The 56,366-nt window shown below is 70.8% G+C and carries 51 protein-coding genes and 1 riboswitch (2 of these 52 only partly in view); of the genes, 21 read left to right on the top strand and 30 right to left on the bottom strand.

Annotated elements, in window-relative coordinates; all coding sequences use genetic code 11:
* Positions 1 to 555, top strand: partial view of an Rv2578c family radical SAM protein gene (locus C0010_RS06085; RefSeq protein WP_105566181.1) — the 3' portion only. 471 nt of this gene lie to the left of the window's left edge; 555 of the gene's 1,026 nt are visible here — the last part of the coding sequence; the start codon falls outside the window, past its left edge; its stop codon occupies positions 553 to 555.
* Positions 556 to 646: 91 nt separating this feature from the next.
* Here C0010_RS06085 and C0010_RS06090 read toward each other — a convergent pair whose 3' ends face one another.
* The 6 genes from C0010_RS06090 to C0010_RS06120 form a co-directional block, all read right to left on the bottom strand.
* Positions 647 to 871 (bottom strand): hypothetical protein, encoded by a 225-nt coding sequence (locus C0010_RS06090; RefSeq protein WP_105566182.1) that lies wholly within the window; start codon positions 869 to 871, stop codon positions 647 to 649.
* Positions 872 to 1,014: 143 nt separating this feature from the next.
* Entirely contained in the window at positions 1,015 to 1,776 is a 762-nt protein-coding gene (gene erm, locus C0010_RS06095) for a 23S ribosomal RNA methyltransferase Erm (protein WP_105566183.1), read from the bottom strand.
* Positions 1,777 to 2,296: 520 nt separating this feature from the next.
* The gene (locus C0010_RS06105; RefSeq protein ID WP_105566185.1) at positions 2,297 to 4,309 is read right to left on the bottom strand and encodes a PTS fructose transporter subunit IIABC; all 2,013 of its coding nucleotides are present in this window, start codon (positions 4,307 to 4,309) and stop codon (positions 2,297 to 2,299) included.
* A 35-nt stretch (positions 4,310 to 4,344) separates the two neighbouring features.
* On the bottom strand, positions 4,345 to 5,385 hold the full coding sequence (locus C0010_RS06110; RefSeq protein ID WP_105566186.1) for a 1-phosphofructokinase family hexose kinase: 1,041 nt from the start codon (positions 5,383 to 5,385) through the stop codon (positions 4,345 to 4,347).
* Between the two features lie 136 nt (positions 5,386 to 5,521).
* Complete coding sequence (locus tag C0010_RS06115; RefSeq protein WP_105566187.1) at positions 5,522 to 6,328, bottom strand: DeoR/GlpR family DNA-binding transcription regulator; 807 nt, start codon at positions 6,326 to 6,328, stop codon at positions 5,522 to 5,524.
* A 176-nt stretch (positions 6,329 to 6,504) separates the two neighbouring features.
* On the bottom strand, positions 6,505 to 7,359 hold the full coding sequence (locus C0010_RS06120; RefSeq protein WP_105566188.1) for an IclR family transcriptional regulator: 855 nt from the start codon (positions 7,357 to 7,359) through the stop codon (positions 6,505 to 6,507).
* A 130-nt stretch (positions 7,360 to 7,489) separates the two neighbouring features.
* On the opposite strand from C0010_RS06120, the gene C0010_RS06125 reads away from it, so the two are divergent.
* From C0010_RS06125 to C0010_RS06155, 7 genes are all read left to right on the top strand, one after another.
* Positions 7,490 to 8,461 carry a PDR/VanB family oxidoreductase gene (locus C0010_RS06125; protein WP_198410814.1) on the top strand — a complete coding sequence of 324 codons (972 nt, stop codon included), beginning with the start codon at positions 7,490 to 7,492 and terminating at the stop codon, positions 8,459 to 8,461.
* A gap of 13 nt (positions 8,462 to 8,474) precedes the next feature.
* On the top strand, positions 8,475 to 9,689 hold the full coding sequence (locus tag C0010_RS06130; protein WP_105566189.1) for a cytochrome P450: 1,215 nt from the start codon (positions 8,475 to 8,477) through the stop codon (positions 9,687 to 9,689).
* A gap of 178 nt (positions 9,690 to 9,867) precedes the next feature.
* Positions 9,868 to 10,650, top strand: a complete 783-nt coding sequence (locus C0010_RS06135; RefSeq protein WP_105566190.1) for an ABC transporter ATP-binding protein — start codon at positions 9,868 to 9,870, stop codon at positions 10,648 to 10,650.
* Positions 10,637 to 11,347 carry an ABC transporter ATP-binding protein gene (locus C0010_RS06140; RefSeq protein WP_105566191.1) on the top strand — a complete coding sequence of 237 codons (711 nt, stop codon included), beginning with the start codon at positions 10,637 to 10,639 and terminating at the stop codon, positions 11,345 to 11,347. Before C0010_RS06135 ends, C0010_RS06140 begins: the two co-directional genes overlap by 14 nt.
* 1 nt (position 11,348) lies before the next feature.
* Positions 11,349 to 12,230 (top strand): branched-chain amino acid ABC transporter permease, encoded by an 882-nt coding sequence (locus tag C0010_RS06145; RefSeq protein WP_105566192.1) that lies wholly within the window; start codon positions 11,349 to 11,351, stop codon positions 12,228 to 12,230.
* Positions 12,231 to 12,237: 7 nt separating this feature from the next.
* Positions 12,238 to 13,275 carry a branched-chain amino acid ABC transporter permease gene (locus tag C0010_RS06150; RefSeq protein WP_105566193.1) on the top strand — a complete coding sequence of 346 codons (1,038 nt, stop codon included), beginning with the start codon at positions 12,238 to 12,240 and terminating at the stop codon, positions 13,273 to 13,275.
* 37 nt (positions 13,276 to 13,312) lie between these two features.
* Complete coding sequence (locus tag C0010_RS06155) at positions 13,313 to 14,578, top strand: ABC transporter substrate-binding protein (RefSeq protein WP_105566194.1); 1,266 nt, start codon at positions 13,313 to 13,315, stop codon at positions 14,576 to 14,578.
* Positions 14,579 to 14,667: 89 nt separating this feature from the next.
* Here the strand turns inward: C0010_RS06155 and C0010_RS06160 are convergent, their stop codons facing one another.
* The 6 genes from C0010_RS06160 to C0010_RS06185 form a co-directional block, all read right to left on the bottom strand.
* Entirely contained in the window at positions 14,668 to 16,329 is a 1,662-nt protein-coding gene (locus C0010_RS06160) for an ABC1 kinase family protein (RefSeq protein ID WP_105566195.1), read from the bottom strand.
* Positions 16,329 to 16,856 (bottom strand): PadR family transcriptional regulator, encoded by a 528-nt coding sequence (locus tag C0010_RS06165; RefSeq protein WP_105566196.1) that lies wholly within the window; start codon positions 16,854 to 16,856, stop codon positions 16,329 to 16,331. Before C0010_RS06165 ends, C0010_RS06160 begins: the two co-directional genes overlap by 1 nt.
* Positions 16,857 to 16,926: 70 nt before the next feature.
* A complete protein-coding gene (locus tag C0010_RS06170; protein ID WP_105566197.1) occupies positions 16,927 to 18,114 on the bottom strand; it encodes a hypothetical protein in 1,188 nt (395 codons plus the stop codon).
* A 45-nt stretch (positions 18,115 to 18,159) separates the two neighbouring features.
* Entirely contained in the window at positions 18,160 to 18,795 is a 636-nt protein-coding gene (locus C0010_RS06175; protein WP_105566198.1) for a hypothetical protein, read from the bottom strand.
* Positions 18,796 to 18,850: 55 nt separating this feature from the next.
* On the bottom strand, positions 18,851 to 19,513 hold the full coding sequence (locus tag C0010_RS06180) for a hypothetical protein (protein WP_105566199.1): 663 nt from the start codon (positions 19,511 to 19,513) through the stop codon (positions 18,851 to 18,853).
* Between the two features lie 11 nt (positions 19,514 to 19,524).
* Positions 19,525 to 20,235, bottom strand: coding sequence for a WXG100 family type VII secretion target (locus C0010_RS06185; RefSeq protein ID WP_232531803.1), 711 nt, complete (start codon positions 20,233 to 20,235; stop codon positions 19,525 to 19,527).
* Positions 20,236 to 20,405: 170 nt separating this feature from the next.
* On the opposite strand from C0010_RS06185, the gene C0010_RS06190 reads away from it, so the two are divergent.
* A complete protein-coding gene (locus C0010_RS06190) occupies positions 20,406 to 20,684 on the top strand; it encodes a WXG100 family type VII secretion target (protein WP_105566201.1) in 279 nt (92 codons plus the stop codon).
* A 64-nt stretch (positions 20,685 to 20,748) separates the two neighbouring features.
* On the opposite strand, the gene C0010_RS06195 is transcribed toward C0010_RS06190, so the two are convergent.
* Positions 20,749 to 21,636: a spermidine synthase gene (locus C0010_RS06195; RefSeq protein WP_105566202.1), complete on the bottom strand. Its 888-nt coding sequence runs from the start codon at positions 21,634 to 21,636 to the stop codon at positions 20,749 to 20,751.
* A gap of 116 nt (positions 21,637 to 21,752) precedes the next feature.
* Here C0010_RS06195 and C0010_RS06200 point away from each other — a divergent pair, with 116 nt between their 5' ends.
* Genes C0010_RS06200 through C0010_RS06210 form a run of 3 tightly spaced genes read left to right on the top strand, consistent with a single transcriptional unit; the run spans position 21,753 to position 29,680 of the window.
* Positions 21,753 to 23,105, top strand: coding sequence for an RDD family protein (locus C0010_RS06200; RefSeq protein WP_158685343.1), 1,353 nt, complete (start codon positions 21,753 to 21,755; stop codon positions 23,103 to 23,105).
* Positions 23,106 to 23,117: 12 nt separating this feature from the next.
* Positions 23,118 to 27,926: an FtsK/SpoIIIE domain-containing protein gene (locus tag C0010_RS06205; protein WP_105566204.1), complete on the top strand. Its 4,809-nt coding sequence runs from the start codon at positions 23,118 to 23,120 to the stop codon at positions 27,924 to 27,926.
* Positions 27,923 to 29,680 (top strand): ABC transporter substrate-binding protein, encoded by a 1,758-nt coding sequence (locus C0010_RS06210; protein ID WP_105566205.1) that lies wholly within the window; start codon positions 27,923 to 27,925, stop codon positions 29,678 to 29,680. The genes C0010_RS06205 and C0010_RS06210 overlap by 4 nt, the downstream gene beginning before the upstream one ends.
* A gap of 150 nt (positions 29,681 to 29,830) precedes the next feature.
* Here C0010_RS06210 and C0010_RS06215 read toward each other — a convergent pair whose 3' ends face one another.
* A complete protein-coding gene (locus C0010_RS06215) occupies positions 29,831 to 30,388 on the bottom strand; it encodes a TetR/AcrR family transcriptional regulator (RefSeq protein WP_105566206.1) in 558 nt (185 codons plus the stop codon).
* 1 nt (position 30,389) lies between these two features.
* Positions 30,390 to 32,045: an MFS transporter gene (locus C0010_RS06220; RefSeq protein ID WP_105566207.1), complete on the bottom strand. Its 1,656-nt coding sequence runs from the start codon at positions 32,043 to 32,045 to the stop codon at positions 30,390 to 30,392.
* A gap of 237 nt (positions 32,046 to 32,282) precedes the next feature.
* On the opposite strand from C0010_RS06220, the gene fdhA reads away from it, so the two are divergent.
* Entirely contained in the window at positions 32,283 to 33,500 is a 1,218-nt protein-coding gene (fdhA, locus tag C0010_RS06225) for a formaldehyde dehydrogenase, glutathione-independent (RefSeq protein ID WP_105566208.1), read from the top strand.
* 13 nt (positions 33,501 to 33,513) lie between these two features.
* Positions 33,514 to 33,918 (top strand): GlcG/HbpS family heme-binding protein, encoded by a 405-nt coding sequence (locus C0010_RS06230; RefSeq protein ID WP_105566209.1) that lies wholly within the window; start codon positions 33,514 to 33,516, stop codon positions 33,916 to 33,918.
* 148 nt (positions 33,919 to 34,066) lie between these two features.
* On the opposite strand, the gene C0010_RS06235 is transcribed toward C0010_RS06230, so the two are convergent.
* Positions 34,067 to 35,905 carry a phosphoenolpyruvate carboxykinase (GTP) gene (locus tag C0010_RS06235; protein ID WP_105566210.1) on the bottom strand — a complete coding sequence of 613 codons (1,839 nt, stop codon included), beginning with the start codon at positions 35,903 to 35,905 and terminating at the stop codon, positions 34,067 to 34,069.
* 111 nt (positions 35,906 to 36,016) lie between these two features.
* On the opposite strand from C0010_RS06235, the gene C0010_RS06240 reads away from it, so the two are divergent.
* Together C0010_RS06240 and C0010_RS06245 are read left to right on the top strand one after the other, a co-directional pair.
* The gene (locus C0010_RS06240; protein ID WP_105566211.1) at positions 36,017 to 37,474 is read left to right on the top strand and encodes an XRE family transcriptional regulator; all 1,458 of its coding nucleotides are present in this window, start codon (positions 36,017 to 36,019) and stop codon (positions 37,472 to 37,474) included.
* 351 nt (positions 37,475 to 37,825) lie between these two features.
* A complete protein-coding gene (locus C0010_RS06245; protein WP_105566212.1) occupies positions 37,826 to 38,617 on the top strand; it encodes a hypothetical protein in 792 nt (263 codons plus the stop codon).
* Between the two features lie 99 nt (positions 38,618 to 38,716).
* On the opposite strand, the gene C0010_RS06250 is transcribed toward C0010_RS06245, so the two are convergent.
* The 3 genes from C0010_RS06250 to glyA form a co-directional block, all read right to left on the bottom strand.
* Complete coding sequence (locus C0010_RS06250) at positions 38,717 to 39,484, bottom strand: LLM class flavin-dependent oxidoreductase (protein ID WP_105566213.1); 768 nt, start codon at positions 39,482 to 39,484, stop codon at positions 38,717 to 38,719.
* Between the two features lie 221 nt (positions 39,485 to 39,705).
* The gene (locus C0010_RS06255; RefSeq protein WP_105566214.1) at positions 39,706 to 40,587 is read right to left on the bottom strand and encodes a bifunctional methylenetetrahydrofolate dehydrogenase/methenyltetrahydrofolate cyclohydrolase; all 882 of its coding nucleotides are present in this window, start codon (positions 40,585 to 40,587) and stop codon (positions 39,706 to 39,708) included.
* 153 nt (positions 40,588 to 40,740) lie between these two features.
* Entirely contained in the window at positions 40,741 to 42,039 is a 1,299-nt protein-coding gene (gene glyA, locus C0010_RS06260) for a serine hydroxymethyltransferase (protein ID WP_105566215.1), read from the bottom strand.
* 30 nt (positions 42,040 to 42,069) lie between these two features.
* Positions 42,070 to 42,154: riboswitch (ZMP/ZTP riboswitch) on the bottom strand.
* A 524-nt stretch (positions 42,155 to 42,678) separates the two neighbouring features.
* Between glyA and C0010_RS06265 the strand changes: the two genes are divergently transcribed.
* On the top strand, positions 42,679 to 45,210 hold the full coding sequence (locus tag C0010_RS06265; RefSeq protein ID WP_105566216.1) for a sigma-70 family RNA polymerase sigma factor: 2,532 nt from the start codon (positions 42,679 to 42,681) through the stop codon (positions 45,208 to 45,210).
* A gap of 319 nt (positions 45,211 to 45,529) precedes the next feature.
* Here the strand turns inward: C0010_RS06265 and rplL are convergent, their stop codons facing one another.
* Together rplL and rplJ are read right to left on the bottom strand one after the other, a co-directional pair.
* Positions 45,530 to 45,913, bottom strand: coding sequence for a 50S ribosomal protein L7/L12 (rplL, locus tag C0010_RS06270; protein ID WP_105566217.1), 384 nt, complete (start codon positions 45,911 to 45,913; stop codon positions 45,530 to 45,532).
* 48 nt (positions 45,914 to 45,961) lie between these two features.
* Positions 45,962 to 46,477: a 50S ribosomal protein L10 gene (rplJ, locus tag C0010_RS06275; RefSeq protein ID WP_105566218.1), complete on the bottom strand. Its 516-nt coding sequence runs from the start codon at positions 46,475 to 46,477 to the stop codon at positions 45,962 to 45,964.
* A 354-nt stretch (positions 46,478 to 46,831) separates the two neighbouring features.
* On the opposite strand from rplJ, the gene C0010_RS06280 reads away from it, so the two are divergent.
* From C0010_RS06280 to C0010_RS06290, 3 genes are all read left to right on the top strand, one after another.
* Positions 46,832 to 47,515, top strand: a complete 684-nt coding sequence (locus tag C0010_RS06280; protein ID WP_105566389.1) for a YqaJ viral recombinase family protein — start codon at positions 46,832 to 46,834, stop codon at positions 47,513 to 47,515.
* 316 nt (positions 47,516 to 47,831) lie between these two features.
* The gene (locus C0010_RS06285; protein ID WP_232531766.1) at positions 47,832 to 49,586 is read left to right on the top strand and encodes an MDR family MFS transporter; all 1,755 of its coding nucleotides are present in this window, start codon (positions 47,832 to 47,834) and stop codon (positions 49,584 to 49,586) included.
* Positions 49,570 to 50,061, top strand: coding sequence for a MarR family winged helix-turn-helix transcriptional regulator (locus C0010_RS06290; RefSeq protein WP_105566219.1), 492 nt, complete (start codon positions 49,570 to 49,572; stop codon positions 50,059 to 50,061). The genes C0010_RS06285 and C0010_RS06290 overlap by 17 nt, the downstream gene beginning before the upstream one ends.
* 12 nt (positions 50,062 to 50,073) lie before the next feature.
* Here C0010_RS06290 and C0010_RS06295 read toward each other — a convergent pair whose 3' ends face one another.
* The 8 genes from C0010_RS06295 to C0010_RS06330 form a co-directional block, all read right to left on the bottom strand.
* The gene (locus tag C0010_RS06295; protein ID WP_105566220.1) at positions 50,074 to 50,616 is read right to left on the bottom strand and encodes a hypothetical protein; all 543 of its coding nucleotides are present in this window, start codon (positions 50,614 to 50,616) and stop codon (positions 50,074 to 50,076) included.
* Positions 50,613 to 51,239, bottom strand: a complete 627-nt coding sequence (locus C0010_RS06300; RefSeq protein ID WP_105566221.1) for a hypothetical protein — start codon at positions 51,237 to 51,239, stop codon at positions 50,613 to 50,615. Before C0010_RS06300 ends, C0010_RS06295 begins: the two co-directional genes overlap by 4 nt.
* Positions 51,236 to 51,838 (bottom strand): signal peptidase I, encoded by a 603-nt coding sequence (locus tag C0010_RS14920; RefSeq protein WP_232531768.1) that lies wholly within the window; start codon positions 51,836 to 51,838, stop codon positions 51,236 to 51,238. The genes C0010_RS06300 and C0010_RS14920 overlap by 4 nt, the downstream gene beginning before the upstream one ends.
* Before the next feature lie 17 nt (positions 51,839 to 51,855).
* Positions 51,856 to 52,473, bottom strand: a complete 618-nt coding sequence (locus C0010_RS06310; RefSeq protein WP_105566222.1) for a SipW-dependent-type signal peptide-containing protein — start codon at positions 52,471 to 52,473, stop codon at positions 51,856 to 51,858.
* A 1-nt stretch (position 52,474) separates the two neighbouring features.
* Positions 52,475 to 53,089, bottom strand: a complete 615-nt coding sequence (locus C0010_RS06315) for a SipW-dependent-type signal peptide-containing protein (protein WP_105566223.1) — start codon at positions 53,087 to 53,089, stop codon at positions 52,475 to 52,477.
* Between the two features lie 184 nt (positions 53,090 to 53,273).
* The gene (gene rplA, locus C0010_RS06320; protein WP_174150272.1) at positions 53,274 to 53,969 is read right to left on the bottom strand and encodes a 50S ribosomal protein L1; all 696 of its coding nucleotides are present in this window, start codon (positions 53,967 to 53,969) and stop codon (positions 53,274 to 53,276) included.
* 11 nt (positions 53,970 to 53,980) lie between these two features.
* The gene (rplK, locus tag C0010_RS06325) at positions 53,981 to 54,412 is read right to left on the bottom strand and encodes a 50S ribosomal protein L11 (protein ID WP_105566225.1); all 432 of its coding nucleotides are present in this window, start codon (positions 54,410 to 54,412) and stop codon (positions 53,981 to 53,983) included.
* A 146-nt stretch (positions 54,413 to 54,558) separates the two neighbouring features.
* Positions 54,559 to 55,533 carry a helix-turn-helix transcriptional regulator gene (locus C0010_RS06330; RefSeq protein ID WP_105566226.1) on the bottom strand — a complete coding sequence of 325 codons (975 nt, stop codon included), beginning with the start codon at positions 55,531 to 55,533 and terminating at the stop codon, positions 54,559 to 54,561.
* Between the two features lie 85 nt (positions 55,534 to 55,618).
* Between C0010_RS06330 and C0010_RS06335 the strand changes: the two genes are divergently transcribed.
* Positions 55,619 to 56,014: a VOC family protein gene (locus tag C0010_RS06335; RefSeq protein ID WP_105566227.1), complete on the top strand. Its 396-nt coding sequence runs from the start codon at positions 55,619 to 55,621 to the stop codon at positions 56,012 to 56,014.
* A gap of 62 nt (positions 56,015 to 56,076) precedes the next feature.
* On the opposite strand, the gene nusG is transcribed toward C0010_RS06335, so the two are convergent.
* Positions 56,077 to 56,366, bottom strand: the end of a protein-coding gene (nusG, locus tag C0010_RS06340; protein ID WP_105566228.1) for a transcription termination/antitermination protein NusG. The gene runs 676 nt beyond the window's last position; the window shows 290 of its 966 coding nt (coding positions 677–966); the start codon falls outside the window, past its right edge; it ends in the stop codon at positions 56,077 to 56,079.

Genomic DNA, 56,366 nt, shown 5'->3' on the forward strand with positions numbered 1-56,366 from the left:
CTGCGCCGCGACCTCCCGCTGCTCGCACAGGCCGCCGAGCACGTTGCGATCGACCTCGCGATGTCCATCGCCGTCTTCGACGACGACCTGCAGCGCGCGGTGGAGCCGGGAACCCCCTCGGCGGCGGCGCGCCTCGCGACGGTGCGCGCGGCCGCCGAGGCGGGGTTCGACGTCACGGTCTTCCTCATGCCGATCCTCCCGTGGCTGACCGACTCGGACGACGACCTCGAGCGCGCCGTGGCCGCGATCGCCGATGCGGGGGCCCGTCGCGTCGTCTTCGGGGCCCTGCATCTCCGCCCCGGCGCGAAGGAGTGGTTCCTCGAGTGGATCGCGCGCGAGCACCCGGAACTGGAACGGGGGTACGCGCGCTTCTACGCCCACGACTCGTACGCGCCCGCCGCATACCGCCGCCGGCTCGCGGAGCGCGTACGTCCCCTGCTGCGCCGCTATGGGCTCGCCCCCGTCGACGACGACGACCAGCCCGAGGCCAGACGCGCGGCGCGCGCATCCGCTTCGTCCGCCCTTTCCCCGGCTGCGCTGCCGACGCTCTTCTAAGGCGCGCGCACGCCGCCGGCGGGTGCGCCTCGCGGGGCACGCCCGCGCGGCAGGCGTCCATCGATGCGCGTGCAGTGTTCGCAGAGCCGGGTCACGCCCTCCCGGCGTTGCGCGGGTGCTGCTTCGACATCCGCTCGTTGCCGCGCCGGTAGTTTCCCGTCGCCCTGGCCATCAACTGCTGCGGGTCGCCGCGCTCCACCTGCTCGAGGAAGGCCGCCGCCTTCACACCGCGCAGGACGGCCGCGCTCTTGCCTCGGTGGGTGATCACGACCTCGTCACCGCGCACGGTGTACGAGAATCCGTTCGGTGTTCCCATCCGGCGAACGTAGCGCAGGCGCAACCCAGCCGCCCGCCCTGGCTGCTCCCACGTCCGGCGCAAACATGCCGCGAACTGCTCCGTCCGACGAATTATCGAGCAGTTCGCGGCATATTTGCGCGACGTGTTCCGCGGCAGGTCCCCTACTCCCCCAGGCGCCGCCAGAGGGCCGCCCATTGGCGCGGCGTCAGGTCGCGCGGCAGGGCGCGCGGATCGATGCCGTGGTCCGCCATCGCACGCCGGGCGCGGCCCCGATCGGCGCGGGTCGCGTTGGCGACGACGCGGTCGAGCGATCCTCCTCGACCGGTGAACATCGCGCGCACGAATCGCTCGTAGTGCGCGCGCTGCGTCTTGGGAACCAACGGCTCCACGCGGCGGCTGATCCGGATGATGCCGCCGTCGACGCTGGGGCGCGGCCGGAAGCTCCCGGCGGGCACCCTCCCGTGCAGCGAGAAGACGAACCACGGCGAGGTCTGCGCCGTCAGCATGGTGGAGCCGCCGACGCCGCACCGCTTGCGCGCGACCTCCCACTGCGTGAGGAGCACGGCCTCGTTCCACGACCCGGCGGTGAGGAGCCGGCGCAGGATCGGGGTGGTGAGGTGGAACGGGACGTTGCCGACGATCACGGGGCGGTCGAGGGCGACCGTCAGCGCGTCGGCGCGCTGAACCGCAACGCCGGGGAGGGCCCTGCGGAGGCGCGCGACGCGGTGCTCATCGATGTCGATGGCGGTCAGCGGCCTGCCGAGCCCGGCGAGCGGCCCGGTGAGGGCCCCGTCGCCGGCGCCGAGCTCGAGGATCGGGCCCCGGGTCGCCGCGGCGAGATCCGTGACTCTGCGGATGGTGGGCGTGTGGGTGAGAAAGTTCTGGCCGAGCTCGTGCCGGCCGCCGTGGGTTGAACGACGCATGTTCGCGCTCCAAGGAGGAAGAGGTGGAGCGCCTCGAAGACGGATCGGCCGTGAAGACCGCAAGCAGGGTGCAGAAGACCGTCGTTCCGAGACGCGAAGGGTCTCTCGGATGGACGACGCGCGAGGCGTTCTGCGAGGCGCGCCGTCAGGCGCGGCGGTCGCGTACGGCAAGCGTGTGCGTCACTGCGAACACGCTGGTCTGACTGCTCATGCCAGGAATCATACCGGGTCTCGGGCCGAACGCGCACCCCGAACCCGGCGCCGCCCCGGAACCGCGGGCGTCACACCGGCGGCGCGTCGACTGCGGGGCTCACGGGGCGGAGCGACGACGAGGCGGCGCCCCGGCATCACACGGGGCGCCGCCCTTCGAAGGAGCACCGCGGTCCGGTCGCCGACACCCGATCTCGGCGCACCGCAGGCGCAGGAGCAACGCTAACAGAGAATGATTCTCATCTCTAGTCGACCGCGCCCACCCGGATGCGGCATCCGGATGGGCGCGGTTCGTACGGGGCGCGTCAGCTCAGGCCGCGACCGCCTCGGCCTCGACCGAGGTGCGCTTGTGCGCGTACCGCTTCAGCGCGACCACCGCGAAGCCGGTGATGATCGTGCCCGCGGCGAGCGCGATCGCGAATCCCCAGAGCGGGTCGATCGCGAAGAACACGAACACACCGCCGTGCGGGGCCTGCGAGGCGACGCCGAAGGTCATCGAGAGGCCGCCCGCGACCGCGCCGCCCAGCATCGAGGCGGGGATGACGCGCAGCGGGTCTGCGGCGGCGAACGGGATCGCGCCCTCGGAGATGAACGACAGGCCCAGCAGCCAGGCGGCCTTGCCGTTCTCGCGCTCGGGGGCCGTGAACTGCTTGCGGTCGAGCACCGTCGAGGCGAGCGCCATCGCGAGCGGCGGAACCATGCCCGCCGTCATCACGGCGGCCATGATCAGGTACGGCACGGGGTTCGACTCGGACGCCCCCTCGAGGCCCGCGACAGCGAACGCGTACGCCACCTTGTTGACGGGGCCGCCGAGGTCGAAGCACATCATCAGGCCGAGCACGACGCCGACGAGCACGATGAGGCCAGACTCGGCCAGGCCGTTCAGGCCCGCGGTCATCGCCTCCATGAGCGCCGCGATCGGCGCCCCGAGGAACAGGATCATGAGCCCGGATGCGAAGATCGAGCCCAGCAGCGGGATGATCACGACCGGCATCAGGCCGCGCAGCCACTGCGGCGCCTTCAGGGAGCCGAGCCACCAGGCCGCGAGGCCGGCGAGCACGCCGCCGATGATGCCGCCGATGAAGCCGGCGCTCATCATGACGGCGACCGAACCGGCGACGAAGCCGGGCGCGATGCCGGGGCGGTCGGCCATGCCGAACGCGATGTACCCGGCCAGCGCCGGCACGAGGAAGTCCATCGAGGTCTTGCCGATGATGAAGGCGACGGCGCCGAGGTACTGCAGCAGCCCGCCGTCCGGCAGGTTCCAGAGCGCGTTGTTCAGCGCGATGTCGCGCGCGACATCCGAGATCTCGTAGCCGCCCAGCAGGAAGCCGAGCGACATCAGCAGGCCGCCGCCCGCGACGAACGGGATCATGTACGACACGCCGGTCAGCAGCACGCGCTGGATCTTCGCGCCGATCGACTCGCCCTGCTCGTCGCCGGAGGCGCCCGCGTCGGCCTCGCCTCCGACGCGCTCGGCGCCGGGGTCGGACGCCGCGCTGACGGCCTGCGCGATCAGTTCGTCGCCGTGCTCGATGCCCGCCTTGACCCGCTTCCGGATGACGGGCTTGCCCGCGAAGCGCTGGGGCTCGCGCACGTCGACGTCGACCGCGAAGATCACGGCGTCCGCGTCTCGGATGACGGCGGGGTCGACCGCGTCGAAGCCGCTCGAGCCCTGCGGCTCGACGGCGAACTCGACGCCGGCCTTCTTCGCCGCGGCTGCGAGGCCGTCCGCCGCCATGTAGGTGTGGGCGATGCCCGTGGCGCACGCCGTGACGGCGACGATCCGCGCGGGGCGTCCGTCGATCGTGAGCCCTTCCGGCACGCCCACGGCCGCCTCCTCGGGCGCGGGCGCCTCATCCGGAACGTCGTCGCCCTCGCCGATGGCGGCGCGCACGATCGCGACGGCTTCGTCGGCATCGGATGCGGCGCGGAGAGCGCCGAGGAAGTCCTCGTCCATGAGGTGACGGGCGAGCGACGACAGCACGGCGAGGTGCTCCTCGGCCGCGGTGTCGGGCGCGGCGATCATGAAGACGATGTCGGCCGGCGCGTCGTCGGCGCCGAAGTCGACGCCGGGGCTCAGGCGGGCGAACGCGAGCGACGCCGCCGAGACCGTCGCTGCCTTGGCGTGCGGGATGGCGATGCCGCCGGGAAGGCCCGTCGCGTCGGTCTCCTCGCGCGCCCAGGCGGCGTCGAAGAGCGCGTCGGCGTCGGCCGCGCGCCCCTCGGCGACGAAGCGGGCGGCGAGAGCGCGCAGCACCGCGGCCTTGTCGTCGCCGAGGCTCTCGTCGAGGCTGACGAGCCCTGCTGTGATGGTGTCCATGGTGATCTCCGTGGTGTGGGTGGGGTGTGTGTTCGTCAGGCGATGGGGGTGACGGGGAGCTCCCCCGCCGGAAGGTCGTCGGGCGTCGTCAGGCTCGTGCCCGGCAGCGCCGCGGTCGCGGAGCCGTGGCGGATGGCGCTGCGGAGCCGGTCGTCGGCGGTCGCGCCCGCGATGTCCGCGAGCAGGAGGCCCGCGAGCGCGCTGTCCCCGGCGCCGACGGTGGAGCGGACCGCGATGCCCGCGGGAACGGGAGAGCGGCGGGCGCCGTCGGCGTCGACGAGCACGGCGCCGTCACCGCCGAGCGTCACGAGGGCGGCACGAGCGATCCGCGGCACGAGCGCGCGACAGGCGCGGGCGACCGCGACGGGGTCGGACTCCAGCGCCTCGATGAGGTCCGCGCGGGGCGACGACGCGTCGGCGTCCGCCGCGGCACCGAGCACGATCGCGCTCGCACGGACACCGCCGTCGCGCTCGAGGTCGGACAGCAGGTCGACCAGCTCCTCGGCATTGGGCGTGATCAGGTCGACGGGCCCGTCGTCCCCCGCGGCCGCGGCGAGCGCCGCGAGCGCGGCCCCCGACGCGTCGACGGCGATCTTCGGGGGGCGGGAGAAGCGGCTCCGGCATTCCCTGGCGACGCGCGCGTACAGGTCGACGGGTGCGCCGGGCGGCAGCGAGCCGCACAGCGCGAGCCACTCGGCGCCCTCGCTCGCGGCGACGACGCCGTCGATCATCCGGATCACCTCGGCTTCGCCTACGGGCTCTCCCGGCAGGTTCAGCTTCGTCGTCGCACCGTCGCCGTCGGTGATGGTCGTGTTGACGCGCACGCGGCGCTCGGTCGCGATCGCGTCGACCGCGACGGCGTCGCCGAGCAGCGCGCGGTACGGGTCGTCTCCCGCGAGCGGCAGCACCGCGACGGCGTCGGCCCCGGCGGCCTCCAGCACCCGCGCGACGTTGACGCCCTTGCCCGCCGCGTCCTCCCGCGCGGAGGCGGCCAGCTGCACCTCGCCGGGAGCGATCGGCCGCGGAAGCTCGATCGTCCGGTCGAGCGCCGGGTTGGCCGTGAACGTGACGATCATGTGTGTTCCCCTGTCTCGGCGGTCTTCTGCGTGCGGCCGGATCCGGCCGCGGGCGATCGGCCCGTTCCTGCGGCGCGCGCGGGCCGTGCCGCGCGTGGCGCGCCGGGGCCGGAGCAGAGGTTCGCGGTGGTCCCACTCATGCCTGCGCGCCCCCGTCTTCCGGGCGCCCCGCCGTCACGACCTCGACGTCGGCCGAGGCGAGCTCGTCGGCGAGCGCGCCGACAGGGGCACGGTCGACAACGGCGACGTCGAGGTCCTCGAGCCGCGCGAACCTCTGCAGGGACTCCTCGCCGAACTTCGACGCGTCGGTGAGCAGCACGACCCGGCGCGCGGCTCCGACGATCGCCCGCTTGACGTCGGCCTCGTCGGGGTCGGGCGTGCTGAGCCCGAAGCCGGCCGCGATCGCGTTGGCCCCGAGGAAGGCGATATCGGGGCGCAGCGACTCGATCGTCTGCACCGTGCGCGATCCGACGGCGGCCCCCGTGAGCCTGCGGACCCGCCCGCCGACGGCGTAGACGTCGGCGCCGCGCTCGCTCAGGAGCGCGGCGATCGCGGCGGCGTGGGTGACGACCTCGCTGCGGCGCAGGTCGATGCGGGTCGGAAGCGAGTCGGCGAGCGCGGCCGTCGTCGTGCCGGCGTCGAGGTAGATCGACCCGGAGAAGCCGGCGGGGATCAGGCCGATGGCCGCCTCCGCGATCGCTCGCTTGGCGTCGGGGTTGCGCGCCGCCTTGTCGCCGAGCGCGGGCTCGGCGAGGCTGCCGGCCCCGGCGGGGACGGCGCCGCCGTGCACGCGGCGCAGCAGGCCGTCCTCCGCCATGGATGCGAGGTCGCGACGCACGGTCTCGGTCGTCACGCCGAAGCGCTCTGCCAGGTCTGCCACCGACACCCGGCCGCCGTGTGCCAGCGCCCTGTCGATGAGCTCCCTGCGCTCCGTTGCGTACATGTGCGTCCTTCCTCGGATTCCCACACATTACAACATGAACACAACAAGAACAACATCCATCATTCGCCCCTACGGCCGCCCAAAACGACCCCCAACGGCTGCCGTCGCAACATCCGCGCCGTCCGGTCGGCTCGTGGCGCGGAACGTGTCACCGCGGCGGGCCCGCCGTCACCGCGTCAAGCCGCCGCGTGCCGGCGCTCCGCGTCGAGCTCCGCGACGAACTCGAGCGACCTCTTCGACAGCCCCAGCGTCTCGGGCGCGACGTCGCCGTACTCGCCCGACGCGCGCACGAGATCCCTCGAGATGCCGACCGCCGCCGCCGTGAGCAGGTCGATGACGGGGCGCACGGGCGCGTCGTCGTTCGGCACCACGACCGCGATGGCGGCGATGACGCGGCCGCCCGGACCCCGCACGGGCACGGCGATGCTGCGCGCCTCGAGGTGGATGTGCCCGTCCGTGACCATGAACCCGTCTCCCCTGATGCGCTCGAGCACCGGCCGCAGCGCCGCGGCGCTCGAGATGGTCAGGCTCGTGAACCGCCGCATCGGCGCGGCGCACACGGCGTCGACGACGTGCGGCTCGGCGTGCGCGAGCAGCACGAGCCCGGAGGCGGATGCATGTGCCGGCAACCTGCCGCCCACGAGCGTGCCGTTGATCACGGCATCCGGATTGGACAGCCGGTCGATGTAGAGCACATCGCTTCCCTGCAGGATGCCGAGCTGCGTGTGCTGGCCGACCCTGCGATGCACCGCTTCGCACCACACCCGCGCGACTTCGCGGAGGCCGACGGCGCCCGGTGTGCGGGCGGCGTACTCCCACAGGCGCACGCCCAGCCGGTAGGAGCGCTCCAGGTGGCGCTCGAGCAGCCCCTCGCGCACGAGTTCGTTGACGATCCGGTGGGCGGTCGATACGGGCAGGTCGGCCGCGCGGGCGATCTCGCTGAGCGTCAGGAAGGGGTGCAGCGGATCGAATGCGTCGAGCACGGCGAGCTGCCGCGCGAGCGCGGACTTCCCCTCGGAACGGTGCGCCATCGCACTCCCCTCTCGAGCGCGAGCATACGCCGGTTTTCACATCAATGGAATCCCGCTTCCCCGTCGGCGTCCGCCGGCATAGCTTCTCCTCATCGGTCGACGCGGACCGGACGACGGCGAGGAGGCCGCGATGACCATGACGATGCACGCGCCGGCGCGCGGAGCGGTGCTCGATACGACGACCCTGACGGTGACGGCGATCACCCGGGTCGCGGACGACGTGGTCGCCGTCGAGCTGGCGCGCCCCGACGGCTCGCGCCTGCCCGATTGGGCCCCGGGTGCGCACATCGACATCGAGCTGCCCGGCGGCAAGCGGCGGCAGTACTCGCTGTGCGGCGACCGCTGGAACGCGCACGCGTATCGCGTCGCGGTCAAGCGCGAACCGGATGGCCGCGGCGGCTCCGCCTACGTCCACGACTCCCTGGCCGTCGGCGACGCGGTCGGCTTCGGAGGCCCGCGCAACAACTTCCGCCTCGCCCCGGCCGACGAGTACCTGTTCGTCGCGGGCGGCATCGGCATCACCCCGATCCTGCCGATGCTCGCGCAGGCGGAGGTCGTCGGCGCGCCGTGGCGGCTGCTCTACCTCGTCCGCGACGCGTCGTCGGCGCTCGACCTCGGTCGCTGGAACGGCCATCCGAGCATCACCTTCCACGACGCGAGCGCGCTCGGCCGCTGCGACCTCGACGGCTGGCGTCCGACGGACCCCGGGGTGCGCGTCTGGGCCTGCGGGCCCGAGCGCCTACTCGATGCGGTCGAAGCGTGGCCGACCCCAGAGGGCGGCGTGGCCCCGAAGACCGAACGGTTCACGGCCTCAGCGGCGGTCGACGCGGTCTCGCGCCCGTTCGAGGTCGTCGCGCGCCGCTCGGGGCGCGCGACGCGGGTGGAGGCCGGCGGCACGATCGCCGAGTCGCTGCGCCGCGCCGGCATCGACGTGATCACGTCCTGCGGCCAGGGCCTGTGCGGCACGTGCGAGACCGACGTGATCGCGGGCACACCCGATCACCGCGACGCGCTGCTCGACGACGCCGAGCGCGCCGAAGGCCGCGTCATCTTCCCCTGCGTGTCGCGCTGCATCGGCGACCGCATCGTCCTCGATATCTGACCGGAGCCGCACCATGACCCTCACCGCCCCGCGCGTCGACGTCCCGACCAGCGACATCGACCCCTTCTCAGACGAATACCTGCGCGACCCGCTGCCGTTCCAGCACGAGCTGCGCGAGCTCGGCCCCGTCGTCCGCCTCGAGCGATACGGCGTCTACGCGATGGCGCGGTTCGCCGAGGTGCATCGGGCGCTCACCGACTGGCAGTCCCTGCAATCGGCGGCGGGCGTCGGGCTCGCGGACTTCGTCAAGGAGAAGCCGTGGCGCCCGCCGAGCCTGCTGCTCGAGGCCGACCCGCCCCGCCACGACGCGCCGCGAGCTGTGGGCGAGCGCCTCCTGTCACCGCGGAAGCTGCGCGCGCTGCAGGGGCGGTGGCGGGTCGACGCGGCCGAGCTGGTCGACGACGTGCTGGCGCGCGGCAGCGCGTTCGACGCCGTCACCGACCTCGCGCAGGTGTTCCCGCTGCGCGTGTTCCCGGATGCCGTGGGCATCGGGAAGACCGGTCGGGAGAACCTGCTGCCCTACGGCGACTTCGCATTCAACGCGTTCGGGCCGCGGAATGCGCTCGTCACCGACGCTCAGCCGCGCATGGGGCCGGTCGTCGAATGGATCGGCCAGCAGTGCATGCGCGAGAACCTCGCCGACGACGGCTTCGGCGCGCAGATCTGGGCGGCGGCCGACCGGGGTGAGATCACGCACGAACAGGCGCCGCTCATCGTCCGCTCGCTGCTCACCGCTGGCGTCGACACGACCGTCACGGGGATCGCCGCCGTGGTCCACGCGCTCGCGACGCATCCGGATCAGTGGCGGGCGCTGCAGCGCGACCGCTCGCTGCTGCCCCGCGCGTTCGAGGAGGCCGTGCGCCTGCTCTCCCCCGTGCAGGCCTTCTTCCGGACCACGACGACGGAGACCGAGATCGCCGACGGGGTCGTCCTGCCCTCGGGCGAGAAGGTGATGATGCTGCTCGGCGCCGCGAACCGCGACCACCGGAAGTGGCGGACCCCCGGCGCGTTCGACCTGTCGCGCGATCCGTCGGGCCACGTCGCCTTCGGCATGGGCCTGCACCAGTGCGTCGGCCAACACGTCGCACGGCTCGAGTCCACCGTCCTGATCGATGCCCTGCTCGATCGGGTGGACGGCATCGAGCTCGCCGCCGAGCCGACGCTGCACCTCAACAACACCCTGAGGGGGTGGGACGCGATGCCCGTCGTGACCGCGCCTCTGACGTGACCCGCGTGCGATCACGGGCACGGAACGATATACCTATAGCGTTAGGGAATCGTCACAGACGACGTCAGGACGACGGAGGAGAACCGTCGTAACGTAAGACCACAGACTCCGCGGGCCACCCCGAGCCCGCGGCCGAACTCCCCCTGCTCGCAGAGTCGCGGCAAGAGAGGAAAGAGCGATGGCCGCTCGATTGACCCTCGCAGGCGTCAACCTCCGCTTCGGCGGGGTGACGGTGCTCTCCGACGTCGGCTTCGACGTCGAACCCGGCCGGGTGCTGGGCCTCGTCGGCCCCAACGGCGCGGGGAAGACCTCCCTGTTCAACTGCATCAGCGGCCATTACCGGCCGACATCCGGATCGATCAGGATCGACGGCGAGGAGGTCGCCGGCTCCGCACCCTCGAAGCTCAACAAGAAGGGGCTCGCTCGCACATTCCAGCACCCGGCGCTCCAGCTGCACCACACGGTGCTCGAGAACGTGATGCTCGGCGGGCACACCCGCCTGCCGGGCGGGCCCGTTGCGTGGTCGCTGCGCGTACCGCCGACGGGGCGGCGCGAGCGCGAGGTCCGCGACGAGGCGATGGCCATGCTCGAGTCGGAGGGCCTGGGCTGGGCTGCGCAGGCGCGCGCGGACGAGCTGTCCCACGGCCTGCACAAAGCCGTCGAGCTGTGCAGGGCCCGGATGTCGCACCCGTCGTTGCTGCTCCTCGACGAACCGGCGGCGGGGCTCTCGCACGGCGAGGTCGAGCAGCTGATGGCGACGGTCAGGCACCTCACGAGCGAGGGCGAGATGACGGTCGTCATCGTCGAGCACAACATGGGCCTCATCTCGGCCCTCACCGACCGGGTCGTCGTGCTCAACTACGGCTCGAAGCTCATGGAGGGCACGGCTGCCGAGGCACAGGCCGACCCGCGCGTGATCGAGGCCTACATCGGATCGGAGGAATCGGATGCCGCTGCTTGAGCTCACCGACGTGACGGCGTCGTACGGCAGGGTCCAGGTGCTCGAGGGCGTGTCGCTGCGCGTCCCCGACGGGGGCGCCGTCGGGATCCTCGGCGCCAACGGCGCAGGAAAGACCACCACGCTCCGCGCGATCAGCGGAACCGTGAACGTGGGGGGTCGGATCGTGTTCGACGGAACCGACATCACCCACGCGGGCCCCGAGAAGGTCGCCTCCCTCGGCATCGCCCACGTGCCGGAGGGGCGGGGCACCCTCATGAACCTCTCGGTCCGCGAGAACCTGCAGGTGGGAGCGTACCTCCGCAAGGACCGCCGCGCGATCGCCGGCGACATCGGGTTCTTGCTCGAGATGTTCCCGAACCTCGGGCGCCGCATCTCCCAGAACGCCTCGACGCTCTCGGGCGGCGAGCAGCAGATGCTCGCGATCGCGCGGGCATTCATGGCGAAGCCGCGCCTGCTCGTCCTCGACGAACCTTCGCTCGGCCTCGCGCCGTCCACCTCGAAGGAGGTCTACGACGCCATCCAACGGCTGCGCGAGCAGTCGGGCATCGCGATGCTCGTCGTCGAGCAGAACGCCAACCTCGCATTCCGCGTCGTCGAGGAGGCGACGGTCCTGGAGACCGGGCGCAGCGTGCTCACCGGCACGGCCGCCGAGCTCAGGGGCCGGGACGAGATCAGGAAGGCGTACCTCGGGGGCTGACATGGGAACCTTCATCCAACTCGTCGTCGACGGACTCGGGACCGGCGCGATCTACGCGGCGCTCGGCCTGGCGATCGTCCTCGTCAACCAGTCGACCGGCATGATCAATTTCGCGCAGGGCGGTCTGGCCGTGCTCGCCGCGTACCTGGTGTACGCGCTCTTCGGAACCGGCCTCCCGCTGATCGTCGCCGTCGTCCTCGCCGTGATCGCCGCGTTCGTCATCGGCGCCCTCATCGAGCTCCTGCTCATCCGGCGCTTCGAGAACGGCGACCCCGATACGGCGATCGTCGTCACGGTCGGCCTGCTGATGCTGGTCACCGGCGTGTGCGGCTGGATCTGGTCGTACAACAACCTTCGGCTGCCGTGGTTGTTCCCCGAGGCGTCGTTCCCGTTCCTCGGGGCGACCATCAGCTGGCGCTCGCTCGGCACGTTCCTCGTGATCCTGGTCGTGATGGGCCTCATCCAGCTGCTGTTCCGCGGAACGAGGCTCGGGCTCGCGCTGCGCGCCGTCGCCGACAACCGGTCGACCGCGGCGCTCAGCGGCATCCCCGTCGGTCGCCACCTGATGATCGGTTGGGGCCTCGCCGCGGCCCTCGGCGCGGTCGCCGGCGCGCTGATCGCGCCGCGCCTGTCGCTCACGCCTGGGATGTTCGACACGGTGCTGGTGTACGCGCTGGCGGCGGTCATCCTCGGCGGCCTCTCGAGCCCCCTCGGCGTCGTGGTCGCGGCCCTGCTCATCGGCGTGCTCGAGAACCTGGCGGCCGTGTACCTGCCGTTCATCGGCCACGATCTGAAGATCGCCGTACCGTTCGTGCTCCTGTTCATCGTGCTGCTCGTCAGGCCGCAGGGCCTGTTCGGCCGCAAGACCGTCGTGAGGGTGTGAGGCAGCCATGTCAGAGAGAACCCAGGTCACCGACCTCACCGCGCCCCTGACCACCCCGGCCCCCGGCCGCCGCGCGTGGTGGCGCATCGCCGTCGTCGTCGCGATCATCGTCGCCCTGATCGTCGCGCCGCTCGTGCTCCAGGTGGAGGTGAACCAGCAGCTCGCCCGCGTCGGCGTCTTCGCAACCGCTGTTCTCGGCCTGAACGTGATCATGGGCTACACCGGCCAGGTCTCGCTCGGCCAGATCTTCTTCGTCGGCTTCGGCGCCTACGTGACCGCGTACGGCGTGAACAACGACTGGCCGATCGTGCTGACCTTCGTCGCCGCGATCGTGCTTCCGGGGCTCGCCGGTCTGATCGTGGCGTTCGCCGCTGCCAGGCTCGGCGGCCTCGCGATCGCCATGGTCACGCTCGCCCTCCCCGTCATCGGAGTGCCCCTCGCCAAGCGGCTCTCCGACCTCACGGGTGGCTCCCAGGGCACCTCGGCGCGCTTCTCGAAGGCGCCGGAGTGGACGGGGCTGTACGACGACCAGTGGCAGTACTACACGGTGCTGCTGATCGCCGGAATCTGCTTCCTGCTCGTGTGGAACCTCACGCGCGGAAAGTTCGGCCGCGCCCTCGCGATCGTCAAGGAGAACGAGAACGTCGCGAAGTCGATGGGCATCTCTCCTTACCGATACAAGGTGATGGCGTTCACGATCGCCGCGCTGATCGGCGGCGTCGCCGGGTTCCTCTACATGGTCGTCGTGCAGTACACCAGCCCGGAGACGCTCGCGTTCCACCACTCGATCAGCCTGCTCGCATCGATGGTGGTCGGCGGCGCGGCGAGCATTCTGGGGTCCCTGCTCGGCGGCATCTACTACGTGTTCGTCCCGAGCGTCGCGAACGAGATCGCCCCGACGCTGACCGCACTGATCCAGGGCGCCATCCTGCTCCTCGTCCTCGTCCTCCTCCCCGGCGGCCTCGCGAGCGTGCCCCACCGCATCCGGCGCCTGTTCCGCGGGAAGAGCAGAGCGAGCGGCCCGGATGATGCGGCCGGCGCGTGACGTCCCTTCCGATCCACACAGATAGAGAGGTTCAGCAATGGTTCTGAACAGCAAGAAGTCGAAGGCCCTCGGCATCGTCGCCGTCGGCTCCGCGCTCGCCCTCGCGCTGACCGGCTGCGGCCGCGACGCCGGCGGCTCTGGCGGAGGCGACGGGTCCGGCGGCGGCACGAGCCCCGGCATCACCGATGACTCGATCACGCTGGGCGTCACGACACCGCTCTCGGGCGGCACCGCCGGCCCCGGCACCTGCACCGTCGCGGGCCTGGTCGCCTACATGGGCGAGCGCAACGCCGAGGGCGGCATCGAGTTCGGCGACGGCAAGACCCGCACCGTCGACGTGCAGGCCTGGGACGACGCGTACGACCCGCAGAAGGCCCTGCAGAACTTCCAGCAGAACTCCGGCGACGTCTTCGCGTTCACGTCGGGGCTCGGCACACCCACGAACCTCGCCTACCGCGAGGCGGCGATCGACGAGGAGGTGCCGCAGGTGCTCGTGCAGACGGGCGACCCGACCTTCTCCGACCAGGAGGCCAGCCCCTGGCAGCTCGGCTTCGTGCCGACCTACATGAACGAGGGGGCCGCGTTCGGCGAGCTGCTCGCCGAATCGGGCGGCGATGCCACGGTCGCCGTGCTCTCGCAGAACGACGACTACGGCGAGGGCTATGTCGAGGGCTTCAAGGAGGCCATCGAGGGCTCTGGCGTCGAGATCGTGGCCGAGCTCACCTACGAGGCGACGGACACCTCGGTCGACGCGCAGCTCACCGAGCTGGCGGCGACCGACGCCGACTACTTCTTCAACGCGATGTCGGTCACGCCCCTGATGATCGCGTCGATCGAGAAGGTGCGCGAGCTCGGCTGGACGCCCAGTTGGTTCCTGCCGTCGAACACCTCGAGCCCCGCCGCCATCCTCGGGCCGGCGAAGGCGAATCCGGATGACGGCGTGTACTCGGTCTCGTTCGCGAAGGCGCCGCAGTCGCCCGCCTACGCCGAGGACGAGGACGTCACGACCTTCCTCGCGTCGCTCGAGGAGTACTCGGGCGAGTACACGACGACGCCCGACTTCCCCCACTGCATGTGGAGCTACATGGTCGGCGCGACGCTCGACCAGGCGTTCCAGAATATGGAGGAGCCGACGCGCGAGTCGTTCATGGAGGCGCTGCGCTCGGTGAGCGACTTCCAGGCGCCGCTGATGCTCGACGGCACCGCGGTCGACACGACGGAGGACGGCCAGCCGGCCGTCTCGAGCCTGGTCGTGCAGAAGTACAACGGTGCCGGCTACGACACCGTCGATTCCCTCGGCTGAGCGGGGACCCACCCCGCTCCCGTGGCATCATCCGCGCCGAAACGGCGGAGTATGGTGCGGATGATGTCACGGGAGCGGATGGCCCGCGGTCAGCGGCGCCGCGCGAACAGCACGTGCAGCAGCGGCAGCGCCGAGACCGCCATGAGGGTGACCCCGACGCCCTCGACCGCGCCGTACACGACGGCGCCCGACACCATCAGCGCCGCGAAGAGCACGGCCGAGATCGTGCGGCGCAGCGCCGCCTCGAGGCGCGCCATCCGGCGCTCGACGGCCGGCGACGACACCGCGACGGAGCCGTCGTCGAAGCGATCGAGCAGTCCGTCGATGCGCTTCGGCAGCCGCCACGCGACGCGCGCGTTCTCGAGCGCACCCTTCGCGAAGTCGCCCGCAAGGCCTGCGCTCTCGTCGGCGACGAGGCGCGCGGCGTACGGCTCGAGCGAGTCCCAGATGTTGAACTTCGGGTCGAGCGCCGTCGAGACGCCCGAGGTGAGCGAGGCCGCCCGCACGATCAGGAGGAAGTTCTCCGGGAGTTGGATGGGCAGCGTCCTGACGACGTCGCGGAACTCGTCGCCGAAGTCGCGGAACTCGCGAGGGTCGACGTCGCGGAGCTCCGCGAAGCCCATGCCGCCGAAGCGGTCGAACAGCGCGGTCAGAGCGCGCTCGAGCTCACGCGTGTCGGCAGACGGAAGCAGCACGCCGACGTCGCGCACCGCGGCGACGAGGCCCCCGCCGTCGCGCGCGGCCATCGCGATCACGAGGGCGCGGAGGCCTCGGCGCATGCGCTCGGGGACCTCGCCCATCATGCCGAAGTCGACGAAGGCGAGGCGCCACGCGCCGCCCTCCCCCGGCTCGACGAAGACGTTCCCCGGGTGCGGGTCCGCGTGGAAGAAGTCGCTCGAGAACACCTGCTCGAGCATCACCTCTGCGAACACCGGTGCCACCTCGGCGGGGTCGATGCCGGCGGCTCTCAGTGAATCGATGTCGGTGATCTTGACGGCCGAGACGTCTTCGAGCGTGAGCACGCGCCGCCCCGATCGCTCCCATGCGATGCCGGGAGTCCGCACGCGGTCGTCGTCGGCGAAGGACGCGGCGAAGCGCTCGCAGTTCGCCGCCTCGTGGAGGTAGTCGATCTCGTCGCGGCAGATGCCGGCGAACTCGTCGACGAGGGCCGGCGCATCGACGCGGTCGGCGACGATGCGAACGCGGCTCAGCCAGCCCGCGACCCGGCGCAGCGCACGCAGGTCGACCTCGACGATGCGGTCGATGCCGGGCCGCTGGATCTTCACGACGACATCGGAGAACCCGGCTTCGGCGGCGAGATGCGGCGGCAGCACCGCGCGGTGCGCCTGGCCGAGCGACGCGGCGGCAACGGGTTCCGGGTCGAATCTCGCGTACGCGCGCTCGAGGGGCATGCCGAGCTCGGTCTCGGCCATCGCTCGGACGGCGGCCTGTTCCTCGGCCGGCACCTCGTCCTGCAGCCCCTGGAGCCCCTCCGTCAGCTCCTTCGGCATCACGTCGAGGCGCGACGAGAGGAACTGACCGACCTTGATCATGAGGCCGCCGAGGCCGACCGCCATGTCGCGGAAGCCGCGCGCGAAGCGCGCCATCCGGCGCGCCCTGGTGCGCTCCGCGACGCGCGCCAGCCCGATCTTCGGCAGCAGCATCTCGTACCACCACTGGATCACGAACTGACGCGCCGCGAAGCGCACGATGCGGCGATAGCGCGCGCGCTCGGAGCGTGCGGCCGCCATCAGCCGTCGGCGAGGATCGCGTAGATCCGCTTGCGCGCGTCGTCGAGCACGCCGACGGCCCGCTCCGCCTGCTCGGCCGAGCCGGCGCGCGCGACGTGGCTCACGGCGTCGGCGAGATCGATCCCCGCCTTCGCGAGGGCCGGCGCGCGTCCGACGCGCGGCTGCTCCGCGCCGCCCCACGGCACTTCGGCCTTCTCCGCGGCCGCGCGGCCCTCGTCCGTGAGGGCGTATGTCTTCCGGCCGCCCTCCTCCTCGACGCGGACGAGCCCCTCATCCGCGAACATCTGGAGGGTCGGATACACCGAGCCGGCGCTCGGCTTCCACGTGCCCCCGCTGCGCTCTTCGATCTCGCGGATGATCTGGTAGCCGTGCATCGGCTCCTCTGCCAGCAGGACGAGCGTCGCCGCGCGCACATCGCCGCGCGCCTTCCTCGGGCCGGTCGGGCGCCTGTCGAATGTGCTCCTCAGCTGCTCAACGACCTGCCAGAGCCCGTCCCCTGGCCGCTGTGTGTTCTGTGATGCGTCCATGATTCCTCCCGAACGACTATCGGTGATACAAGAACGATATGTCGTTGGGAGGGTTTTGGGAAGCCCCCCGTCACACGAGAGCGAAGTCCGAGGGAATGCGGAAGCGGAGCGGCGCGTACTCCGTGAGCCCGAGCGCATCGCCCGCGTGCTCGAGGAACTCGGCGTAGGGGATCGCTCTGCCCGTTCCCGCCACGACGACCTCGTCGACGACGGGAAGCACCGCCTCCGTCCCCGCTGGCCACGTGGTGAACGTCGTCAGCGTTCCGTCGTCCGCGATACGGAGCTCGGCGTCCGCCACGTGTGCGGGCTCGTTCCGGATCTCGGCCGCCTGCGCCGCGTAGGCGTGCACGAGCTGCTTGCGTTCGACGGCCCCGATCCTCTCGACGGCATCCGGATGCGCCGCGCGCCAGTCGTAGGGCCGCCACGAGCCGTCCCGGCGCACGAGCGGGTGCGTGCTCAGGAGCGGCGTTCCGGCGCCGAGCAGGGCCTCCGCCCGCTCGAGCGCGAGGTGCACGCCCTCATCCGCCTGACGCTCGGTGAACAGGATCGCGCAGTCGCGCCCGAGCACGAAGGCGATCAGGCCGTCATCCGGGTCTTCCGCGCCGCGGGGGCGCGCCGCCAGCAGGAGCGACGCCGCGTACGCCTCGTCGGCGATGACGCGCGGGAAGCCGTTCGGGTTCTCGATCGCGTCGGGCCGATACCCGATCACGCGGGCGCGGGTCTCCTCCATGAGCGCGCCGTACGGGAGGTTCCCTCGCTGCGCGACGACCTCCGTGACGACCTCGTGCTCCCCGTCGCGGTCGACGACGTCGATCCCGATGAAGACCTCCCCGCCGACGTATGCCGTGCGAGGCATGTCGGAGGTGTCGGCGTTCATCGACGCGATGCTGATCGCATTCGCGCTGTGGAAGCGCAGGGTCGGGTGCCTGCCCTCGCCGAGCCACTCCGAGATGATCGGCGCCTTCGGCGTTTCCGGGCGGTCGGCGAGCGGTGCCGCAGCCCCCCGGCGCTCCTCGGCCACGGGCCCGAACAGCAGGTCCTCATTCCGACGCGCGATGCACGCCGCGACGAAGTCGAGCGCCTGAACCGGGTCGGCGGAGAAGCGATCGTACTGCTCCTGGGTCAGGCGGTACTGCTCGGTCAACCGAGCGTCATCGGTCGCGACGACGAGATCGAGGAACGGAACCCCCGACTCCTCCTCGACACCGAGCCCGAAGGCATGCTGCGGCGACACGAACGTCGTGCGGAATCGGGGCATGGTGTCAGGACCTCTCGGCGATGGGGCCCAGCGGCAGTTGCACCGCTATAGCTGGCCGGTGAAGAGCGGCTTGCGCGAGGCGACGTCGAAGATCGCCGTGATCTGGTCGCCTTTCACGAGTGTCACGGTCGTCGAAGGCAACGAAAGAGCTCGCGCTACAGCCGGGCGAAGTTGCAGCATCCTCCACACGGGAATCGCCGTCAGATCATCCGCCGCAGGCTCGCCACGAGAGGCGGGCGGAGATGTGTCCACGAGCCAACCCGAGTCTCCGACGCGATGCTCAGCTTCGCGGGTGAGCTGAATCAGGTCAGCCGTGTCCCAGCCGTCGATACAGATCACGCGGTCGTCCCACGCAACATCTTCGGGCTCGACCCCGGCGGTCTGAGTGGTGTGCATCAGACTGACCATCATCCAGATCGCCAACGTGAGGTCATCGGTACTCGCGGTGCGCGGGTCGTTTCGGAAATCGCGCGTCAACACCGTGAACCCGCCGTCCTCCTCACGCAGCCACAACGGTGCCCATCCGATCTGCAACGTGAAGCCGTCGCGCCACTCGTCCGCGAACTCCTCGAACTGACTGATCAGTCCCTCCGCCTGCGCCACAACCTCGGCCAGGGCAGTTGCACGAATCTCCTTGCCCGTGCGGTTCGAGCGCGTCGTCGTCAGGTCTGCATCAGTCATTCGATGATCTCCTCGGCCATATATCCAACCCTACGCGTCCTCCGGTTCGGGAGCATCAGGCCCCATAATGACCCATGATCCGGTCGAGGATCTCCCGGAACGCGTCGTACTCCGCGTTGCGGACGAAGTCCGCTTCGTCGGGGGAGATCACGTAGTCGGGGTTCTTCCCCCGCCCAAGACCACCGCGGTCAATCCAGTCTGATGGCCAGAGGTCGCGCTTCGAGCTGTTCGCACTCCTATGAAGCGGCATGATGTTCTCGGCCATGTTCATGATCTCTTTCTGCACCGAGCCCGGGAGGTCCGCAAAACCCGGGATGTCGTAGATCTTCTTGGCTGGAATGATGTGATCAGCCGCGGAAGGGAGGCCGAGCACGTCGCTGTATACGGCGCTCGGCTGATCCCGAGCATCGTCACGACGGGATTGGTTCGGAGTCGAATCGCGCAACTCCGGGAACCTGAGGCTCGGATCGGTATCCGAGTCCCCCGTCGTGCCCCGGCCATCGCCGGAATTATCAGGCCGATCCGTGCGCCCCCCGTTGCCGCCCGGGCCGTCGGTGCGGTCGCCGAGGTCACCGTCGAGCTCGTCGAGGCTGCTCTGAGTGTCACGCATCTTGGTGCTGACTCGCGTCATGCGCGCATCGAAGTCGTCGGCCAGCTTCCTCAACTGGTCGGGCAGGTCGTCGAACACCTCGTGCAGCTTGCGCGACAGGGATGACATATCTGATGCTCCTATTCGGCGAAGATCGGGAGCGCGCTGACGTTGGCGGCGAAGTTCATCCCGATCTCTCGCTGTTCCGCTCCGGCATCGTCGAGCGCGTCCGCGACATCGAGCATGACAGCGTAGTCGGCGTCGAATACGGGAACGTCGCTTCCTCCCGACGACGTCAGGGGCGCATCGACCATTGCCATCGCCAGCGAGGAGACCGTACCGGTCAAGGGTTCGATGACCATGATGGCGACCCTCGCGAAGAGCTCCTCGACGGCGAGATCGGTGATGATGTCGAGTGCCTTCTTCCGCGCCACGATGATCGCCGCCGTGGCCGCCGCCGAGGCACCGAGCGTGAGCACCGCGCTCGCCGCTGCCGCCGCGATCTGAGCGGCCGTGATGCCCAGCTCGACGATGACCTTCGTCTTGAGCGCCACGATGGCATCAGAAATGATGTCGATCCCACCCGCAGCTTCCGGGAGCACATCAAGGAGCTGGTCCATGTTCTGAGTTCGGTTCTCGGTCCACGCTTCGATGTACGCGGTGGCGGCCTTCGACTTGAATGCGGCGGCCAGCTCACCATCGATCCGATCGTCGAGAGTGTCCAGTGTGCCCTGCAGGTCCTCCCTGAGCCCGCGCACGAGAGTCGCGGCATCGCGAACGGCGTCCTCGTTCACGTTCGGCCATTCGAACCCCAACAGGTCGAGCACGAAGTCGAGCTCACCCGGAATCATGATCGCCACGCTGTCCCCCTCTCTGCCGGCCGAGACCTACGCTAAGCGATACTCGCGACGCACCTCACGGGGAGTTCTACCCATCGCGTCCCCGCACCCGCGTTGCCTAGCGTTCTTCTCAGGTGGCCCGCTCGGGTCGCTGACTCACAGAACTATCGGGGTGGCAGGCGATGGCAGATTTCGGCGCAACATTCGACGAGATGGACGCGACGGCGGAGAAGCTCGACAACGGCAAGGAGGCGCTCGACGAACTCTTCGACGAGCTCCAGGGCTACGTCGACGACCTCGTCGAGGACGGCTTCAAGACGCAGAACGCGTCCGTGAAGTACCGTGACAGCTACGAGGACCTCACGAACGCGATGAAGGACGCGTCCACCGCGGTCACCGACATGGCCAACGCGCTGCGCACGATGTCCGACGAGATCCAGGACTGGGACAACTCCCACTGACGCTCTTGGCGCGGCGACGGGGTCGGCGCCTCCTTCCCGGAGGCATCGACCCCGTCGCTGCGCCTCACGCAGTGACCCCCTTGACGCGGTTCTTCATCGCCTCGATCGCGTCGAGCGCCTCGCGAGCGGCGCGCAGGTTCGGCAGCCGTGGCACGGGCGACCACACCTCGTCGGCATCGCGGATGATCGTTGCATCGCCGACGAACTCGTCGAGATCGGTGACGAGGCGGCCCTTCGACGGCTCGTCGCGGAGGGCCGCGCGGATCCGTTCGGCGTCGATCGGCGCATCCGAGGCGATCAGCATCGCGTTGCCGAATCGGAGGCCGGCCAGCACGGAAGGCGGCGTGATCACGGCCACATGCCGGAAGACATCGCGCAGCGTCGCGAGCTCGCGACGGGTGAACTCGGGTTCGGGCCCCGCGACGGAATCGCACACGAAGAGCCCGTGCGCGCGCAGCACGCGATGCGCGGATGCGAAGAACTCCCGCGAGGTGAATGCGGGCGGGATCCGGCCGCCGGCGAACACGTCGCAGGTCACGACGTCCCACGAATCGGGCGCTGTCATGTCGATCCATTCGCGCGCGTCGCCCTCGATGATCTCGATGCCGTCGGGCACCGGCAGTTCGGTCCGGCAGAGCTCCACGAACGCCGGCTCCAGCTCGACTGCGAGCTGCGGGGAACCCGGCCTCCGCTCGGCGAGCACTCGGGGCAGCGTGAGGATCGCACCGCCCAGGTGGGCGCAGCGCAGGGGTTCGCCATCGCCGATCGCGGCGAGGGCCCAGCGCGTCGTCGCGAGCGCGGGCGGCCTGCCGGGGGCGACGATCTGCGACTGCCGTACGCCGTCGATCTCGAGGCTCCATCCGCCGTCCCTGGGCACGAGCTGCGCCTCCGTGCCGGAGGAGAGCGTGATCGATCGCGTTCTACCCGCCTGCCCTTCGTCGATATCGTCCATACCGTCATGCTCCCACCGCGCGCGCCACGGCGGGGAACCCACGCGCACGGATGTCGCATACCGCCGTCCGCTGGGTAACGTTGACCCGTTCGCGACATGTATGGGAGGGGGTGCGCGTGACAGCGATCTGGGAGGTACCCGGTGACGAGAAGGACGTCGAGGGCCTCGACGCCGACGGCAGGCCGGACCCTGCATACGCGGCCGCGCTGGGCCTCGTGCCGGCGCCCGCGCTGCGTCGTGCCCTCGCGGCGGTCACCGACGTCGCCTTCTACCTGCTCCTGCAGGCGCCGTTCTGGCTGTTCACAGTGCCGCTGCTCGCGATGCTGCTCCTGCAGGAGATCAGCGTGTACGGGCTCGTCTCCCACCCGAACTTCCTCGTCGCCATGATCGTCGCGGGCGCGACGGTCTTGCTCACCCTCGCCTTCTGCATCACCCAACTCGTGCTGCACGGGCGCAAGGGCGTGACGATCGGCAAGGCGCTGTTCGGGCTGCGCTCCGTCAACGTCGCCACGCTCGAGCGACCGGGTTTCTGGCGCGTCGTGCTGCGGTTCCTCGTGCTGATGGCCGCGAGCATCGTGGCGATCGCGCTGCTCGTATTCCTGCTGTCCCCGCTGTGGGACTCGGAGCGTCGGGGCCGGGGATGGCACGACAGGGCCGGCGGGCTCTGGATGGTCGATGTGCGCCGCGGCCTGAACCCCTACGACGAGAAGCGGATGCGCATCGCGCGCAAGTCGGCGACCGTCGAGCGTGCGCCGGAGGCGGCTCCGCTGCCCTCGCTCGCGACGCCCAGGAGCGGGCACACGCCCCAGTCGTACCGGCCGGCGGGTCGCACGAGCGCGGGCGTTCTGGGCGTCGCGGGTCCGTCACCGGAGCGCGCACGACCTGCCCAGGACCCGTCGCGATCCGCCGAGCACGGCGCCGCACAGATCGTGATGAACGTACCGGACGGCCTCCTCGGCGCACCGCCCGCGCAACCGGCCCCGCTGCCGCCCGCGGCACCGATGCCGCGCTCCCGCGGCGAGCGCCCAGCGGCGCACGAACCGCTGGCGCCGGCCGCGCGTCCGGCAGCACCCGCGGCGCCGACCGCTGCGCGCACGTTCTCCCCCGCCGCGCCGGGGCCGCCCGCTCCCCGGCCCGCGTACGCGATCACCCTCGATACGGGGCAGCGCATCGCGCTCGCGGGGGCGGCGCTCGTCGGGCGCGATCCGCGCGCGCTGGGCGAATACGAGGCCGCGGCGCTCATCGCCGTCGCCGACGAGGGACGATCCATCTCCAAAACGCACCTCGCGGTGCGCGCGACCCCGCGGGGCGTCGAGGTGATCGATCTGCACTCCACGAACGGCACCTCGATCACCCACGGGGGTGCCGAGCACCCGCTCCCGCCCAGCCAGAGCGGATTGGCGCAGATCGGAGACACCGTGCGCTTCGGCGACCGGACGCTCACGATCGGCCGCCCCGAGACCGACTGATTGGTGTGAACAGTGAAGGTCAAACTCACCCTGCATCGCGACGCCGCCGACCCCGTCGACGTCGTCGTCACGGCCGACTCCACGGCGACGGTCGGTGATGTCGCACGGCACATCGCGGAGTCGGATCCGGCGCGCACGATCAGGGCGGAGGACGGCGACGTCGTGACGCTGGCGGTCGCTCCTCCCACCGCCGAGCGCATGGAGCCCCTGCAGCCGGACATTCCGATCAGCGAAGCCCCGATCGGGTCGGGTTTCGCGGCCTCGGTCCACAACCTGGGACCCGTCGGCACGGCGCTGTTCGAGGGGCGCGCGACGGTCGCGATGCTCCGCGCGGTGGACGGCCCCCTCGCCGGGCAGGACTTCGCTGTGCCGCGCGGCCACTCCTTCATCGGGCGCGCGGCGGACAACGATATCGTGCTGCCGGACGGCATGGTCTCGAAGCGGCATGCGCGGCTGGAGGTGTCAACGTTCGTCGAACTCGTCGACCTGAATTCGGCGAACGGGATCTCGGTCGACGGCGAGCAGGTTCAGCGCGTGCGGCTCGAACCCGGCCGCCCCTTCGTCATCGGCGGCTCCACGCTCGTCCTCCAGTTCTCCGCCGATTTCGACGCCTTCGCTCACGACCCGGTGCTCGAGCGGGGCGGCGGCCTGCTGTTCAACCGCAGCCCTCGCGTCGAGGTGCGGTACCCCGGCGAGCAGCACCCGCCGCCGCGCATCCCCGGCGAGACGCTGTCGAAACTGTTCCCGTGGGCCCTCCTGGTCGCGCCCATCATCACGGCATTCGCGATCTATCTGATGACCGAGCGCCCGCGGGCCCTGCTCCTGATCGTGATGACGCCGCTGATGGCGTTCGCGAACTACATCAACCAGCGCAAACAGCAGAACAACAAGTACGGCCACGAGCAGATGCTCTTCGAAAGGCAGTTCGAGAAGCTCGAGGAGACCTTCTACCTCGAGAAGCCCCGTGAGGAGCAGGCCCGCCGCGAGGAAGTGCCTCCCGTCGCGGAGGTCTTCGAGCACGCGATGCGCCTCGGGCCGCTTCTGTGGACGCGGCGACCCGAGCACTGGAACTTCCTCGCCGTCCGGCTCGGCACCTCGACGGCGCCTTCGCGCAATTCGATCCGCGAGCAGGAGGAGCAGGACGGACTCCCCCAGTACATCGACCGCATCGACCGCCTGCGCGAGCGCTACGCCGACGTGCACGACGTCCCCGTCGTGGAGACGTTCGCCGCGGCGGGATCGATCGGCGTGGCGGGCCCGATGAGCACGGCGGCGGACGCGATGCGCGGGATCGCCGTGCAGGCGTTCGGCCTGCACGCGCCGAACGAGGTCGTGACGGTCGCCTTCTCCGATTCCGCGTGGGTGCCCGAGCTCGAGTGGATGAAGTGGCTCCCGCACACGTCGAGCGAGATGAGCCCGTTCAAGGATCTGGCGCTCGCGGACTCCGCACCGACGGCGAACGCGCTCCTCAGCTCGCTCGAGGAGTACGTGATGCGCCTCGTGAAGGATCCGTCCAATCGCGGTCCCTTCGACGAGCTGTGGAACCCGATGCTGTACGGCACCGACGTGGAGCGCGCTGCCGGGGAGCACGACGCGCGCAAGCGGCTGTCGGTCGTTGTGGTCGTCACGAACGATGCGCCCGTCGACCGGGCCCGCCTCACCCAGGTGCTCGAGCTCGGCGCCGAGGTCGGCGTGCACGCCGTCTTCGTCTCCCCCACCGTCGAGTCGCTCCCCGCGACGTGCCGCAGCTTCGTCGACGTCACCGCGGGCCTCGAGCGCGCGACCGTCGGCATCGTCCGCACCGGCCAGACGTACGAGGCCCAGGTCGAGGGCGTGTCGAACGCGTACATGCACATGTTCGCCAAGCGCCTCGCGCCCGTCGTCGACGCGTCGACCGTCGTCCACGACGAGTCGGACATCCCCGGCTCCGTCAGCCTGCTCGCGCTCGTCGGCGCGGAGGTCGCCGAGGAGCCGGCGTCGATCATCGAGCGCTGGCACCGGAACAACTCGGTGATCGACCGCTCCGGCGAGCCGCGCCCTCGTCTGAAGAAAGCGGGAAACCTCCGCGCCGTCGTCGGCCAGGGCGCGAGCGATGCCATGACGCTGGACCTGAGGTCGCAGGGCCCGCACGCCCTCGTCGGCGGCACGACGGGCGCGGGCAAGTCGGAGTTCCTACAGGCGTGGGTGCTGGGCATGGCGAGCGCGCACAGCCCCGATCGCGTGACATTCCTGTTCGTCGATTACAAGGGCGGCTCCGCGTTCGCGGACTGCGTCGACCTGCCCCACTGCGTGGGCCTCGTCACCGACCTCAGCCCGCACCTCGTCCGCCGTGCCCTCACGAGCCTCCGCGCCGAGCTGCACTACCGCGAGCACCTCTTCAACCGGAAGAAGGCCAAGGACCTCCTCGAGCTCGAGAAGCGGCAGGACCCGGAGACGCCGCCGGCGCTCGTGCTGGTGATCGACGAGTTCGCGGCGCTCGCGGGCGAGGTTCCGGAGTTCGTCGACGGCGTCGTCGACATCGCGCAGCGCGGCCGCTCGCTCGGCATCCACCTGATCATGGCGACGCAGCGCCCCGCCGGCGTCATCAAGGACAACCTGCGCGCCAACACCAACCTGCGCGTGGCGCTCCGGATGGCGGACGAATCGGATTCGAAGGATGTCGTCGACGACGAGATCGCCGCGTCGTTCCCGCCCTCGCTGCCGGGGCGCGCCATCGCCAAGACCGGACCCGGCCGGCTCACGCCGTTCCAGTCGGCGTTCGCTGGCGGGTGGACGCGCACCGACGAGGTCACGACGGCCGACGTCACGGCGGCCGAGCTGCGCTTCGGGTCGATCACCCCGTGGCAGCCGGAGCGCCCCGCCGAGAGCGAGGCGCACGACGAGGACCTCGGGCCCAACGACCAGAAGCGGATCGTCGGCACGATCATCGCCGCGGCAGAGCGGGCGCACCTCCCCGCGCCGCGGCGCCCGTGGCTCGACGACCTGGCGCCCGTCATCGATCTCGAGGAGATCACCGCGGGCGGCGACAGCCGCATCGCGCTCGGTCTCGCCGACCTGCCCGAGCGGCAGGAGCAGACCCCCACGTTCTTCGAGCCCGACCGAGACGGGTCCCTGCTCGTCTTCGGCACGTCCGGGTCGGGGAAGTCGACGATCCTCAAGTCGATCGCCACCGCGGCGGGGATGGAGCCCGAGAGCGGCCCCGCGCGCGTCTATGCGCTCGACTTCGCGTCGGGGGCGCTGGGCGTCCTCGAATCGCTGCCGCACGTCGGGTCGGTCATCGACAGCGACGACACCGAGCGCATCCAGCGCCTGCTGCTGACGCTGAGCCGCGAGCTCGACCGCCGCTCCGAGGCCTTCGCGGCGGCCCACGCGTCGACCCTCTCGGAGTACCGCCAACGCGTCGATCCTTCGATGCCGCGCGTGTTCCTGCTGATCGACAACTTCGCGGAGTTCAAGAAGGACTGGGAGACGCTCACGGCCCGAGCGGGCTTCTACCGGGCGTTCCTGCGGATCCTCGGCGAGGGCCGGCCCCTCGGCGTGCACGCCGTCATCACGGCCGACCGCAGCGGCGCCGTTCCGACAGCCGTCGCGTCGAACATCTCGCGCCGCATCATCCTGCGGCTGTCCGACGCGAACCAGTACCTGATGCTCGGTGCGCCGAAGGACAGCCTCGGCGATCAGTCCCCTCCGGGGCGGGCGGTCATCGACAAGACGGACGTGCAGCTCGGCGTGCTCGGCGGCACGACCAACACCGCCGAGCAGTCGAAGCGCGCGAAGGAGCTCGGCGACGAGCTGCGCGCACGCGGCGCCGTCGAGGCGCCGGCCATCGGCGCACTCCCCACGAAGGTCGACTGCCGCGAGATGCCTGCGACCGTCGACGGCCGCCCGGTCTTCGGCGTCGCCGACGACACTCTCGAACCCCGCGGATTCGACCCGGTGGGGCCGTTCATCGTCACCGGGCCGCCGGCCTCCGGCAAGACCAACGCGATGAAGAGCCTCATCATCGCGATGGAGCGCTTCGACCCCGAGGTGAAGCTCTTCCACTTCGGCACGCGCCGCAGCGAGCTCGCCGACTTCCGCCCGTGGGTCCGCAGTGCGACCAAGGCCGAAGACGAGAAGGCCCTCGCCGTGGAGCTGACCGAGCTCGTGACCGATGAATCGATCCCGTTCCGGATCCTCATCGTGTGCGAGGACGTCCCCCACCTGGCCGACGGCGACACGGACCGCCCGATGCGGGCCCTCATCAAGGCCGTCGCCGACAGCGACCACATGCTCATCGGCGATGCCGACGTCGCGCGCGCCGGCGGCGGCTCCGGCGTCATGGGCCTGTGGAAGTCCGCCCGCCAGGGCATCGCCCTCAAGCCCGACGGCTACGACGGGGACAGCCTGTTCAAGGTGCCGTTCGGGCGCATCAAGCGCGCCGACTTCCCCGTCGGGCGCGGGATGTTCGTGCAGGCCGGTCGTGCGGTGCTGATGCAGATGCCGGTCGCCCACAACGACAGGCCGGAGCCCACCGGCGAACCCTTCACGCTTCCGGAGCGCGCGCCGGACCCGCAGCCGGACGCGCCGACGAACGCGACGGAGGCGGACGAACGCGCAGCCCGCCGCGCGCGCCGGGAAGCGCGAGCGCGCGCCCGCGCCGCGGCGGAGCAGGCGGCACCGGATGCCGAAGCGGTCGCGGGCGTGACGATCGCCGAACCGGCCGAGCGGGTCGCCCTCGAGCCGACGCCCGAGATGAGCCCCGAAGAGGCCAGGGCCGCACGTCGCGCCCGTCGGCAGGCGCGACTGGACGCCGCTCGCCGCGCCGAGGAGGTCGAGTGAAGCGGCGCGCCTGGTCGATCGCCGCCGCGGTGCTCGCGCTGACCCTCACGGCGTGCGGCGGAGCGCCGCTCCCCGCCTCCGTCGTGCCCGATTCGTCGGCGACGGTCGCCTGGTCGCACGGGGGCCTCACGACGCTGAACGCGGCCCTGTCGACGGGCGTCACGGGAGGAGATCTCGACGTCGCCCAGCTCACCCGCGCGCAGTTCGCCCGCGAGCGCCAGGGCGAGGTGACGACCGACCCCGCGTTCGGCGAGGCGACGATCTCCGATGATTCCGGGGACGGGCTGACGGTGCGCTACGACCTCGCGGAACCCGTCTGGTCGGACGGGATCGCCCTCGACGCCGCCGACCTGCTGCTCGCGTGGGCCGCCGGATCCGGTGCTCTCGCGGGCGAGGGCGGCCCCGGCTTCGCCTCCGCGGCGAACGGCCTGCGCCAGAGCACGACCACGCCGACGTTCGACGAGTTCGGGCGCTGGGTCGAGGTCGAGTTCGACGCTCCCGTCGTCGACTGGCAGACGGCGATCGACGTCGCCGTGCCCGCACACGTCGTGGGCCGCATCGCGCTCGGCCTCGACGACCCGATGGTCGCGAAGAAGGCCGTGATCGACGCGATCACACAGCGCGATGCCGACGCGCTCACCCGCATCGCCCTGGCGTGGAACGAGGGCTTCGCCGTCGGAGACGGCTCCTCGCCGGCGGCGGAGCTGTCGCTGTCGAGCGGGCCCTTCCGGATCGAGGAGGTCACGGGCGCCGCCGGAGCCGGCGACCAGCGCGTTCAGCTCGTCGCCAACGGGGAGTATGCGGGGGAGCCGTTCCCCGCCTACGAGCGCATCGTGCTGCAGCAGGCGTCCGATCTCGACCCGACGACGCAGCTCGGGACGGAGTTCGACGTCATGCAGGTGCGGCCGGATGCCGCCGATTTCGACGCCGTGCAGGAGCTCGAGCGCGACGACTACGGCAGGGCCGTGTCGAACCGCGGCCAGATGTGGGCGCTCGTCGCCCGCGTCGACGGCTCCCCCTCGCGGAGCATGCTCGCAGACCCGGATGCGCGGCGCGCCTTCCTCGCGGCCGTTCCTGCGGGCGAGGTCGTCGCGGAGGCGGCGGGGCCGTGGAGCACCGACTACGCGCCGACGTCGTCGATGGTGTTCCCGCCCGGTACCGACGGGTACGACATCGCCGTGGAGGACGCGGGGCGCGCCGAGGCGCTCAGCGTCGACGGCAACGCGGACGACGCGCGCCGGGCGGCGGAGGTCCCGAGGGGAGCGCGCGTCTGCGTGCTCTACGACACCGGCGTGCCGTTCGCCGGGCGCGCCTTCGAGGCGCTGCGCGACCTCGTCGGTGAGTCCGGATGGAGCGCGACGGACTGCGGCAGCGACGATCCGCTGGGCGTCGTCGAGAACGGCGGAGCGTTCGACGCGGCCCTCGTGCGGCTCCCCGTTCCGATCGAGCCCCGCGACCTCCGCGCGCAGTGGGGAAGCGACTCGCCCCTGAACATCAGCGGCGCGACGAGCGGAAAGCGTGATGCGCTGATCGACGAGCTCGAGCGAACGACGGACGCTTACGACGCCCGCGACACCCGCGTCGAGATCGAGAAGACGATCGTCGACCAGCTCGTCTCGGTGCCGCTCGCCATGGACCCCGTGATCACGCTCTCCGATCGCGACGTCGAGGGCGTGCAGCCGTCGTCCGGCACCCCCGATGGACTCGTCGCGGGCGCGACCGGGTGGGCACCCGTGGTGCCCACCGCCCCATAGCAGCCGAGTACTCTGCCGGGGTCTCAGAATCCGCACCGAACAGCGCTCTGAAAGTGCATAGTCTGCGACCTCGGCGATGATTTCGTGCCCGGATGGCGGCGCGCGTCGGCGGAGGGGGTCACGGGCCCGGAGGCGCCGCGGCTCGGAGCGTCAGGGGCGACGGGTCGCCTCGAGGAGGTCGCGCTCGAGCGCCTCGGCGTCGGCCTCCGCCAAGACGGCGCCCCACAACGGGGCTGCCGAGACGCCGTCGGTGGCCGCGACGACGAGGCGCACCGTGGCGGGCGCGAGGCCGTCGCCCATCAGATCGTCCCGCCAGCGGCGCCCGTCGGCCTCGCTGAGCTCCCGCACCGCCGCGACGTTCATCAGCTGAGCCGCCACGGCGATCATCTCGCGCGTGTCGTCCCCGACCGCATCGGCGAAGCTGACCCGGATGTACGCGCGAGCCAGGCGACCGGGCTCGCCCGCGGGCTCTCGCGATGCCTCGGCGAACACCGAGGCCCGGAACCGCTCGAACAGGCGGGTCGCACCGGCCGCGAAGAGGTCGTCCTTCGTCGGGAAGTGGTAGAGCAGGCCGCCTTTGGAGACCCCGGCGGCCTCGGCGACGTCCGCGAGCGGCACCTCGTGGCCGCGGCGCGCGACGAGCGACGTCGCCGCGTCGAGGATGACGCGGCGCGTCTCGTCCGCCCCGCGGCCCGCCGTTCTGCCCATGTCAGCCCACGCTACCCGTACGGGCACCCGGCGCTTCCCCGACCGGCGCGTCCGCAGCGGCCGAGGGGGCGCCCCCCTCGGCACCTGCAGCCGCCGTCGCCCCGTGCGACGCGTGCGCCGATGTGGGGCCGCCGATCGGCGCCCCGGCCCCGGGCACGCTCGCCTCAGCACCGCCCGAGGCGCCGGCATCCGTCACCGCGCCTTCCGAACCTTTCCCGGACGGGATCAGGCGCAACGCCACGAAGGCGCCCACGAGCATCACGGCGGCGCCGATGAGGGTCGTCGCCTGGATCGCCGTCACGAAGGCCTCGCGCGCGGCCTCGAGCGCGGGCCCGTCCCCCAGCGAGGCGGACGCGGTCGCCAGCGACTCGCGGACCGCGTCCGGGGCATCGACGGGGAGCCCGATCCGGTAGATCACCGTCGTGACGGAGCCCAGCACGGCGATCCCCATGGCCGTGCCGAACTCGTACGCCGTCTCGGAGATCGACGAGGCCGCCCCCGCCTTCTCCTTCGGAACGGCGGAGACGACGGCATCGACGCTCAACGTCTCGGAGACGCCGATGCCCAGCCCGAGCGGCACGAGCGCCAGCAGCACCCACACCAGCTGCTCCGCCCCCTCGACGAGCGCGACCGTGACGAGGCCGGCCGCCCCCACCGCGAGCGCGAGCGCGATGGCGCGCCCGCGGCCGAGGCGGGCGAGGAGCACGCCGACGAACGCCACCGCCACGAGCGAGGCGAGTGCGGCCGGCAGCTGCGCGAGCCCCGCTTCGAGCGTGCCGAGCCCGCGCGCCAACTGCAGGTACTGCGAGAAGAAGAACAGCACGCCGCTCATCGCGAATACCGAGATGAAGTTCACGGCGACCGCGCCGCTGAACGCCCCGTTGGCGAACAGCGATACGTCGATCATCGGTTCGTCGGCGCGGCGCTGACGCCGGATGAACAGCCAGGCGCCCACGACCGCCAGCAGGGCGGACGCGACCAGGGCCAGGTCGAAGCCGCCGGATGCGGCGTGCTTGATCGCGTACACGAAGGGCACGATCGCGAGCATCGACAGCGCGCTCGAGAGGAGGTCGATCGGGTGCCTCTCGGGGTTGCGCGACTCCGGCAGCACGGGCCAGCCGACCGCCAGGATCAGCACGATCACGGGCACGTTGATCAGGAAGACGCTCCCCCACCAGAAGTGCTCGAGCAGCGCGCCGCCGACGACGGGTCCGAGCGCGATGCCGCTCGCGGCGGCCGCCGACCAGATCGCGATCGCGCGCGTGCGCTCGGCGGGGTCGGTGAAGATGTTCCGGATGAGCGACAGCGTCGACGGCATCAGCGTCGCGCCGGCGGCGCCCAGGGCGAGCCGCGCGGCGATCAGGGCCTCCGGGGTGGGCGCGAGCGCCGCGGCGACGGAGGCGATGCCGAACGCCGCGGAACCGATCAGGAGCAGCCGCTTCCGCCCGATCCTGTCGGCGACGTTCCCCATGGTGATCAGCAGGCCCGCGATCGCGAACGAGTAGACGTCGCCGATCCACAGCACTTCCGTCGCCGTGGCGCCGAGGTCGCGGGTGAGCGACGGCACGGCGAGGTGCATCACGGTGGCGTCGACGGCGATCAGCAGCACCGCTCCCGTCAGCACCGCGAGGCTCACGTACTTGCGCAGCTTCGTCATCCGGAATCCCTCTCAAATAGACCGTCCAGCCGGTACAGTTTCGCGGACCGAGCTGGGCACCCGCTGTGCACGAACGGGTAGTCGGCGCCTACCCGTTCGGGTCTTGTCCGCCGTATGCCGAAGGAGAAGACTGCAACCGTGCCGGAACGCCCGGAGCATCACGCCCGGCGGGGCATCCGGGCTCTGCGGCACGCACGTCGACGCGGCGAGGACGCCGCAGATCGGAAGGCGCACCCCATGGCTGGAAACAAGGCTGTCGCATACAAGGGGCCGGGCGAGGTCGAGGTCATCGACACCGACTACCCCGAGTTCGAGCTGAAGGACGGGCCGGGCGTCAACCCGGCCAACGTCGGGCGGAAGGTGCCCCACGGGGCGATCCTGCGCACCGTCGCGACCAACATCTGCGGATCGGACCAGCACATGGTCCGCGGCCGCACCACGGCGCCGGCCGGGCTCGTGCTCGGCCACGAGATCACGGGCGAGGTGGTCGAAGTGGGCCCGGACGTCGAGTTCATCGAACCGGGCGACATCGTCTCGGTGCCCTTCAACATCGCGTGCGGCCGATGCCGCAACTGCAAGGAAGGGAAGACCGGCATCTGCCTCAACGTCAACCCCGACCGCCCCGGCTCGGCGTACGGATACGTCGACATGGGCGGCTGGGTCGGCGGCCAGGCGGAGTACGTGCTGGTTCCGTACGCCGACTGGAACCTCCTGAAGTTCCCCGACCGCGACCAGGCCCTCGAGAAGATCCTCGACCTGACGATGCTGTCGGACATCTTCCCCACGGGCTTCCACGGTGCGTACACGGCGGGTGTGCGCCCGGGCTCGACGGTGTACATCGCGGGCGCGGGCCCCGTCGGCATCGCCGCGGCCGTCGGCGCGCAGTTGCTGGGCGCGGCGGCCGTGCTCGTCGGCGACCTGAACCCGGATCGCCTGGCGCGCGTGCGCGAGCTCGGCTGCGAGCCCGTCGACGTGTCCAAGGGCGACCCGCGCGACCAGATCGAGCACATCCTCGGCGTGCCCGAGGTCGAGTGCGGCGTCGATGCCGTCGGCTTCGAAGCCCGCGGGCACGGCGCCGACGCGTCGCACGAGGCGCCGGCGACCGTCCTGAACTCGCTCATGGACGTGACGGCCGCCGGCGGCGCCCTCGGCATCCCCGGCCTGTACGTCACGGGCGACCCCGGCGGCGTCGACGAGGCCGCCAAGACCGGTTCCCTGTCGATCCGCCTCGGCCTGGGCTGGGCGAAGTCGCTGTCGTTCGCCACCGGCCAGTGCCCCGTGATGCAGTACAACGTGCGGCTGATGCAGGCGATCCTGCACGACAAGGTGCAGATCGCCAAGGCGGTGAATGCGACCCCGATCCCGCTCGAGGACGCACCCCGCGGTTACGCCGAGTTCGACCAGGGCGCGGCCAACAAGTACGTGCTCGACCCCAATGGATACATCAAGGCGTGAAGGAGAAGACATCATGAGCGTGAACCTCGAAGATGCCCGTCGCGTGATCGCGGCGGGCGAGGCCAGAGCAGACGAGATCGGCCAGCCGATGAACATCGCCGTCGTCGACGCGGGCGGCAACCTCGTCGCCCACGTGCGCCAGGACGGCGCGTGGATCGGCAGCGTCGAGATCTCGATCTCGAAGGCGTGGACGTCGCGCGCCTTCGACATCCAGACGAAGGACCTCGGCGACAACGCGCAGCCGACGCAGCAGTTCTTCGGCATCCACACCACGAACGCGCACGGTCGCGGCGTCGCCATCTTCGCGGGCGGCGTGCCGCTGACGAGGAACGGCGAGGTCGTCGGCGCCGTCGGCGTGTCCGGCGGAGGCGGAGACCAGGACCAGACGGTCGCGGAGGCGGCGGCCGCCGCACTCTAGCGACCGCTTCGGAACAGAACCCCGGCGGCCCTCCCGAACGATGAAGCGGCCCGTTCCCCCGGAAGATCGGAAAACCAAGGGGGAACGGGCCGCTGGGTGCCCACGCCGGCGTGCGGTCCGGGTGGAGCTGGCGGGATCCTGCGTGCGGTCAGGACCCCGCGGTCTCGAGACGGCGCCGCAGCGCCGCGAGCTGCTCGCGCAGCGCGGCCGGCACGCGGTCGCCGAAGGTGTCGAAGAACTCCTCGGTCAGCTCGGCCTCCGCCAACCAACCGGCGGGGTCGATGTCGAAGAGCTCCCGGATGTCGTCATCCGGGATCTCGATGCCGGTCAGGTCGAGCGCGCCCGGCTCGGGCAGCCCGCCGATGGGCGAGTCGACCACACCGGCATCGCCGCGCAGGCGGTCGGCGATCCACGCGATGACGCGCGAGTTCTCGCCGAACCCCGGCCACAGGAAGCGGCCGTCGTCGCCCTTGCGGAACCAGTTCACCTGGAAGATGCGGGGCAGCCTGTCGGCCTTCGCCCCCATCTCGACCCAGTGACCGAAGTAGTCGGCCATGTTGTAGCCGCAGAACGGCATCATGGCGAACGGGTCGCGGCGCAGCTCGCCGACGGTGCCTTCGGCCGCCGCCGTGCGCTCCGACGAGATCGTGGCGCCCAGGAACACGCCGTGCTCCCAGTCGCGCGCCTCGACGACGAGCGGGACGTTCGTGGCGCGTCGGCCGCCGAAGAGGATCGCATCGAGCGGCACCGCCTCCTCCCAATCGGGCGAGATCGACGGCGCCTGCGAGGCTGCCACAGTGAAGCGCGAGTTCGGGTGCGCGGCCGGGCGGCCGGCATCCGGGGTCCAGTCGTCGCCCCGCCAGTCGATGAGATGCTCGGGCGCCTCGTCGGTCAGGCCCTCCCACCACACGTCGCCGTCGTCGGTGAGGGCGACGTTCGTGAAGATCACGTTGCCCCAGAGCGTCTCGACGGCCGTGACGTTCGTCGACTCGCCCGTGCCTGGCGCGACGCCGAAGAAGCCGGCCTCGGGGTTGATGGCATAGAGCCGCCCGTCGTCGCCGGGCCGGATCCACACGATGTCGTCCCCGAGCGTCTCGACCTTCCAGCCGGGAAGCGTCGGGCGCAGCATCGCGAGGTTCGTCTTGCCGCAGGCCGAGGGGAACGCAGCGGCGACGTGGAACGCATGGCCGGCGGGGTCGATGACACGGATGAGCAGCATGTGCTCGGCCATCCAGCCCTGGTCGCGACCGAGGACGGAGGCGATGCGCAGCGCGAAGCACTTCTTGGCGAGGATCGCATTGCCGCCGTAGCCAGAGCCGAACGACCAGACCTCGAGGGTGTCGGGGAAGTGCGAGATGTACTTCTCATCGTTCGAGGGCCAGGCGACGTCATCCTCGCCGTCGGCGAGGGGGCGGCCGACCGAGTGCACCGTCCTGACCCACTGCGCACCCTCGGCGATGAGCTCGACGACCTCGTCGCCGACGCGCGTCATGAGCTCGATCGACGCGACGGCGTACGGGCTGTCGGTGACCTGCACGCCGATCTGCGAGATCGGGCCGCCGACCTTGCCCATCGAGAAGGGCACGACGTACATCGTGCGGCCGCGCATCGAACCGGCGAACAGCGGCTCCAGCGCGGCCCGCATCTCGGCGGGCGCCTTCCAGTTGTTGGTCGGGCCGGCGTCTTCGCGGCGCTCGGAGCAGATGAAGGTGCGGCTCTCGAGGCGGGCGACGTCGCCCGCGTCCGACCGCGCCAGGAACGAGTTGGGGCGCTTGGCGTCGTCGAGCCGGATGAGCGTGCCCTGCTCGACCATGCCCGCCAGGAGCGCATCATGCTCGGCCTTCGAGCCCGAGACCCAATGGATCCGGTCGGGTCGCGTCAGCTCGGCGATCTCGTTCACCCATGCGACGAGCTCGTCCATACCGGATCCGCCATAGGCCGGCGCGTGATCGGTGAGGTGCGCTGGCCTGGTTTCGGTCATCGTCATGGTGCTCCAATCGGTACGAACGGGTTGATATCTCCACTCTCGCCCCCAACGGCCGGTACTTATGACCGATTCCAGTGGCAAGAATCACCGATCTTTAGATAGGGTCAAGGAATGACTCCCACGACCGATTCGCGTTCCGGCCTCGAGCTCAAGACGCTCGGCCACCGCATCCGGCACCACCGCCTCGCGGGCGGATTCACCCTCGACGACCTCGGCGCGCGCGTCGGCGTCGCGGGGAGCCAGCTGAGCCTGATCGAGAACGGGAAGCGCGAACCGAAGCTCTCGCTGCTGCAGTCGATCGCCGAGGCGACGGGCACGACCGTGAACGACCTCATCTCCGGCGAACCGCCGAACCGCAGGGCGGCGCTCGAGATCGAGCTCGAGCGGGCGCAGTCGAGCCCCGTGTTCCGGCGGCTGGGCGTGCCGACCGTGAAGGTCACGAAGTCGATGAGCGACGAGACGATCGAGTCGATGCTCGGCCTGCACCGCGAGCTGCAGCGGCGCGAGGCGGAGGCGATCGCAACCCCCGAAGAGGCGCGCCGCGCCAACACCGAGCTGCGCCTCAAGATGCGCGCGAAGAACAACTACCTGCCCGAGATCGAGAAGCTCGCCGAGAAGCAGTTGGCGGCGGCCGGTCACTCAACGGGCGCGCTGACGCACCGCACCGTCAGCATCATGGCGCAGCAGCTCGGCTTCCAGCTGTTCTACGTGAACGACCTGCCGGAGGCGACACGGTCGATCACCGACCTCGAGAACGGCAGGATCTACCTCCCACCCGCTTCGATCCCCGGGGGCCACGGCCTGCGCTCCATGGCGCTGCAGGCGATGGCGCACCGCCTGCTCGGCCACACCCCGCCGACCGACTACGCCGACTTCCTGCAGCAGCGTCTCGAGATCAACTACTACGCCGCGTGCTGCCTCATCCCCGAGACCAAGGCCGTCGCCTTCCTGAGCGAGGCGAAGAAGGAGCGCAACCTCGCGGTCGAGGACTTCCGCGATGCGTTCGGCGTGACCCACGAGTCGGCCGCCATGCGGATGACGAACCTGATGACCGAGCACCTCGGCATGCGCCTGCACTTCCTGCGCGTCGGCGCGGCGGGGCAGATCGAGCGCGTGTACGAGAACGACGACCTGCCGCTGTCGGAAGACGTCACGGGCAGCGTCGAGGGCCAGGTCGTGTGCAAGAACTTCTCGGCGCGCGACGCGTTCGACCGGCAGAACCGCACGACCGAGCACTACCAGTACACCGACACGCCCGCCGGCACGTACTGGTGCTCGACCCAGACGGGGACGCGCGACGACGGCGCGTTCTCGATCACGGCGGGCGTGCCGTTCGACGATGCGCGCTTCTGGCGCGGGCGCGAGACGCAGAACCGGCGCGTGTCGACGTGCCCCGACGAATCCTGCTGCCGCAGGGCTCCCAGCGAGCTGTCCGACCGGTGGCGCGGCAGGGCCTGGCCGAGCGCCAGGGTGCACACGCACATCTTCACCCCGCTCCCCCGCGGGACCTTCCCCGGCGTCGACGACTCGACGGTGTTCGAGTTCCTCGACCGCCACGCCCGCACGTAGGGCCGGAGTCCGCCACGACGGGGCGGAGGGGCGCGCCCTTCCGTTCACAGGCGCGTTCCGATTGTGGCGTTGTCGATGAAAAGGACGTCATACCTCGACGACGACGCAAATGAACGGCGATCGCGCGTCGCACCCTGTGGAGAGAACCAGCGGCGGCGATAGGAACGCGGCAACATCGGGGGATGCGAAACCCGCGTCCCTTGCCATCGTCGTTGGCCGAGCACTTCTCCGTGAGCGCGGCGGCGCGCGGGCGTGGGGCGCGACCGACTCGGACGGGGTGATGTGACGGTGCCGTTCCGCGGCGCGAGGTCACGCAGTTCCCCCGCTTCTGTTGGTTCGCCGTCCCCGAGCGTGAGCGAGCGCGCCGACGCGATGGCCCGTGTGCGCGCATACGCGCAGATCATGCCGGAGCACGCGTTCTTCATCGGACCGACGGCCGCGCTCATCGGCGCTGCTCCGCTGCCCTTCGGTCTGCATCGGGAACTCCACGTCGGCGTGCTCGCACCCCGTTCAGCGCCGCGCAGGCCCGGCATCAGAGGGCGTCAGCTCCGGGTCGGCAGTATGCACAGGTACCACGGCCTGCGCGTCGCCGACGTGCCGACGACCTGGGCGACGCTTGCGACCCATCTCGACGAGTACAATCTCGTCACCGCGACCGACCACATCATCCGGATCCCTCGCTCACCCGGCGGCTTCCACGATCTCCCGCGCCTGGACCCGCTGACCGACCAGGCTGCCCTGGCCGCGATCCTGTCGGCCAACCGGTGGCACGGCGCGGAACGGCTGCGACGGGCACTGGATCGAGCACGGACCGGATCCTCGTCCCGACCGGAGACGTGGTTGCGCCTGACGATCATCGACGCCGGCCTGCCGGAACCCGAGCTCGACGTCGACATCTTCGACGGCGACGGACGTTTCGTCGCCTGCGCCGACCTCGCCTATCCGCAGCTGCGGATCTCGCTCGACTATGAGGGAGAGGGCCACCAGGAGCAACGCCGGTTCGAACACGACATCAATCGCTTCGCGCGCCTTGCCGAGATCCGGTGGGACGCCCTGCGGTTCACCTCGCAGCACGTCTTCCGCGACTCCGGCCTGGGCGTCGCGCGCATCCGCCGCGCGTTGGAACGCCACCACGCGACGTAGGCGCACTTCGATTGCGCCTATGTCGATGTTTCGCGCCGCGAACAGCGACAACGGCGCAACCGAATCACGGATGGCGTCCGAGCATCGCCGCGCGGTGCGCTACCCGCGGGCCAGCGGCAGGAAGGCGAGGTATTCGTCGAGGGCGTCCGTCGGGGTGATGGCGCGGAGCACGAGTTCGTCGACCGCCATCGTGTACTCGGCCAGGCGCGGCGCGATGTCGTCCGCGCCGGGTGCGGGCAGCACGGTGTCGCGCGCGCCGAAGCCGAGGCGCGCGAAGTGGCGCTCGTACGCGGGGAACGTCGCGTACCGATCGGCTTCCTGCTCGAGCCGGGCTCGGGCATCCGGATGCGCGTTCGCGCGCGCGTAGAGAACCGAGGTCGCGCCGGGGTTCGCGTCGTGCAGTTCGCGCGCCTGCCCCGCCGCGGCGCCTGGCGTCAGCCAGCTCAGCACGGCGGCGTCGGCGCGCTCGGCCGCGAGCGCCCGCATCTTCGGGCCGAGGGCGCCGAGCGCGAGCGTCGCCGTCGTGCTGGCGCGGAGCTCGGCGAGCGCGCCGCCTACCAGCGCGAGGGCGCCGCGGCGAGTCTGGCCCGAGCCGATGCCCACGGTCAGGCGCTCCTCCGGCAGGCCGAGCCGCGCGATGTCGTCGAGGATCTCGGAGGCGGGGCGCCGGTCGACCGCGATCACGCCGGTCGCGACCCGCAGCGTGTCGGACTCGCGCGCCGCCGCGGCCGCGACCTCGAGCGCGTTCGTGCCCGGCGTCTCGTTGATCCAGAGCGAGCGGAAGCCCGCCTCCTCGAGCCGCGGCGCGAGCGCGGCCGCGGTGTCGGCGCCGAGCGCCCCTGCGATGCCCAGTGAGACGGAACCCATACGACCACGCTACGCCCGTGACGCGGGCACGCGGGGCGCGGCACCCGGATGCGCGGCCCCCGAAGCCGACGGTGCCGACTCCGCGCCGACCCCACCGCCCGCGAGATCGCTCCGGCGTCAGCCTGCGAACGACCACCCGGCGACGATTGCCGCGCCTGGAGCACCCGGAGCGCCCGCGCCACGGCGCGGCGCCCGCACCGTGGCGCGGGCGCCGTCGCGCGCTACGCCGCAGCGCGTTCCGCCGCCTCGACCACGTTCGTCATCAGCAGCGCCACCGTCATGGGGCCGACGCCGCCGGGGTTCGGCGAGACGAAGCCGGCGACCTCTGCGGCATCCGGATGCACGTCGCCGTAGACCCTGTTCTTGCCGGTCTCGGGGTCGGTCTCGCGCGTGACGCCCACGTCGAGGATCGCGGCACCCGGCTTGACGTCCTCGGCCCTGATCAGGTGCTTCACGCCCGCCGAGGCGACGATCACGTCGGCCTGGCGCAGGTACTGCCCCATGTCGACCGTGCCCGTGTGCACCTGCGTGACGGTCGCGTTGATCTCGCGGCGCGTCAGCAGCAGCCCGATCGAGCGGCCGATCGTGACGCCGCGGCCGACGACGACGACGTGCTTGCCCCTGAGGTCGTAGTCGTTGCGCAGCAGCAGCTCGATCACGCCGCGCGGCGTGCAGGGCAGCGGGGTGTCGATCGGTGAGTTCACGTTCAGCACGAGGCGGCCGAGGTTCGTCGGGTGCAGGCCGTCGGCGTCCTTGGCGGGGTCGATGCGCTCGAGGACCGCGTCGGTGTCGAGGTGCTTCGGCAGCGGCAGCTGCACGATGTAGCCGTGGCACGTCGGGTCGGCGTTGAGCTCGTCGATCAGCGCCTCGACCTGCTCCTGCGTCGCGTCGGCCGGCAGCTCCCGCTGGATCGAGTTCATGCCGATGGCCTCGGACTGGCGGTGCTTCATGCCCACGTACAGCTGCGAGGCCGGGTCGGCACCGACCAGGACGGTCGCGATGCCCGGCGTGATGCCCTGCTCCTTCAGCGCCGCAATGCGCTCGGCCAGCTCGGCCTTGATCTCGGCCGAAGCGGCCTTCCCGTCGAGGATCTGTGCGGTCATCGTTGCTCCTTGGGTTCAGCGGGCCGCTCGCGCGGCCGAGTCGAATGGGTACGGCGGCGCCCGATGCGCGAGTGCGGCGGGGCGGCCGCCCGCGGCCCCGGAGATGACCGAGGCTGCGAGCGACCGCCGCTCTCCCGCACGGGCGGAAGGTGCTCAGACGCCTGCGTAGCCGGTTCCGGCGGCCTCGAGCCCCGGGTACAGCGGGAACGCGTCGGCGAGTGTCGCGACGCGGGCGCGCAGCGCCTCGATGTCGGGGTTCGGCAGCAGCGCGAGCGCGATGATGTCGGCGACCTCGGTGAACTCCGCGTCGCCGAAGCCGCGCGTGGCGAGCGCCGGGGTGCCGATGCGCAGGCCCGAGGTCACCATCGGCGGGCGCGGGTCGTTCGGCACCGAGTTGCGGTTCACCGTGATCCGGATCTCGTGCAGCAGGTCCTCGGCGGCCTTGCCGTCGATCGCGGCGTCGCGCAGGTCGACGAGCACGAGGTGCACGTCGGTGCCGCCCGAGCGCAGCGTGATGCCGGCGTCGACGACGTCCTGTTGGTTGAGCCGCTCCGCGAGGATCGCGGCGCCGCGGACGGTGCGCTCCTGGCGCTCCTTGAACTCGGGCGTCGCTGCGAGCTTGAAGGCGGTCGCCTTGGCGGCGATGACGTGCATCAGCGGGCCGCCCTGCTGGCCGGGGAAGACGGCGGAGTTGATCTTCTTCGCGACGTCGGCGTCGTTCGACAGGATGAAGCCCGAACGGGGGCCGCCGATCGTCTTGTGCACCGTCGAGGAGACGACGTGCGCGTGCGGCACGGGGCTCGCGTGCAGCCCGGCGGCGACGAGGCCCGCGAAGTGCGCCATGTCGACCCAGAGGTACGCACCGACCTCGTCGGCGATCTCGCGGAACCTCGCGAAGTCGAGCTCGCGAGGGTAGGCCGACCAGCCGGCGATGATGACCTTCGGCTTGTGCTCGAGCGCCAGCCGGCGGACCTCGTCCATGTCGACGCGTGACGAGTCGGGGTCGACCTCGTACGGGACGATGTCGTAGAGACGGCCGGAGAAGTTGATCTTCATGCCGTGCGTGAGGTGCCCGCCGTGGTCGAGCGACAGGCCCAGGATGGTGTCGCCGGGGTGGGCGATCGCGTGCAGCACGGCCGCGTTGGCGGAGGCGCCCGAGTGCGGTTGGACGTTGGCGTACTCAGCGCCGAACAGCGCCTTGGCGCGCTCGATCGCGAGCTCCTCGGCGACGTCGACTTCCTCGCAGCCGCCGTAGTAGCGGCGACCGGGGTAGCCCTCGGCGTACTTGTTGGTGAGCACGGAGCCCTGCGACTGCAGGACGGAGAGCGGCACGAAGTTCTCGGATGCGATCATCTCGAGGAATCCGCGCTGCCGGTCGAGCTCGCGCTGCAGGACCTGCGCGATCTCGGGGTCGACTTCGGTGAGGGGGGCGTTGAAAAGTGGATCGGTCATGCGAGCTCCCAGGAAGGTGTAAGAGGTGTTCGCATCGGCCCAGGCGCGCGGCCGACTGCCGTCTCAGTCGCTCCCCGGTGGTGACCCACCTCCGGCGCCAGTCGCGACACGAGAAGTCTAGCGGAGCGCGCCTGCGAACCGCCCCGCCCGCCAGCACGGCCGGTGATGAGCGCCGACGCACATCTGGGCCCCGGCGCTCGGCGCGGTCGAGCGCAAGGCGGAAGGAGGAGCGGGCCCGACGGCCAGCGACGACGGACAACGCGGCGATCGGCCGTGCTGAGCGTTGGAGGTGCCAGGGGTTGAGGCCCCTCCCCCGGTGTGCCTCAACCCCTGACTGCTCCTGCGTTCGGTCTCCGTTGCGGAAACGCGGCCCCCCAGCCTTCGGCGACCGAACGCATGTCCCCTCACACATGAGACGGCGGTGTCGTCGTTCCATTACGCGAGTTCGAGATTTTTTCTCGGCCCGGCTGTGCGACCGCCTCGGAGCCGCCCGGGCGGTGTCTCGCGACGGCATTCCGGACGCGCCCGTCCGCACGCGTCGCGCGGAAGAACGAGCCGATCGCGGCGCAGAACCCATATATCTGTAGGATTCCTCAGTCCGCCTGGCGCGCGGCACCCGTTCCATCGCAGAATGGGTGGATGCGTGCGTATGAATCGACGAGCGAGGCGGCGGCGGACGCCGATCTCGTCCTGCGTTCGCGCTCCGGCGATTCCGACGCATTCGGCGAGCTCTGGCAGCGGCACTACCGCTCGGGCATCGTCGCCGCGAGCTGCATCTCGGGCAGCTTCGACCCGGATGACCTGGTCCAGGAGGCGTACACCAAGGTCTTCCAGGCGATCCGCCGGGGCGGGGGCCCGACCGGTTCGTTCCGCGCCTATCTCTTCACCGCCATCCGGAACATCGCGGCCAACTGGGGCCGTGCCGCCGCGGCCGTCGGCACGGACGAGATCGAAGACCTCGAGGATCCGGAGTCGAACGAAGAGGCGGTGGACGCCGCCCTCGATCGCAGTCTGACGGTCACGGCGTTCCGCTCGCTGCCGAACCGGTGGCAGGAGGTGCTCTGGTACACCGAGGTCGAGTCGATGAAGCCGGCCGAGGTCGCGCCCCTGCTGGGCATGAAGGCGGCCGCCGTCTCGCAGCTCGCGTTCCGCGCGCGCGAGGGCCTGCGCGAATCGTGGATCCAGGCCCACATCGCGTCGGTCCCCGACGACTCCGACTGCCAGTGGACGATCGAGCGCCTCGGATCGCACACACGCGGCAACCTCGGGCCGCGCGACGCAGCGAAGGCGGATGCCCACATCGGCACGTGCCCCCGCTGCGCGATCGTGGCGTCGGAGGCCGATCAGGTCGGCAGCCGCCTCGTCATGGTGCTGCTGCCCCTCGCGGTGGGCGTCACGGGCGCCGGCGGCTACCTGGCCTCCCTTCAGCAGAGCGCCGAGCCCGTCGCGCTGATGGCGATGCCGCAGACCGTGCTGGACGGCGCCAGCGTGGTGCCGGGCGAGACCGTCGGCCCCGACCTCGTCGGTCACGGCGCCGAGGTCTTCGGGCAGCTCGTCGAGAGCGGCGCCGCGATCATCGGCGCGGGCGCCGCCGGCGTCGCCGGGATCGCCGGCGCTTCGGCGAAGGGCGCCGCCGACGTCTCGGGGCAGGCCGCGGCCGCGGCCGCCGCGGGCCACGGCGCATCAGGAGGCGCGGGTTCCGGCACCTCCGGCGGCGCGGGTTCGGCCGCGTCCTCGTCGGGCGGCATCACGAGCGTCGCGGGCATGATCACGGCGGGCATCGCCTCGCTCGGGCTCGCGGCCGCCGTCGCGGCCGCCGCGGTGCTCCCCGGCAACCTGACCGCCCCCGGCGGCGGCGCACAGTCCGCCCTGCAGGAGCAATCGGCCTCCGGAACCGAGATCGCGCCCGACGACGCGCTCGCCGAGGCATCCGAGGAGCGCGACGGCGAGGCGGAGCCGCCGGCGCCGCTGCCCCTCCCCGTGAAGCCGACGCCGCCGGATGACGAGCCGGTCAAGGGCGCGACGAAGGCGCCGGATGACGAAGAGCCCGACGACGAGCCGACACCGGACGAGCCGGCCCCCGAAGCCGCGTCCGCCCCGGAGCCGCCCGCGACGGACGGCTCCGACCCCGCGACCGATGGCGACACCGAGCCGGGCACGGACGGCACGGACGCGACGTCGACGGACGGCACCGGTGACGGCACGAGCGACGGCACGGCGGACGACAGCACCACGGACGCCGAGAACGACCCTCCGACCGACGACGGCGGCACGGACCCGGGGGCGGACGACGGGAACACCGACGCTACCGACGAGCCCCCGACGGACGACGACGGCTCCGACCCCGCGACCGACACCGAGGACGACGCCTCGGATCCCTCGACGGACCCGACGGCCGATTCCGACACGGACCCCGGCGCGGATCCCACCGATACCGGTGACGACACCGCGACGGACACGTCCGACGACACCTCGACGGACTCGGATTCCGATGCCGAGACCGACTACACGCAGCTGACCGCCGAGGCCGTCGCGGATGCCGAGGCGGTCACGCTCGCCGTCTCCGGCGGAACCCCGAACGAGGCCGTCGTGATCACGGCGAACGGCAGGGTGCTCAGCGACGCGGACATCGCCGGCGGTGCCGCCGCTGGCGCATCGCGCGCGGCAACGGGCACGGAGCCGGCCTTCGCGCTCGACGACCGCGGCGCGCTCGAGCGCCGTTTCGCGGCCGGGCCCGAGTGGCACGGCTCGACGGTCGAATTCGCGGTCGACTACGCAGACGAGGCGGCGGGCGACGGGCTCAGGGGGGAGTCATCGGTCGCGGTTCCGTCCCCAGACGACGAGGTTGACGAACCCGACGCACCCGATGTTCCGCTCTCCGTGAATGCCGATGGCTCTCAATGGAACCCGCTGAGTTCAGAGTTCACCATTGCGGTGAATGCGACGCCGGGAACATCAGTGGATGTCACGGTCACGAACCACCGCTTTGGCCAGCCGCACACAGCCTCGGGGCAGATGGCCGCTGGCAGCGACGGAGTCGCACGCGTCGCTATCCCGAAGAAGCTCTGGACGAGCGCCGACGACTTCGTCGATATCAGGACGACGGATGATTCCGAACGACTTGATCGCATGACTCTCGGCGAGATTTTCCTCGGCGTCGAGCTTCCGTAGAGAAACGCTGGTGGATGCAGTTGCAGCGCACGTCGTTGCTCGGTTCGTGCGCTCATCCTCTCGCGTTCGAAGTACACGCCTGGCTCCGCGGATGCGGCCGTTGCGCCCGCGCCTTCCACTATTGACGATGAGTGCGCTCGAACACATAATGCACGCCGGGCCAGCCGGCCGTGGGCGCCGCTGAGTCGTTGCGTCCGTGCGACACGGTACCTTTCGACTGTGCCGGCTATGGTCTGCCCGCCCTCACGATTTCCTCGCACGCAGAAGCGCCCCGGGGCGAACCCCGGGGCGCTTCGAAAAGGTGTCGCTGGGACGAGCCTTACTTGAGGCCCACCGTCGCGCCGGCCTCCTCGAGCTTCGCCTTGGCGGCCTCAGCGGCCTCCTTGGCGGCGCCCTCGAGAACAGCCTTCGGCGCGCCGTCGACGAGCGCCTTCGCGTCGCCCAGGCCGAGCGAGGTCAGCTCACGCACGACCTTGATGACCTGGATCTTCTTGTCGCCGGCACCCTCGAGGATGACGTCGAACTCCGACTGCTCCTCGGCGGCCTCGGCGGCCGCGGCGGGCGCGCCGGCAACGGCAACAGCGGCCGGAGCCGCAGCGGTGACGTCGAACTTCTCCTCGAACGCCTTCACGAACTCGCTGAGCTCGATGAGCGTGAGCTCCTCGAACGCGCTGAGCAGCTCTTCGGTGCTGAGCTTCGCCATGATGTATCTCCTGTATATCCGGGGTTTGTGGGTTTGTTACCGGCCGCTTTACGCGGCGGTGTCCTGCTTCTCGCGCAGTGCCTCGACCGTGCGAACGGTCTTCGAGGGCAGCGCCTGGAAGACGGCGGCAGCCTTCGACATCGAGGCCTTCATCATGCCGGCGACCTTCGACAGCAGAACCTCACGGCTCTCCAGGTCGGCAAGCTTGTTGACTTCCTCAGCGGAGAGAGCGGCACCGTCGAAGTAGCCGCCCTTGATGACGAGAAGAGGGTGTGCCTTGGCGAATGCACGCAGGCCCTTCGCGACGGCGACCGGGTCGCCGTGCACGAACGCGATCGCCGACGGACCGTTGAGGTCGGCGTCGAGATCCGAGATCCCCGCGTTGTTCGCGGCGATCTTGGTCAGCGTGTTCTTCACCACGGCGTATTCCGCGTCCTGACGGATGCTGTCGCGGAGCTCCTTGAGCTCGGCAACCGTCAGCCCGCGGTACTCGGTAAGCACGACGGCGGTCGAGTCTTCGAAGTTCTTCTGAAGCTCGGCAACCGTTGCGTCCTTGTGCGCCATGGCCACTCCTAGATCTGTACGAGACGCCCTGCGGGAGCCGGGCGCCGACCGTGACCGCGGCAACAAAAAAGCTCCGGCGCAAGCGCACGGAGCTGGATCCCGGAGGAAACTCATCTGTACACCTGCGCGGGCCCCTGCTGAGCAGAGCTTCGATCGTCTCGCGATTGCTCGCGCGGCGACGACCAGCGGTCTTCGGCTCCGTCAAGGCTACGACATGCCCGACCTCGCCGCCAAATCCATCCGGCGGGCCCGCCCTGGGAATCGCCCCAGAGCGCCCGGATGCCGAGGAGCGGCACCACCGCCGATCGGAGCGTCAGCCGGGCTGGCGGGACCGCTCGGCGTAGAGTGGACGCCGTGTCACCCGAACTCGAAGCCCGGATCGTCGCGGACTCCCGCGACCGGGCCGGGTGGCTGAGGGCGCGGGCCGCGGGCATCACCGCAACCGACGTCGCGCAGCTGTCGACCGAGGCGTCCATCCGACGCGCCGCGATCTCGAAGCTGGGCGGCGGATCGAGCTTCACCGGCAACGCCTACACCGATCACGGCAGGCGGCGCGAGCCGGTGATCGCCGGGTGGATCGAGCGCAACCACACGATCGCGCCGTCGAGCGCCCTGTTCCACGCCGAGGTCGAGAAGCGCCACCTGGCGACCCCGGACGGCGTCGGCGAGGACGCGAGCGGCCGCGTGCTGCTCGCCGAGATCAAGACGACGAACAAGCCGTTCAAGACGGTGCCGCGCACCTACCTGCGCCAGGTGTGGTGGCAGCAGCACGTGCTCGGAGCGGAGCGCACCCTGTTCTGCTGGGAGGAGCACCGGAACTTCCAGCCGCTGCACGAGGAACCGAAGTTCGTGTGGATCGACCGCGACGACGACGAGATCGCCCGACTCGTGCAGCTCGCGACCACCCTGATCGACGAGCTCTACCGGCGCACCACCGGCAACGACCTGCCGACCTCCCGCGCCATGACGCCGCGCGAAGAGGCCCTGCATCGCGCCGCCTCCCGCGACGCCTATCGCGCGCTCGCCCTGAGCGACTGAAGCGCGGCGCCGCCGGGTCAGCCGTCGCGGGCAGCGCAGGCGACTCCCTGCGCGCACGGTCCGCCTCGGCACGGTCCGCATCGATGGGCCACCCACCCGCCGCGCGGCGGAACGCACGCCTGCCCCGCGGCACGCGCCGAGTCGGGACGGCCGCGGCAGCCCTGCCCGCCCCCCGCGTGCGGATCGCCGCGGGCGGACCTCCGCAGATAGTTGCGCCCGATCAACTTCTCGCATATAGTTGACTGCTTGCAACCACTTATGGGCGTCAGCGCCGCCGCCCCATCCATCCGCTCATCTGCCGAAAAGGGGAACGTGCTTGTCCACGATTGAAGAGAAGAAGGCGACCCGACGGAAGCTCGAGGCGCTGTCCGGCCTGCTGCTGGCCATGTTCTGCTCCATGCTGTCGATGACCGTCGTCGGCTCGTCGATGCCCGTGATCGTCGACGACCTCGGCGGCACGCAGACGCAGTACACGTGGGTCATCACGATGACCCTGCTCACCACGGCGATCTCGACCCCGATCTGGGGCAAGCTCGCGGACCTCGTCAACCGCAAGGTCCTGATGCTGACGGCGCTCGTGATCTTTGTGCTCGCGTCGGCGGGCGCCGGCGCCTCGCAGACCGCCGAGATGCTCATCCTGTTCCGCGCCCTGCAGGGCATCGGCGGCGGCGGGCTGCAGTCCCTCAGCCAGATCCTGATGGCCGACATCCTGAGCCCCCGCGAGCGCGGCAAGTACATGGGCCTCTTCGCGGGCGTGATGGCGATCGGCACCGTCGGTGGCCCGATCCTCGGAGGCTTCCTCACCGATTCGATCAGCTGGCACTGGAACTTCTACGTGGGCGTTCCCCTCGGCATCGCCGCGTTCATCGTGCTCGTCAAGACGCTGAAGATCAACCAGGCGAAGCCCGACAAGGTCCGGATCGATTACGTCGGCATCGTGCTGCTCTCGGTCGCCGCTGGCTTCCTGCTGGTGTGGATCTCGAACGTGCAGACGTACGGCTGGGCCAGCTGGGAGACGCTGTACATGGTCGGGATCGCGGTCGTCGCGACGATCGCCTTCGTCCTCGTCGAGCGGAAGGTCGCCGAGCCGCTCATCCCGATGCACCTGTTCCGCAGCCGCACCTTCACTCTCGCGGTCATCGCCTCGATCTCGATCGGCGTCTCGATGTTCGGAACATCGGTCTACCTCGCGCAGTACATGCAGGTCTCGCGCGGCTTCGGCCCGACCGAGGCCGGCCTCATGACGATCCCGATGGCCGCCGGCATGCTCGGCGCGTCGGTGATCATCGGTCAGGTCGTCTCGCGCACCGGCATCTGGAAGCGGTACGTGATCACGGGCGCCGTGCTCATGGTCGCCGGCACGGCCCTGCTCTCGACGCTGCACTACGACACCCCGCTGGCGCTGGCCGGCGTCTACATGTTCCTGCTCGGCTGCGGCACGGGCATGACGATGCAGAACCTCGTCCTGGTCGTGCAGAACTCGGCGAACCCGCGCGAGATCGGTGCTTCGACTTCCGGCGTGAACTTCTTCCGCTCGGTCGGAGGCACGGTCGGCGTCTCGGTGATGGGCTCCGTGCTCGCCGCGAGCATGACCCAGCAGTTCGAGGATCGTGCGGCCGACATCAAGGGCGCCATCGCCCAGTTCGCCGCCGAGAAGGGGCCGGAAGCGGCCACCGAGCTCGGAGAGAAGCTCACGGGCGGCGGCCTGCCTCCCACGCGCGACCTGCCGGAGGCGATCGCATCGATCATCGAGCAGGTCTCGGCGACGGCGATCTCGCACGCCTTCATGGTCGGAATCCCGCTCGCGATCGTCAGCCTCATCGCGATCTGCTTCCTGCCGAACGCCCAGTTGAACCGCAAGAACACGCAGGAGCAGCTGAAGGCCGCCGCCGAGAAGGAGTCGGCCCAGGGCGCCGATCCGCACGACGCGGCAGAGGACGCGGAGGACGCGTGGAGCGAGGCCGAGCGCGAGCATCTCGCCTACAGCGAGGCGCGCGACACCGCGCTCGCGTCGACGGGCGCTGTGCGCCTGCCCGTCCGTCCGGACCAGAAGAATGACCGCGACAGCTGACTCACCGTCGGCACCGGATGGCGTCGACGCGCGCGACGACGCCATCCGGGCCGTCGAGGCCGAGTTCATGCACATGGCGAGCGGCTTCCGCCGGCTCATGTCCCGGCGGGCCGAACGCGTCTCCCCGGGCCTCCTGCCCGCGGGCTACAAGGTGCTCACGACGATCGCGCACCAGGGACCCCTCACGGCCAGCGCAGTCGTGGAGCAGCTGATGCTCGACAAGAGCCAGTTGAGCCGGATCGTCTCGGATCTCGAGCAGCGGGGGCTCATCGCCCGCACGCCCGACCCCGACGATCGGCGCGCCCAATTGCTCGAAGCCACGGTCGAAGCGAGAGCGAAGCTCGACGCGATCCGGGACGACCCGTCCGAGCGCGGCATGCGCCACAGCCTCGAAGTATGGGACGTCGCCGACATCGTGCGGCTCCGCGATCTGCTGCACGCCCTGAACGAAGACACGCACGGCGGGGCGTTCTGAGCGCACCTCCGCTCACGCGTCGGGATTCGGGCAGGAGATGCCCGTCAGCAGGGGAAGGTTCACCCCGATCGACTTCGCCTGGGCCGACCGCCACTCGGACGCTCCCGGCGTCCATACGGTGCGCCCCGCCACGGCGAAGCTGCTGCCGAACAGGTCGGTGATCGAGCCGAGGAGCGCCTGCAGGAGGGTACCTGTGAACGTCGTGGTGTAGACACCGCTCGCGTCGGGCCCCACTGTGGTCGCCTGTGCCTGCCTGCCGTCGATGGACCACCGGGTGTTCGCCCCGGTGAACCCTGTGTAGGGCATCCCTGACTCCGACCAGCGCCACTGCACCGTGAGGAACGGCCGGGTGAGGGTCAGCAGCGTCGGTCGCGTGCAGCTCGTCGACACGATCACGGGTGGCTGCAGCACGACGGTTCCGAGCTGCCCGCCGGCCGCCGCATGCTCGGGGTCGGTGAACGCCGCATCCGTCGCCCGCCCCTCAACGGAGCCCAGCCCGACGACGAGCACCATGATCCCGAGCGCCGCGGCCCACAGCCCCCGCCGCCGCGTCACCGTTCGGCCCTCCGCGTGCGCCGCGCGACGACGAGCACGGCCCCGACCGCGAGCGCACCGAACGCGCCGAACACGATCGGCCAGGGCCCTGTGCCGCCTGTGGCGGCAAGTTCACCCGTCGGGCCGCCGACGTCGACCTCCTCGCCGAAGCCCCCCGCGACGACCCGCACCTCCGTCTTCTCGCCCTGCCGCAGGGCGTCGGGGGCAGCGACCACCAGGCGGAGGTGCACCGTGTCTCCCGTGACCGAGCGGGCCAGTTCGTGGCGCGAGCCATCCCGCGCGACGGGCGACAGCGGGCGGAGGCGGTCCTCCCCGGTCGCACACGCGCCACCCCGCCACGCGACGTCGCACCGATGCACAGCCACATCGACGGCGAGCTCGCCGACGCCCTCCAACGAGGCGGTGATCTCGCCGCGTTCGCCTCTCGTCGTGCCGATGTCGACGAGCCAGTCGATGCTCTCCCCGGGCGCGAGATCGGCAGCGGCATCACGATCGAGGGTCGAGACCAGCCGAAGGTGCTCACCTTCCACGACGCGCGTCTCGCTCGCACCCCACGCCGACGACGGCGCGAAGACGGCGATGAGCGTCGCCGCCCCGACTGCCGCGATGCGCGAGGCCCTCATCGCGACCGCTCCACCGGGTTGGCCCGCGGCAGGGCCGTCGACGCAGGCACGTGGACCGGCGTGTCGGATGCGGGCTCGGCCTCGCGCTGGGCGCGCGGCCAGAACGACCAGACCACGAGCACGCCCGCCGCGAGCGTCAGCCCGCCCAGGACCAGCGGGTGGCCTAACCAGACCATGACGGGCGCGACCCCCGGGACCGAGAACAACACCTCGCGCACCGTCGTGACGGTGTAGGGGAAGGGATCATCGGCATCGTTCGCGTCTCCGCGCATCGTGATCACGCGCTCGTCCGGCGACGCTCCGTCCGCGACGCTCGTGACCCGGTGCGTGACCGGCAGCTCGTCCTCGCCGCGGTCCACCGTCACGACGTCTCCGACCGTCACCTCGCCCGCGGGCGTCTCTTGCACGACGGCGACGGAGCCGGCCGGGATGGTGGGCGACATCGAGCCGGTGCGGAACATCATCAGGGTGATGTCCATGGTGACCGCCAGAACCGCGAGAGCCGCGAACAGAACGCCCGCGGCCGCGGCCAGCCACAGCAATGCCTCGCCCAGCACGCGCGCAGGGCCCAGCCGTCGCGTGGAGCTGGCATCGATCACCGCACCCTTCCTCTCGCTCACGAGGCCTGCGCCGCGACGACCCAGCGCGGCGTCGACGTCAGACCCTGCGCTTCGTTGCCGGCCGACGCCGGCAGCGTCACAGCGAAGCAGTACCGGACGGTCGACCCCGCCGACGCCGCCAGCTGTTGCGACGTCGTGGAGCTCACCGTCATCGCGGAACCCGTCGGCACCACCTCGGTGCCCGCGGCGAATGTCGTCGCGTTGCACACCGCGCCGGTGATAGTTCGGGCGCCGTAGCGGAGGTGCGTCCCGAGGCCTGCTCCGTTGCCGCTGTCGGCCGAGAGGCCCGCGACACCCGCCACCGAGGTCGACAGCGTACGCACCGAGAATCCCGCGTACACCGTCTGCCCCGGTACGAGCCTGGACGCGGCGACCGAGAAATCGAGCGCCGCGGCGGTGCTGGACGAGGCGTGCTCGGTGAAGCTGGTGCCGTCAGCCGATCCCACGATCCCGAAAGTGCCGGCGCCGATCGTCGCCGTCACGTGCTCTTGGTCGGTCCAGGCCGCCAGCGTCGATGCCGCCCCGACCCCGAGGACGATGCCGCCCGCCAGGATCGCACGCACGCGCCGGAGCACGACGCCCCGCGGGCGCGCCCGGCGCTCCCGCCGCGCCATGTCAGGTCGCGTCGTCCGACGTGGCCTCGAACTCCCACGTCGTGGTCGCCGTCGCCCCCTGCTCCAGGTCGGCACCGGCGGTCACGGCGAAGCACAATTGCACGCTCGCACCGGGGGCGCCGTCACCGTGCGCGAGCGTGACGGTGCCCGACGCCGTGTTCGCGTCGAGCGAGGCACCCTCGCCGAGCACTGTTCCCGCAGCGATCGTCGTGGCGTCGCACACCGCGGCCGGGTCGATCGCGGCGACGACGTATCCGTACTGCGCGGCGTCTCCCGTCGCCGTGGTGCCCGCGAGGGCGAGCGAGCCGTCGATGCTGGTGGCGTCGTCGAGGCGTACGAAGAACGAGTCGTAGGCGACCTCGTCCGGCACCATGTTCGACGTGTCGGCGACGAACTGGACGCTGTCGAGCTGCTGAGCCGACGCCGCGTCGGAGTGCTCCGCATAGGTCGTGTCGTCGAGAGAGCCCTCGAGGTTGAACGTTCCTGCGGCGAACGTGCCCGTCGCGAACTCGGAGTCGTTCCATGCGGCCAACGTGACGGCCGTCCCCACCCCGACGACCAGGCCTCCCGCAAGGATCGCGAGCACCTTGCGCCGCTTCGTGCCTGCTTCGGCCATGTTGTTCCCCCAAGATCCGCGTCGACCGGCGAGAACGCCCCGGTCGGACGGCCCCGATAGGTCCCAGCGTACCGATCTTCCGGCACAGGGCAAGCAGAGATTCTCCCCTGCGCGTCGGCAGCGCAGACGACGAAGAACGCCCCCGCTCCGACCGGAGCGAGGGCGTTCTTCTGGGCGATGTGCGTTACGCGACGAGGCCGTTGACGTCCATCGGGATGCCGGGGCCGAACGTGGTCGACACCGTGCCCTTCTGGATGTAGCGGCCCTTCGAGCTCGACGGCTTCAGGCGCACGATCTCGTCGAGCGCGGCCTGGATGTTCTCGTCGAGCTGCTCGGCGCCGAACGACGCCTTGCCCACGATGAAGTGCACGTTGGCGTGCTTGTCGACGCGGAAGTCGATCTTGCCGCCCTTGATCTCCTCGACGGCCTTGGCCGGGTTCGGGGTGACGGTGCCGGTCTTCGGGTTCGGCATCAGGCCGCGGGGGCCCAGCACCTTGCCGAGACGGCCGACCTGGCCCATGAGCTCCGGCACGGCGACGGCCGCGTCGAAGTCGGTCCAGCCGTCGGCGACCTTCGCGATGAGCTCGGCGCCGCCGACCTCGTCAGCGCCGGCGGCGGCGGCGGCCTCGGCCGCATCGCCGTTCGCGAAGACGATGACCTTGGCGGTCTTGCCGGTGCCGTGCGGCAACATGACGGTGCCGCGCACCATCTGGTCGGCCTTGCGCGGGTCGACCGAGAGCTTCAGCGCGACCTCGATGGTCGAGTCGAACTTCGCCGAACCGGTCTCCTTCGCGAGGGCGACGGCCTCGGTCGGAGTGTAGAACTTGCCGTCCGCGATCTTCGCGGCGGCAGCGGTGTAAGCCTTGGACTTTGCCATGATCGTTATCCCCCTCAGTCCTCGACCGTGATGCCCATGGAGCGGGCGGTGCCGGCAACGATCTTCGAGGCGGCCTCGATGTCGTTCGCGTTCAGGTCGGGCTGCTTGGTCTTCGCGATCTCCTCGACCTGAGCCTTGGTGATCTTGCCGACCTTGACGGTGTGCGGAGTGGCCGAGCCGCTCTTCACGCCAGCAGCCTTCTTGATGAGCTCCGCCGCGGGCGGGGTCTTCAGGACGAAGGTGAAGCTGCGGTCCTCGTAGACGGTGATCTCGACGGGGACGACGTTGCCGCGCTGCTGCTCAGTCGCGGCGTTGTACGCCTTGCAGAACTCCATGATGTTGACGCCGTGCTGACCCAGGGCGGGTCCGATCGGCGGCGCCGGGTTGGCCTGGCCGGCCTGGATCTGGAGCTTGATGAGCCCCGAGACCTTCTTCTTGGGTGCCATTACCTCTTCCTTTCACCGAGCGCGTGCCGTGTGCACGCGCTCTCCCACATCCGGATGGACGTGGTGATCGCAGGCGCGCGGAAACGCACGCCAACTGAACGAGTCTACCGGACAGCGACCGTCGACGTTCCCAGCTTCCGCACGCCTTACGCATCGCGGTACTGCTCCACGAGGCGCTCGCCGATCTGCCGCAGGTGGGAGCGCACCTCGGCGGGCTCGACGACTTCGACGACGCTCGCCCACGCCGCCAATTGTTCGGCGAGTGCGTCCGCGCGATGAGCGCGCACCTCGACGACCGGATCGTCCGGCTCGATCACGGAGTCGATCATCCGGGCTTGGACACCGAATCTGTCGAGCATCGCGCGCACCGCCCATGGCTTGACCCGCAGGATCGCACGCACGCGACCCCGCATGCCTTCGACGCGCTCCACCATGCGCGCCCATTCCCCGGATCCGTCGAATCCATCGGGAGCGATGCCTCGCTGCGGCAACAGCTCCACTTCCCGAATTCGGTCGACGCGGTATGTGCGCACGCAATCCGGGTCGGCCGATTCACCGCCGGGAACGACCGGCGCGCCGAGCAGATACCATCGCGCGCCCCGACTGCCCACAACGAGCGGGACCAGTTCGAGCACACGCTCACCGCCCGAGCCGTCGTAGGTTGCGCGCACCTGGAGCTCATCGGCGATGGCAGCCTGCAGCGCCGCCACCGTCGACGATGTCGACTCCCGCTCGGCCTCACCCCACGGCACGTCGCGCACTGTCGCCGCGGCCACGCGCTGAGCGCCTTCCCGGAACGGTGCCGGCATGGCCCTGACGAGCTTGCGCACGGCCGCCACCCGCTCGGGTTCAGCGCCCAGGCTCTGGGTCAGGCCGATGAGCAGCGATGTGACCTCGCCCTGGGTGAGGCCCGTCAAGTCGGTGCGCGCCCCGCCGATCAGCCGCCACCCACCGCCGCGACCCCGCGCCGGGTAGATCGGCACACCGGACATCGCCAGCGCCTCCAGATCGCGCCGTGCGGTCGGCACCGACACCTCCAGCTCAGCTGCGAGCTCAGACGCGGTGATCTGCGGACGCCCCTGGAGGAGCAGGAGCGCCTGAATCAGTCGATCGGCACGAATGTTCTCACCTCTTCGGAAAAGTGATCAGAAGGTGATCACTTCAAGGACGAGCATAGAGAACAACCACACAGAAGAGGAGGACATCATGTTCCGTGGTCTTGCCAACCTGAACTTCGTCGCCGAGGACATGGCCGCTGCCGTCACCTGGTACTCGACCGTCTTCGACTCGCCTCCGTACTTCGCCCGTCCCGAGACCGGCACGCCGCGGTACGCGGAGTGGCGCTTCGGCGACGACGAGGACGAGTTCGCACTCATGGACGCACGCTTCCGCCCCGCGCTCGCCCAACCGGGCGGCGCCCTCGTTCACCTGCACGTCGACGACATCCGGAGTGCGTTCGATCGGCTCGTCGGACTCGGCGCCCGCGAATTCGACCCGGTGACGCAGCGCGGTGATGGTTGGTGGTCTGCCTCCGTCAGCGACCCGTTCGGCAACCTGCTCGGGCTGATCCAGAGCCCGCACTGGGCGGCCCAGCACGAGTGAGCGCCCACACACGAAAGCGGCCTCCCCGGTTCGGGGAGGCCGCTCTCGTCGTCTGGAAGATGTCAGATCATCTTGGTGACCTGGTCGAAGCCGAGCTCGACCGGCGTCTCGCGCTCGAAGAGCGAGACGAGGACGGTGAGCTTGCCGCTCGCCGTGTTGATCTCGCTGATCGAACCGGGAAGGCCCGCGAACGAACCCTCCTTGATGGTGATCGTCTCGCCGATCTCGAAGTCCACCTCGGCCGGGATGACCCGCGGTGCCGCCTTCTGCTCGCCGGCGCCCGACTTCTCGCCGGAGGCGGCCTTCTCGGCCTCCTTCAGCTCGGCCAGCGGCTTGAGCATGTTGAACGCCT

Source organism: Microbacterium halophytorum (genome assembly GCF_002970975.1).
GTDB lineage: Bacteria > Actinomycetota > Actinomycetes > Actinomycetales > Microbacteriaceae > Microbacterium > Microbacterium halophytorum.

Bases quoted from the DNA above. Each gene is read 5' to 3' on its own strand.
- C0010_RS06090 (WP_105566182.1), bottom strand. From the start codon at position 871: ATGGGAACACCGAACGGATTCTCGTACACCGTGCGCGGTGACGAGGTC.
- erm (WP_105566183.1), bottom strand. From the start codon at position 1,776: ATGCGTCGTTCAACCCACGGCGGCCGGCACGAGCTCGGCCAGAACTTT.
- C0010_RS06105 (WP_105566185.1), bottom strand. From the start codon at position 4,309: ATGGACACCATCACAGCAGGGCTCGTCAGCCTCGACGAGAGCCTCGGC.
- C0010_RS06110 (WP_105566186.1), bottom strand. From the start codon at position 5,385: ATGATCGTCACGTTCACGGCCAACCCGGCGCTCGACCGGACGATCGAG.
- C0010_RS06115 (WP_105566187.1), bottom strand. From the start codon at position 6,328: ATGTACGCAACGGAGCGCAGGGAGCTCATCGACAGGGCGCTGGCACAC.
- C0010_RS06120 (WP_105566188.1), bottom strand. From the start codon at position 7,359: ATGGCGCACCGTTCCGAGGGGAAGTCCGCGCTCGCGCGGCAGCTCGCC.
- C0010_RS06125 (WP_198410814.1), top strand. From the start codon at position 7,490: ATGACCATGACGATGCACGCGCCGGCGCGCGGAGCGGTGCTCGATACG.
- C0010_RS06130 (WP_105566189.1), top strand. From the start codon at position 8,475: ATGACCCTCACCGCCCCGCGCGTCGACGTCCCGACCAGCGACATCGAC.
- C0010_RS06135 (WP_105566190.1), top strand. From the start codon at position 9,868: ATGGCCGCTCGATTGACCCTCGCAGGCGTCAACCTCCGCTTCGGCGGG.
- C0010_RS06140 (WP_105566191.1), top strand. From the start codon at position 10,637: ATGCCGCTGCTTGAGCTCACCGACGTGACGGCGTCGTACGGCAGGGTC.
- C0010_RS06145 (WP_105566192.1), top strand. From the start codon at position 11,349: ATGGGAACCTTCATCCAACTCGTCGTCGACGGACTCGGGACCGGCGCG.
- C0010_RS06150 (WP_105566193.1), top strand. From the start codon at position 12,238: ATGTCAGAGAGAACCCAGGTCACCGACCTCACCGCGCCCCTGACCACC.
- C0010_RS06155 (WP_105566194.1), top strand. From the start codon at position 13,313: ATGGTTCTGAACAGCAAGAAGTCGAAGGCCCTCGGCATCGTCGCCGTC.
- C0010_RS06160 (WP_105566195.1), bottom strand. From the start codon at position 16,329: ATGGCGGCCGCACGCTCCGAGCGCGCGCGCTATCGCCGCATCGTGCGC.
- C0010_RS06165 (WP_105566196.1), bottom strand. From the start codon at position 16,856: ATGGACGCATCACAGAACACACAGCGGCCAGGGGACGGGCTCTGGCAG.
- C0010_RS06170 (WP_105566197.1), bottom strand. From the start codon at position 18,114: ATGCCCCGATTCCGCACGACGTTCGTGTCGCCGCAGCATGCCTTCGGG.
- C0010_RS06175 (WP_105566198.1), bottom strand. From the start codon at position 18,795: ATGACTGATGCAGACCTGACGACGACGCGCTCGAACCGCACGGGCAAG.
- C0010_RS06180 (WP_105566199.1), bottom strand. From the start codon at position 19,513: ATGTCATCCCTGTCGCGCAAGCTGCACGAGGTGTTCGACGACCTGCCC.
- C0010_RS06185 (WP_232531803.1), bottom strand. From the start codon at position 20,235: ATGATTCCGGGTGAGCTCGACTTCGTGCTCGACCTGTTGGGGTTCGAA.
- C0010_RS06190 (WP_105566201.1), top strand. From the start codon at position 20,406: ATGGCAGATTTCGGCGCAACATTCGACGAGATGGACGCGACGGCGGAG.
- C0010_RS06195 (WP_105566202.1), bottom strand. From the start codon at position 21,636: ATGGACGATATCGACGAAGGGCAGGCGGGTAGAACGCGATCGATCACG.
- C0010_RS06215 (WP_105566206.1), bottom strand. From the start codon at position 30,388: ATGGGCAGAACGGCGGGCCGCGGGGCGGACGAGACGCGCCGCGTCATC.
- C0010_RS06220 (WP_105566207.1), bottom strand. From the start codon at position 32,045: ATGACGAAGCTGCGCAAGTACGTGAGCCTCGCGGTGCTGACGGGAGCG.
- fdhA (WP_105566208.1), top strand. From the start codon at position 32,283: ATGGCTGGAAACAAGGCTGTCGCATACAAGGGGCCGGGCGAGGTCGAG.
- C0010_RS06230 (WP_105566209.1), top strand. From the start codon at position 33,514: ATGAGCGTGAACCTCGAAGATGCCCGTCGCGTGATCGCGGCGGGCGAG.
- C0010_RS06235 (WP_105566210.1), bottom strand. From the start codon at position 35,905: ATGACGATGACCGAAACCAGGCCAGCGCACCTCACCGATCACGCGCCG.
- C0010_RS06240 (WP_105566211.1), top strand. From the start codon at position 36,017: ATGACTCCCACGACCGATTCGCGTTCCGGCCTCGAGCTCAAGACGCTC.
- C0010_RS06250 (WP_105566213.1), bottom strand. From the start codon at position 39,484: ATGGGTTCCGTCTCACTGGGCATCGCAGGGGCGCTCGGCGCCGACACC.
- C0010_RS06255 (WP_105566214.1), bottom strand. From the start codon at position 40,587: ATGACCGCACAGATCCTCGACGGGAAGGCCGCTTCGGCCGAGATCAAG.
- glyA (WP_105566215.1), bottom strand. From the start codon at position 42,039: ATGACCGATCCACTTTTCAACGCCCCCCTCACCGAAGTCGACCCCGAG.
- C0010_RS06265 (WP_105566216.1), top strand. From the start codon at position 42,679: ATGCGTGCGTATGAATCGACGAGCGAGGCGGCGGCGGACGCCGATCTC.
- rplL (WP_105566217.1), bottom strand. From the start codon at position 45,913: ATGGCGAAGCTCAGCACCGAAGAGCTGCTCAGCGCGTTCGAGGAGCTC.
- rplJ (WP_105566218.1), bottom strand. From the start codon at position 46,477: ATGGCGCACAAGGACGCAACGGTTGCCGAGCTTCAGAAGAACTTCGAA.
- C0010_RS06290 (WP_105566219.1), top strand. From the start codon at position 49,570: ATGACCGCGACAGCTGACTCACCGTCGGCACCGGATGGCGTCGACGCG.
- C0010_RS06300 (WP_105566221.1), bottom strand. From the start codon at position 51,239: ATGAGGGCCTCGCGCATCGCGGCAGTCGGGGCGGCGACGCTCATCGCC.
- C0010_RS06310 (WP_105566222.1), bottom strand. From the start codon at position 52,473: ATGGCGCGGCGGGAGCGCCGGGCGCGCCCGCGGGGCGTCGTGCTCCGG.
- C0010_RS06315 (WP_105566223.1), bottom strand. From the start codon at position 53,089: ATGGCCGAAGCAGGCACGAAGCGGCGCAAGGTGCTCGCGATCCTTGCG.
- rplK (WP_105566225.1), bottom strand. From the start codon at position 54,412: ATGGCACCCAAGAAGAAGGTCTCGGGGCTCATCAAGCTCCAGATCCAG.
- C0010_RS06335 (WP_105566227.1), top strand. From the start codon at position 55,619: ATGTTCCGTGGTCTTGCCAACCTGAACTTCGTCGCCGAGGACATGGCC.